Genomic DNA, 56545 nt, shown 5'->3' with positions numbered 1-56545 from the left:
CGGCGGCCAGGGCCGGGGAGCTTTGCGTCTGCGGAGACGCGGCCTGGCGGGAGCTGACTGACGCGAAGTTCAAGCTGCTGCCCCCCGTGGACTACTACGGGCCGCTAAAGGACATGTACGCCTCGGCGCGCAGCGTCGTGGGGGCAGTGAGCCCGCTTCTGCCGCAAGGGCTGACCCAGCGCCATTTCGACGTCTGGGCCGCCGGGGGGCTTTTGCTGACCGACCGGACGCCCGGGCTTGCGATCTTCCCGGAAGAGCTCGCCCAGGCCGTGAGCTACGCTGTTCCCGGCGAAATCGGCGCGACGCTCAAGCGCCTTGAAGCCGACCGCGAGGCCGTGATCCAGGCCTGGCGCGGGCTCATCGAGAGCGAGCACACCTACGCCCGCAGGATCGAGGCCATCCTTGAGCATGTATTCTCTTGACCTGAAGTCAAATTGCATCTAGTAACCTCGCTTCCCGAGGGGGCGTAGCTCAGCTGGGAGAGCGCAGCGTTCGCAACGCTGAGGTCGTGAGTTCGATCCTCATCGCCTCCACCAAAAGCAAAGGGGTTGCAGTCACACACTGCAACCCCTTTTTTGTTTTGTAGCGCGCCGGTGAACGACTGCCCGCTAGATGCCTAGGCCTCTTCCCCGTTCCCTTCCGGATACCGCAGGTCCACATCCCGCGCGCCGTCGGTCAGGCGAAGCTCCAGGCACCTCGCCGAGAGCCTGCGCGTGTCCGCCACGCCGGGGCCGTCAGGCGCATCCGCCCTCCTCGCCCCGTCCAGGACGAACTCCACGTAGCCGCCCCCTGAGGGCAGGTCGGGGTCCAGCATGACCGACCCGCCGCGCGACAGCGCCACCGGCTTGCCCCAGGCCTTGCCGCACACCAGCGTGCTCACAGTCACGCGCCCGGTCGGCGCTTCCGGCGGCAACGAGAACTTGGCCCGCAGCCACTGCCGGTGAGCGGCCGGGCCGAAGGCCACGAACAGCCGCCCACCGCACCAGCCGTCGCCGTACAGGCCGCGCACGGCCGTGCTCTGGGACAGCGGGCGGGCCAGCACCTCCTCGAACACGCCCAGGTACTTGCGCGCCATGTCCTCCGGGCCGCCGAACACCGCCAGGCGCCGCCGCCCCTTCTTAGCCAGGGCCTCGGCCAGGCCGGGCTCGCCGACGATGCGGGCCATGGCCCGGGCGATCTCCTCGGGCTTTGCGGGATCGAAATACAAAGCCGCGTCCCCGCCCACCTCGGGCAGGCTCGTGGTGTTCGAGCACAAGATCGGCGTGCCCACGGCCATGGCCTCCACCAGGGGCATGCCGAAGCCCTCGAAGAGCGACGGGAAGACCAGGGCCGTGGCCCCGGTCATCAGCGCGGAGAGCTCCTCGTCGGACACGTAGCCCGGGAAGGCCACCCGGCCGCCCAGCCCCTTGCGCGCGGCCTCCTCGGCCAGTTGCGCGCGAAGCCCAGTGTCCGCCCCGGTGAGCACCAGGCGCATCCCTGAGCCAGGGCCGGTGGCGGCGAAGGAGGCGAAGGCCTCCAGGAGCGCGCGGTGGTTCTTGTGCGCCCAGAAGTTGGCCGGATAGAGGAAGTACCCCTCCCCGCCCAGCCCGAAGCGCTCGCGCGCCCGGGCCACCGCCTGGGCGTCCGCCCGGGCGAGCCTGCGCGGCAGGGAGATGTGCACCGTGGCCGTGCGCCCCTCGGGCACGTTGCCCTGCTCGAGCACGGTCCGGCGCGTGAACTCCGAGATGCACACGAGCCTGCTTGCGGCCCGGGACGCGGCCAGGAAGGTCCGCTCGCGCGAGGCCTCGTCGTCCGGGGCGAAGAACCGGGGGTGGTAGGCGTACTGGAGGTCGTAGACCACGGACACCACGGGCACCGAAGGGTGCTCGAAATAGGGCATGGTGAAGGGGCAGAAGAGCAGGTCCACCGGCTTGCCCCGCCACGAGTCGATGCCTTTCGCGCGCCCGAGCGAGGACGCCCTGACCCGCTCCACGTTGGGCGCGTCCAGGTGCGCAAGCTCCTCGAAGGCCGCGTCCGAGACCAGGCAGACGAAACGCCAGTCCGGGCGCATGGCGCGAAGCTCGTGCAGGAGCAGGATTGTCATGAGCTTGGCCCCGCCGTTGTCGCCTCCGGGCAACACCGGGGTGAGGTCCACGAGCACCTGCGCGCCCTCCAGGCCCCGGCTCGCTGCCGGGAGCCTGCCGCCGCCACCCTTGAAGACGCGCTTCACGGCCTTGTTGTAGAGCCAGGCGAGGCGGCCCAGGCGCAGAAGTATCTTGTTCACCAGCCCGGGCAGCCGGGCCTCGCTCACCCAGCCCGAGGCCATCTCGCGCACCACGCCCTCGAGCCCGCCCTGCTGCGCGGCGGCGGCGCCGCTCGCGCGCGCTGCCTCGGCCTCGGCCCTGGCCGCGCGCTCGCCCATGTCCATAAGCGCCAGGGCCAGCCTGCCGTCCGGAGTGCGGCAGAGCGCCCGGGCGGCCTCCTCGGGGGAGTGGTCGGGCAGGGACGCGCTTCCGGCGGCGAAGAGCATGTCGTAGGGAAAGAGCGCCTGCTCGAAGCGCAGGTGCTCCATGCCGGCCAGGGCGAAAAGCCCGCGCACGGACTGCTCGCTGAAGAGGTAGAGGTGTTCGGCGGGCAGGAGCATGCGCGTGAACGGGTCCGCCCCGGCCTGCATCTCCTCGAAGGGGGTTCCCAAGGGAAGGCGCGGGGTCTGCACGAAGACCACCCCGCCGGGTGCCAGGAGCCGCCCCGCGTGGCGCAGGAGCCCCACCGGGTCGGGCAGGTGCTCCAGCACGTCCATGAGCACCACGGCCTTGAGGCTCCCCGTCGCGATATCCTGCTCTTCCAGCGGCCCGGAGAGCATCGTTACGCCGAAGGTGCGGGTGGCCAGCGCGGCCACGTCCGCGTCGAGCTCCAACCCCCTGGCCGAAAACCCGCAGCGCGACAAGAGCGCTGTGAACCCGCCGTGGGCGCAGCCCAGTTCCAGCACCTCCCCGGGCGGCAGACAGGCCCGCAGGAAGAGGCGCAGCCAGTGCACGCAACGCTCGGGCATGTCCGCGCGCGCCCTCGTTTCGATGGAGGGCTGGCCCAGGTCGGCCTCCTGGTGGCCGAACCAGTAGTCGCTGCCGTAGTTCTCGGTCCTGACCCCGCGCGAAACGAGCGTGCCGCAGGCCGGACAGAGCATGTACCCGGGGGAAAAAGGCTCCAGGACGTCGGCGCCGCACCAACATTGCCGCATGGTTTCTCCAGAAATGCCGGAAAGAGAGTGTCGAATGCGCCCTTGCCGCGCCCGAAGGACGACGCGGCCGGTTCTCCTCCCGGGGCTGGCCGGAAGGCCTCCCCCAGGGCTACCCCTGTTTCCCGGCCGCGAACAGGCGTAGTTGCGCCTCCCCCGGCAGGTTGGCCACGCCGTGGTGGGTCAGCTGCACGGGGCTGGTGTCGCGGCTGCGGAAAGTGACCATGAAGTCGCCTGCGCGCGTCAGGATGGAGATCACCGTGATGCGGCTCTCCAGCTCCTGGTGCGACAGCGCGGCCCTGCGCTTGTAGTCCTCCAGGCTCAGGGCGGAAAAGCCGAGGTTCACGGTGTACTCGCCCGGGGCCAGGTCCAGCGCGACGTCGAAGCGCACGCGCACGCCCGCCCCGGCCGGGGTGGCCTCGGGGTGCTCGCAGTCGAATTGCAGCGTGTTCTTGCCGAAGACGATGATGCGCTTGTCGTTTATGATCTCCACCCCGGCCACGGCCACCTCGATGTCGTGGTGCACCTGGTAGCGGCAGAAGATGGAGACGGTCTCGCCCTGCTCGAAGCTGCGGCAGGGGTGGCCCGAGGCGTCGCAGACCGCCACGTGGGTGCAGCTGGCCCAGTCGTTCTCGGCGGCGGACACCCGGGAGAGGTCCGCGAAGGCCTCCGGGGCGGGCCAGAACCCGTCCGCCTCGTCCTCGGCCGGGAGCGCTAGCGCGGCCTCGCCCTCCGACGCCGCGACAGGGACGTACCCGCCCCCGCCCACGGAGTAGCGCTTGACCGCTGCCGAGGCGTCCCCGCAGAAGACCACGCGCCCGCGCTCGAGCATGAGCGCCCTGTGGCAGAACTGGGCCACGTCGTTCATGGCGTGGGACACGAGCACCACCACGGTGCCGCGCGCCAGGAGCCCTTCCAGGCGCTGGTAGCATTTCTGGCGGAAGAACACGTCGCCCACGGCCAGGGCCTCGTCGATGATCAGCACCTCGGGTTCGAGGCTCGTTGTCACGGCGAAGGCCAGGCGCAAAAACATACCGCTGGAATAGGTCCGCACGGGTTGGTCGAAGTGGGCCCCGATGTCCGCGAAGGCCGCGATGTCGTCCATGTGCCCGTCCACGGTGGCCTTGGGGATTCCGAGCACCGCGGCGTTGACGTAGACGTTCTGGCGGCCCGTGAACTCGGGCTTGAAGCCGGAGCCGAGCTCCAGAAGCGCGGTGGTGCGCTCGGGAAGCTCCACCTCGCCCTCGGTGGGCTCGATCACCCCGGCCAGTATCTGCAAGAGCGTGGACTTGCCCGCCCCGTTCTTGCCGATGATGCCGAAGGCCTCGCCCCGGCGCACCTCGAAGCTCACGCCGCGAAGCGCCCAGTGCTCCCGGTAGAGCGGCCGGGCAGGGGGCAGGAGCATCTGGCGCAGCCGGTCCTGCGGGCGGCTGTAGAGCTCGTACATCTTGGAGACGCCGCGAGCGGCGATCACGGTATCGGAATCAGACCGCATCGGCGAAGAGCCTCTTCACGTTCACGAAGAAGGAGTACCCGGCCAGCATCACCAGGGCGGAGAAGGCCGTGGCCGCGCCCAGGGCCGCGAAATCCGGGGCCTGGCCCCAGATGATGGTCCGGCGCAGGTGGTCCACCACCGGGTGCAGCGGGTTGAACGCCAGCACCCCCCGCCAGGGTTCGGGCACGGCCGACAGGGGGTAGAGGATCGGGGTGGCGAAGAAGTAGAGCTGCACGGCCACGCCCACCACGTTGCCCAGGTCCTTGAGGAAGACGCCCACCGGGGCCAGGAACCAGCACACGCCGAGCGTGAACATGCCGAGCGGCACGTAGGCCAGCGGGGCCAGAAGCGCGGTCCAGGACAGGCTCCCCGTGGTGGCGAGCACGCCCGCCGCCACGAGCAGCATGCTGGCCAGCGACTCCAGGGACACGGCGAACAGGCTGCCCACGGGCAGGATCTCCAGCGGGAAGAGCACCTTCTTGATGAAGTTGACGTTCTCCGACAGGAGCCTCGGCGTGCGGTTCACGCACCCGGCGAAGACCTCGAAGACCATGAGCCCGGCAAAGAGCGTCAGGGCGTAGCCCGCCACGCCCCCGGCCTGACCGCCGCCCGCCCAGGAGGGCTTGAAGACCACCGAGAAGACGAAGGTGTAGACCGCGAGCGTCACCAGGGGCGTCACCAGCCCCCAGAGCACGCCCAGTTGCGACCCGTGGTAGCGGGAATACAGTTCGATCCGCGAAAACGTGGCCAGAAGCTCGCGGCGCTGCCAGAACGACCGGGCGAAGGCCCGGGGCGACAGCCCTGCGAGCAGGCCGGACCAGAGCGATCCGGCGCGGGGTCGTCTTACGACCATGACCTTGGAAGTGGCGTGCATGGAGCCGGTTGCATATTCGATGCGGTCGAGAAGTGTCAACGCGGGCCCCTCCCCGCAGGGAAGCGCCCGCCGCGCCTGCGTCAATGGCTCATCGTCCTTGATCTTTCACCCCTGAACCGTTACTCGGCCATCTTCGCACCCGCCCGGGCCTGAACCCGGAGGCGCAGCGCGAAAAAACAGCAAGCATCATGGGAGGATAAAGACCATGGCCAGGCGTGACGTTACGGCTTCCAAGGCCCTCAGGGCGGACATCCTCCTTCTCGTCACCGCGATCATCTGGGGCATGGCCTTCGTGGCGCAGCGCGTGGGCATGGAGCATGTGGGGCCGTTTCTCTTCAACGGCGTGCGCTTCGCGCTGGGCGCGGTGGCGCTCCTGCCCCTGGCCATGCGCTCGTCCAAGTCCATGCGGCCCGCCCCCGGGATGCACGCCCCGGCCTGGCTGGGCTACCTCTGCGCCGGGCTGGCCATCACCCTGGGCGCGAGCCTGCAACAGATCGGCATGGTCTACACCACCGCCGGCAAGGCCGGGTTCATCACCTGCCTGTACGTGATCCTCGTGCCCATCTTCGGGGCGTTCCTCGGCAGCCGCACGCCGCTGGGCACCTGGATCGGAGCCCTCGCCGCCGTGGCGGGCATGTACCTCCTGAGCATCAACGAGGACATGAGCATCAACAAGGGCGACCTGCTGGAGCTCATCGGCGCGGTGTTCTGGGCCGGGCACGTGCTCATCGTGGCCTGGTTCGCCCCGCGCATGAACCCCATCCACCTGGCCGTGGGCCAGTACGCGGTATGCTCGGTCTTGAGCCTGGCCATCGCGGTATTCAAGGGCGAATCCTTCGCCCTGGCCGGGCTCATGGGGGCCGCCATGCCCATCCTCTACGGAGGGCTTCTCTCGGTGGGGGTGGCCTACACGCTGCAGCTGGTGGCCCAGCGCGACGCCCCTGCGTCGCACGCGGCCATCATCCTGAGCCTGGAGTCGGTGTTCGCGGCCCTGGCGGGCTGGGCGCTGATCGGCGAGGTGTTGAGCACGCGCGGCGTCATCGGCTGCGCCCTGATGCTGGCGGGAATGCTCCTGTCCGAGCTGTGGCCCAAGAAGCGGGTTGCGCCCGCCACCTGAGCTTTCGGGCGGGTTCCCCCGCCCTACTTCACTATCCAGCGGTCGAACGTGGCCTGGATCTCCTCAGGCGTGAGCGAGGGGGAGCCGTACATGCCCTTGGCCATGCGCTGCCTGAAGGCCTCGTAGAGGATCACGGCCGTGGCCACGGACACGTTCAGGCTCTGCACCATGCCCTGCATGGGGATGTAGATGTGGTCCCGCACCAAGTCCTGGAGCTCGTCGTCCACGCCCGCGTGCTCGTTGCCCATGATCACGGCCGTGGGCAGGGTCATGTCCCATTCGGTGAGGGGCTTGGCCCCGGGGCCGAAGCCCGTGGAGAGCACCTGGGCGCCGCTTGCGCGCAGTTCCCCGATCATCGTCCTGGCGGACGTGTGGCGCCTGAGTTCAACCCATTTCTTGGCCGAGGCGGAGCTCTTGTGGCCAAGCTGCGGGAAGGGGGTGTCGGTGTAGAGCAGATGCGCCTGCCCCACGCCGAAGGCGTCGCAGCTGCGCAGCACGGCCGAGACGTTGTGCGGGTCGTGGATGTTGTTCAGCACCACGGTGAGGTCCTTCTGCCTGCGGGCGAGGACGTCCAGGATGCGGTTCTTGCGGTTGTCGGTTCTTTCTCTCATTCCCGTTGAGCCTTGGATGGATGGAAGGGGCCTGGACGGCCCGTTTTTCGCGGGCGCGACACTAGCCCAGCGCACGTGAGGGGTCAACGGCCGGGGCGTTCCAGGTCAACGAGTTGCCTCGGGCCGGACTGCGCAGTAGACTATGTATCTGGGTCCGGCACCCAAATTTCCACCCCAAAGAAGTCCCGCATGCATCCCGACAAAAGACTCAACGGCTATCTTTGCGCCCTGGCAGCAACGGTCATCTGGGCAGGCAATTTCGTCCTGGCCCGGGGCGTCGCGCACGAGATACCGCCGATCCAGCTCAACTTCTGGCGCTGGGTGCTGGCCCTGGCGTGCATCCTGCCCATGGCCCTGCCCAAGCTCCGCGCCGACTGGCCCGCGGTGAAGAGGCACTGGCGGTATCTGGTTTTCATGGCCCTCGTGGGCGTCTCGTGCCTGAACACGCTCATCTACAAGGCCGGGCAGACCACCCAGAGCCTGAACATGGCGCTGCTCGTGCCCACCGCGCCGATCCTGATCATCATCCTGTCGCGCCTGGTCTACGGGGAGCCCATCACATACCGGCGGCTCGCTGGCGTCGGCGTGGTGCTGCTGGGCGTGCTGGAGCTGATCTCACGCGGCGACTGGCGACACCTGGCCGCCGTGACGTTCACCCCGGGCGACCTGTGGGCCCTGGCCGGGGCGGCCTGCTTCGCGGTGTACTCGCTTTTCGTGCGCAAGCGTTCCGCCGACATCTCCATCGAAGGCTTCAACGCGGCGATGTTCGCGGCGGGAACGGTGCTGATGCTCCCGGCCCTGGCCTGGGAGGCCGCCGTGATGCCCGCCCCGGTCTGGAACGGCCGCGTGCTCATCGCCGTGGCCTACGCGGGCGTGGGCTGCTCGTTCGCCGCGTACCTACTCTGGACCAGGGCCATCGCCTCCATCGGGCCGGTGCTCTCGGGCATCGTCTACTATTCCCTGCCCCTGTTCGCGGCCGTGGAGTCGGTGCTGATCCTGGACGAACGCGTGGCGCTGTTCCACGTGCTCGGCGGCGGGCTCATCATCGCGGGGATACTGATCGCGACGGTGGAGCGGCGGACATTCAGGTGAGCGAGGCGAAACGCCTGGATTTGCGATGAAGCCCCGGCCGCGACGCACCGCGAAGCGGCGAAAGCCGGGAGCATGGCGCCCAAAAGGAAAAGGGCCTTGCGGATTGTCTCCGTAAGGCCCTGATTTCCTGGTTGCGGGGGTGGGATTTGAACCCACGGTCTTCGGGTTATGAGCCCGATGAGCTACCGGTCTGCTCCACCCCGCGTCGTTGAGAAAGAGGTAATTATGCGCTTATGGCGACCTCGTCAACAAGTATTTCAAAAAATCTGAAAAAAGTTACGCGCAGCACTTCTTGTACTTCTTGCCGCTGCCGCACGGGCAGGGATCGTTGCGCCCGACCTTGGGGCCGGAGGCCACCACGGGCTCCTGGGACGACTTCACCTTGCCGTCCACGTAGCGCCACTCGCCCCCGCGCTTGCGGAAGCGCGCGCGCTCGCGCATCAGCTGCTCCTCGCCGTCCATGGCGAACTTCGCCACGAACTCCACCTCGCCCTCGAGGTCGCCCTCGCCCCCAGCCTTGGCGGAGAGCACCTCGAGCCCCCTCCACTCGGCCTTCTCGGACCACTCCTTGGCGCCGTCCTCGTCGAAGGAGGCCTGCCACTTCTGGTCCAGCGAGCGGCGCAGGTGGGCCATGTCGCCCACGGCGTAGGCGGTGTAGCGCGAGCGCATCAGCGCCTCGGCCGTGGGGGCCGGGCGCTCGCCCTTGACGATGGGGCCGCAGCACTCGGCCAGGGTGCGGCCGGAGCCGCAGGGACAGGGATCAGTCTCGTTCACTTTCTCGTTCATATCTCACCAGGAGGTCATAAAGCGTTCAACAGGGGCGAAATCGTCGGTCAGCACCACAGCCCCGTCCAGGTCCGGCGGCTGGACGCGCAGGCCGAGCCTGGCGTTCACGGCCGGGTCCTGGCTGGTCCAGGGCCTGGGCTCGTCCGACTTGAAGCAGACGAGCAGCACGTTTCCGGGCGCGTCCGGCGGGCTGCCCAGCCAGCACTTGATGGCGTGGACCTGCGGGAAGACCCGGGAGTATGTGGCGAAGAAGGATTTGTAAAGCCTGGATTGCGGCCCGGCGAGCGCCCCGATGGTGTTCACCAGGAGCACGCCGTCCGGCTCCAGGGCGTCATGAAGCCGCCTGACGGTCTCCAGGGTGGCCAGGTGGAAGGGAATGGACGCCGAGGAGTTGAACACGTCCGCCACGATCACGTCGTAGCGCTTGGCGTTGGCGTTCAAGAACGTCCTCGCGTCCTGATGAATGATCGTGAGGCGTTCGTCCTCGGGCAGGAAGAAGTGCGCCCGGGCGAGCTTGGTTATGCCGGGGTCCAGTTCCACCACGTCCACGCGGGCCTGGGGATGGTTCTTGAGCACGTACTTGGGGAAGGCGTAAGCCCCGCCGCCAAGCACCAGCACGCGGCGCAGGTCCGGCTTGAAGTGCGCGGCCAAGGGCAGGAAGCGCGTGTAGTTGAGCGCCAGGGCGTCGGGCTCGTCGGGGTAGACGCCGCCCTGCACGCCCTCGGGGCCGGTGCTCAGGGCGAGTATCTGGCGGCCGGTGGTCCAGTCGCGCGAGGGGTAGACGAGCACGCGCTGGTAGGCGGTGTCCACGTCCAGGACGCCCTGGGGGGACATGACCCCGGCGCTGGCGGCCCCGGTCAGCCAGAGCGCCGCGCCCGCGCCGCCCACCACGGCCTTGGCCGCCCACTTTCCGGCGTGGCACAGAAGCGAGGCCACGGCCAGCACGGCGGCCATGAGGAAGAGGATGGTGGTGCTGCCGAAATAGGAGATGAGGAAGAAACCGCCCGCGAACGTGCCCACGATGCTGCCCATGGTGGAGAGCGCGTAGAGCGCGCCCACGGTGCGCCCGGCCGTGGCGCTGTCCGTGAGGCGGATGCGCGCGGCGAACGGGGCCACCATGCCCAGCAGCACCGCCGAGGGAGCGAAGAGGAGCATCACCGCGATCATGGACCCGGCGTGCAGCCCGCTGCCCGAGGCGCTGACCATCTCCACCACGTAGGACCGCGAGAACCCCACGAGCCCGGTGAACACGGCCGCGCCCAGGATGATCCAGGAGAGCGCCTTGCGCGTGGGATACCGGTCGGCCAGGCGTCCGCCCCACCAGTAGCCCATGGAAAGCGCGCCCAGGATCACGCCGATGATGCTGGTCCAGACGATGGTGGACGTGCCCAGGAACGGGGCGAGCACGCGCGAGGCGGCCAGTTCGACCACCATGACCACCGCGCCGCAAAGAAAGACGATCACTTCGAGCATGGGCACACCTCGCAAGCGGAGAGGCTGTTGATGACGGGCGTCAGGCGGGCTTGCGCGCCGCCACCACGCGGTCGAGCCCGGCCAGGTCGCGCAGCACGGCCGCGCCCTCAAAGCCGAACTCCGGCGATTCGAGCAGCTCCTTCACGGCCTGGCCCTGGCGCCAGCCGATCTCCAGCATGAGCGTCCCGCCGGGCGAAAGGTTCTCAAGGGCCGCCCGGGCCACCACGGGGTAGGCCTCCAGGCCCTCGCGCCCGGGCACCAGAGCGCCCCTGGGCTCGAACCCGGCGACCTCGGGGGAGAGCTCCGCGTACTCCGCCTCGCTCACATAGGGCGGGTTGGAGACGATCAGGCCGTAGCCGCCAGGCGTCGGGGGCAGGTTCTCGAAAGAGGCGTTCACGAACGTGAGCCTGTCCTCCACCTTGTGCCGGGCCGCGTTGCGCCTGGCCACGGCCAGGGCGGCCGGGCTTATGTCCAGGGCCACTCCCCTGGAGTTGGGGAACTTGGCGGCCAGGCAGACGGCCAGGCAGCCCGAGCCCGTACCCAGGTCCGCGAAGGCGAGTTCGGCGTCGCCGGGAAAGAGCTTCAGGGCCTCCTCCACGATGAGCTCGGTCTCCGGCCTGGGGATGAGCACGTCCGGCGTGACCTCGAAGGCCATGCTGAAGAACTCGCGTTCGCCCGTGATGTAGGCCACGGGCTCGCCCCGGCCGCGCCTGGCCACCAGCGGACGCAGGGCGCCCAGCTCCTCGGCCTTGAGGGGCCTGTCCAGGTCGAGAAAGAGCTGCATGCGGCCGGCGCCCAATCCCTTGGAGAGGATCAGCTGCGCCGAGAGCCTGGGCGAATCGACGTTCTTTTCGCGCAAGTAGGCTTCGGTCTTCTGGAGGATGTCGCGTACGGTGGGCTGTCTGTTCATGGGAAAGGCGGTCTTACGCCGCCTTGCGCGCGATTCCAAGCCCCATGATCACGCCCCGGGGCCGGACGGGGCGGCCAGGAAGCGCTTGAGCGTGCCGAAGAGCACCTCGGGCAGCACGGGCTTGGTCAGGTAGCCGTCCATGCCCGCGGCCAGGCAGCGCTCCTTGTCGCCGGACATGGCGTGGGCCGTGAGCGCGATGAGCGCCACCGCCCTGCTGGACTGCCGGTTGCGGATGGCGCGGGCCAGCTGGTAGCCGTCCATGACGGGCATCTGCACGTCCAGGAGCGCGGCGTCGAAATCGTCGGTGTCCATCATGGCCAGGGCCTCGTGCCCGCTGGCGGCCGTCTTGGCCTCTACCCCGGCCATGCGCAGAAGCTCGGCCGTGAGCTCCCGGTTGAGGATGTTGTCGTCCACCACCAGGACGCGCCTGCCCTTGAGCCCGGCCGTGTCGGAACTCTCCGGCCCAACGGGCCCGGCGACGTGCATGTCGCGGTCGAAGCGCGCGGTGAAGCTGAAGACGCTGCCCTTGCCCGGCTCGCTGCTGACCTCGACCTCGCCCTGCATCATCCTGACCAGGCGGCTGACGATGGAGAGCCCCAGGCCCGTGCCGCCGAAGCGGCGCGACGTGGAACTGTCGGCCTGCTCGAAGGGGTTGAAGATGCGCTCGATCTGCTCGGGCGTCATGCCGATGCCCGTGTCGGACACGGTGAAGCGCAGGGCCACGCCGTCCGGGGTGTCGCTCACCAGCTCCACGTCCACGGCCACCTTGCCCTTGGACGTGAACTTCACCGCGTTGCCCACGAGGTTGATGAGCACCTGCTCCAGGCGCAGGCTGTCGCCCACCACCACGGGCGGGACCATCTCGCGCACGGTGACGCCGAACTCCAGGCCCTTCTCGCCCGCCTTGGCCTCGTAGATGTCCCGCATCCTGTCCAGGATGGCGGAGAGGGCGAACGGCGCGGGGCAAAGCTCCATCCGGCCCGCCTCTATCTTGGAGAGGTCCAGCAGGTCGTTGATCACGCCCAGGAGCACGTGGCTGGCCGAGGCGATCTTCTCCAGGTAGCCGCGCAGCTTGCCGGGAGGGTCGTTGCGCAGGGCGAGCTCGGTGAGCCCGAGCACGGCGTTCATGGGCGAGCGGATCTCGTGGCTGACGTTGGCCAGGAAGTCGCTCTTGGCCTGGTTGGCGGCCTCGGCCTTTTCGCGCGCCGCGATGAGCTCGGTCTCGAGCTTCTTTCTCTCGCTGATGTCCGACACGAGCCAGAGCACGCTGGGCTCGTTGAACACGTCGATGCGCGCGGCCGAGCACAGCACGTGGATCATCCGGCCGGAGCGGTCGTACATGCCGAGCTCCCGGTTGAGCACCACCCGCCTGCCGCTCACCTCGTCCAGGAATTCCTTGCGCGCCGCCAGATCCTGCCAGACGCCGAGCTCCGTGCCGGTGCGCCCGAGTATCTCCTCGGCCGGGTAGCCGGAGAGGGTGCAGAAGGCGTTGTTCACCTGGAGGATGCGGCTGTCGCGCGCGGAGGAGATGGCCACGGCCAGGGGGCTGTACTGGAAGATGGCCTGGAAGCTCTGCTGGCTTTCGCGCAACTCCTCCTCGGCCTTGACGCGCTCCTCGATCTCCACGCGAAGCGAGGCCGTCTGGCTGGCCACGGTCTCCTCCAGCTCCTTGCGGCGCGCCTTGAGCGAGGCCAGGCGCATGGAGTACGTGGCGTACACGGCGCCGAGCGCGCCGAAGACGATCAGGGACTTGAACCAGATGGTCTTCCAGAAAGGCGGGATGACCTGAACCGTGAGCGTGAACGGACTGCGGCCCCAGACGCCCTCGTCGTTGGAGCCCCTGGCCTTGAACACGTAGGTGCCCGGGTCCAGGTTGGTGTAGGCCGCGTGCCTTGCCGTGCCGCTCTCGATCCAGTCGCGGTCGAAGCCTTCGAGCTTGTAGGCGTAGCGGTTCTTCTGGGGGTTGGCGAAGTCCATGGCCGCGAACTCGATGCCCACGCCCTGGTCCTCGGGGTTGAGCACCAGCCTGGCCTCGCCGTTCTCGGCCGTGAACGGGCGGGGCTGGTTGTCCACCCGCAGGTCGGTCACGGCCACGGAGGGCGCGTGCTGGTTGGGCATGACCCTGTCCGGGTAGAAGGCGTTGGCCCCGGAGAAGCCGCCGAAGAAGAGCTCGCCGTCGGGGGCCTGGTGGAAGGCGTTCATGTAGAACTCCACGCCGGCCAGGCCGTCGCGGCGCGAATAGTTCCTCACCTCGCCGGTTTTCGGGTCCAGGCGCGAGATGCCCTTGAAGGTGCTCACCCAGAGCTTGCCGGAGGCGTCCATGGCCATGCCCTGGATGCCGTCGTCGGCAAGGCCTTCGCGCTCGGTGTAGCGCTTGCTCTTGCCCGTGGCCGGGTCGAAGCGGTTCAGCCCGTCGTCGGTGCCCACCCAGAAGAAGCCGGCCGGGTCCTCGACTATGGGGGTCACGCGGTCGTTGGAGAGGCTCTCGGGGTCCTTGGGGTTGTGCTTCCAGTGCTCGAAGGTCCCCTTGGCCGGGTCCATGCGGTTTATGCCCGCGTTGGTGCCGATCCACAGCGAGCCGTCGCGCGACTGCATGATGTGGCGCACCCGGTCGTGGCTTATGGTCGTGGGGTTCTTGGGGTCGTGGAGGTACCTGGTGACCTTGCCCGTGGCGGGGTCCAGGCGGTTGAGCCCCATCTTGCTGGTGCCGATCCAGATGACGCCGGAGCGGTCCTCGAAGATCCACCAGATCTTGTCCTGGGAGAGGGTCGCGGGGTTCTTGGGGTCGTGGCGGTAGTGCCTGAACTTCCCGGTGGAGCGGTCCAGCACGCTCAGGCCCGACTCCACCATACCCACCCAGATGCGGCCCTTGGAGTCCTCCATGACGCAGTTAATCTGGTCCTCGGCCAGGCTGCCGGGGTCGGCGGGGTCGTGCTTGAAGCGCTCGGCCACCCTGCGCGAGCGGTCCATGCGCGCGAGCCCCGCGTAGCGCAGCCCCACCCAGAGGCTGCCGTCGCGCCCCAGGTGCACGGCGCTCACTTCCTTGCCGGGCAGCGTGTCCGGGTTGCCGGGGACGTGGCGGTAGGTCTCGAACCAGCGCGAGCCCGGCACGAGCTTGTTGAGCCCCCCGGAGTACGTCCCGGCCCAGATGATGCCGGAGGCGTCCTCCAGCAGGGAGATGGCGTCGTTCTGGCTGACGGTGTCGGGGTCGTAGGGGTTGTGCGCGAAGACCTCGAAGCGCCTGCCCCCGGAGGATTCGTCCAGGCGGGCCACGCCGCCGGACACGGCGGCCCACATGGTCCCCCACTTGTCGCGCAGCACCTTGAACACGCCCGTGGAGGGCAGGTGGCGCTCCACCGCGCCGCTCGCGAGGTCCAGCCTGAAAAGCCCGATCACGTCGCTCACGACCCAGAGGACGTTCTTCTTCTCGGAATAGATCTGGTTGATCTGAGCGCTCGGCAGGGACTTGGCCAACTCCTCGTTGACCAGGGGCTCGAGCACGCCCGTGCTCGTGTTCAAGTGGTAGACCATCTTGCGCGAGGCGGCCCAGACCTGGCCCATCTCGTCCTCGTCGATGGCCACGATCTCGACGCTGCGGCCGCGCGCCTCCTGGGAGAAGGGCACGTACCTGAAGGAGCCCGAAGCCCTGTCGAACTCGGCCATGCCCCCGGCCGTGCCCACGCGCAGCACGCCCCGGCTGTCCTGGTGGACGGCCAGGACCTCGTTGCTGGGGATGCTCCGGGGCACGGAGGGGTCGTGCTGGTAGCTTACGAAGGTGTCGGTGGCGCGGTCGTAGCGCGAGAGCCCGCCGCTTCGCGTGCCCACCCAGAGCACGCCGCTCGAGTCCACGGCCAGGGCCCGGATGTTGTTGTCGGGCAGCGCCCCGGCCTTGCTCTGCTCGGGGTTGTAGACCTTGAAGCCGTAGCCGTCGTAGCGGTTGAGCCCGGCGTAGGTGCCGACCCAGATGAAGCCCTCCTGGTCCTGGGCCATGCACACGGCCGAGGACTGGGACAGGCCGTCCTCCACGCCGAAATTCTGGAACCTGGGCACGAAACGCGGCTCTGCCTGGGCCTGAGCCGCGAAGAAAAGGGCCGCGACAAGCAAATGCGCGGCCCAAATACCCGGAAGAAAGAGTTTCCTGGCGTTGAAACGGGCTTGTATGGTGCGAGAGGCGCTCGGCAACGGCACGTATGCTCCTGGCGTGGGCGCTTGACGCAAAACAACTAGACAAGCGCGCCGGACTTGTAAAGCACCCAGGAGGTTGCTTTTGCCCGCGCGGCTCGCCCGCGCCCCGGTCACGGCCGGGCCGGGGCCTCCATGCCCCTCACCGCCTCCAGGGCCTTGGGCGTGGACTTGAAGATAGGGGATGAACTTGATCAGCCTTCCCAGGCGCGCCACGCCCATGCCGATGAGCATGGCCCCGGCCAGGAGCGTGGTCAGCACCAGGCCGTCGTAGCCGTGCCTGTCCACCACCCGGCAGGGCCGGGCCTGGAAAACGCGGGGGGCGCCGCGAGGCAACGCCGCCGAGGGGCAGCAGCAACGAGGGGTTTTGCGGCCCGTTCAAAAAAGCCTGCCGGCAAGACGCGAGAAAAAGCCGAGCCCGACGCGCATTTCCCATACGCGGGGGCTCGGCTTTTTCGCGGCAGCGCGGCCTGCGGGAATTTTGGGTGCGGCCGCTAGGCCATGTCGGCCTGGGCCTTCAGGGCCTCGGCCTGGTAGTGGCTGGTGAGCGCGCCCATCATCTCCTCGATCTCGCCGTCCATGATCTTGTCCAGGTTGTAGACGGTGTAGTTGATGCGGTGGTCGGTCATGCGGCCCTGGGGGAAGTTGTAGGTGCGGATGCGCTCGGAGCGGTCGCCGGACCCCACCTGCTGGCGGCGGTTGGCCTCCACTTCCTGGCGCTGCTTCTCCTGCTCGGACTGCAAAAGGCGCGAGCGCAGCACCTTGAGGGCCTTGGCCTTGTTCTTGTGCTGGCTCTTCTCGTCCTGGCAGATGACCACGAGGCCCGAGGGAATGTGCGTGACGCGCACGGCCGAGTCGGTGGTGTTCACGCTCTGGCCGCCGGGACCGCCGGAGCGGTACACGTCGATGCGCAGGTCGTTGGGGTCGATGTTCACGTCCACCTCGTCGGCCTCGGGCAGGATGGCCACGGTGGCGGCCGAGGTGTGGATGCGGCCCTGGGACTCGGTGGCGGGCACGCGCTGCACGCGGTGGGTGCCCGACTCGTACTTGAGCTTGCTGTAGACCTTCTCGCCCGCGATGCTGGCGATGATTTCCTTGTAGCCGCCGGTGTCCGAGGGCGATTCGCTCATGATCTCGACCTTCCAGCGGTTGCGCTCGGCGTAGCGCATGTACATGCGGCAGAGGTCGGCCGCGAACAGGGCCGCTTCCTCGCCGCCGGTGCCCGCGCGGATTTCCAGGAGGATGTTCTTCTCGTCCAGGGGGTCCTTGGGCAGAAGCAGGACCTTGAGCTCCTCCTCGATGCCCGGCAGCTCTTCCTGGGCGGAGGCGATCTCGGCCTTGGCCAGCTCGCGCATCTCGGGGTCGGAGTCCTCCATGAGGAGCTTGTTCTCCTCCAGGTCCTCCTTGAGCTTCTTGTAGCGGCGGTACACGCCGACCACGTCGCCCAGGTCCGCGTGGGCCTTGGTCAGCTTGCGGTAGCGCTCCTGGTCCGAGAGGGCGTCGGGGGAGGAGAGCTCCTTCTCCAGGTCCACGAACTTGGCTTCGATGCTTTCGAGCTTGGCGAACATGAATGGTTCCGGTTATTTGCCGGCGAGCGCGCCCTTCAGGGCGGCGATGGCCACCTCGATCTGCGCGTCGTCGGGTTCGTGCGTGGTGAGCATCTGCATGGCCATGCCCGGGCAGGAGAGGGCCTTGCAGAGGATGTTCTTGTGGAACTTCCCGGAAAACTTGATGATCTCGTAGGAGATGGCGCTGATGGGCACCATGAGCAGGAACTTCGCCGCGATGATGTAGACCTGCTTGAGCACGGCGTTCTCCGGCGACCAGACCTGCAGGAGCAGGGGCACCAGGAACGTGTAGAGCACGATGGACACGCCCAGCACGAAGAGCAGGAAAGTGGTGCCGCAGCGCGGGTGCAGGCGCGAGAAGTCGCGCACGGCCTCGGGGGAGAGCTCGATGTTGTTCTCGTGCGCCCAGATCACCTTGTGCTCGGCCCCGTGGTACTGGAACACGCGCCGGATGTCCGGGATGCGCGATATCGCCAGGATGTAGCCCACGAACAGGAGCAGCTTGAAGAGCCCGTCCCAGGCGTGGAAGCTCAAGGCCTCGGCGTCGCCGGAGAGCCCGATCCAGTTCATGCCCAGCGAGAACACGTGCGGGGCCACCACGAAGAGAAGCAGGGCGAAGCCGATGGCCGCGGCCATGGTCAGGAACATGGCCCAGGGCGATATCTCGCCTTCCTCCTCGTCCAGGGACTGCTGGGCCGAGAAGTTGAGCGCCTTGATGCCGTTGACCAGGGTCTCCATGAGCACAGGGAAGCCCCTGATGAAAGGCTTCTTGAGCCAGGCCGCGGTGCTCAAGGTGAACCAGGGGCGCGTCTCCACGTAGATCTCCCCGCCCGGCTTGCGCACGGCAATGGCCAGGCAGTCCTTGGAGCGCATCATCACCCCTTCCATGACGGCCTGTCCGCCAACGGTTTCGTTCGCGCCAAGCGCGGCGTGGTTCGGCATGTTCGGTAATAAAAAAGCGGCGCGCGAAGCGCCGCTTGGTGCTAAAGGTGCTGGCTGGCTGCCCGGCTGCCGCCCAAGCGGCTGGGGACGGCTGGGCCCAAATCCGCGACGGTCCCGACTGGGGCCGGGGCGCTCTGCGCGCCTCGCCCGAGCGGCGTCCGCGAAAAGAAGGGGCCTGCCGGAAAGGGGACGCAGCCCGCCCGGAAGCCTATGCCCGCGAGAAAGGGCGTTAGGCCTTCTTGTCCTCGAACTTGGCGTACTTCTTGCGGAAGCGGTCGATGCGGCCGGCGGTGTCCACGAAGCGCTGCTTGCCGGTGAAGAAGGGGTGGCAGTTGGAACAGATTTCCACGCTCACCGTCTCTCCCTTGGTGGAGAAGGCTTCGGACTGGTAGCCGCAGTTGCAGACGATCTTGGCCTTGAAAGTCTTGGGATGGATATCGCTCTTCATGAAAAGCTCCTTGATCAAATCGAAGACGGGACCTATACACTCCTGCCCGCCGGGTGGCAAGCAAAAACCGGCCCTTTTCCGCGAGGGCCTCGTGTGCTAGGTCTTGCGTCCGCAAAGCGCGCCCGCGAATACGCAAGCACGCGACTCGTTGAAACAGCTCGCGGCGATTGCCGCCCTCCGGCTCCACACCCACCCCTTTTCGAGGTTCAGATATGACCCTGACCAGCAAAAACACAATAGTTTCCGCCTATCTCAAATCGCACGGCCAGCAGTTGGCCGAGTTCGAACGCATGGACGTGGAGGCCATCCGCAAGGGCCTGGACGCCGGGCGCATGGCCCTGCTCGCCAACCCCTCGCACAAGAATGTATCGCCCACGCTGATTGGTCAACCCGCCAGGGTGAAGGTCAACGCCAACATCGGCACGTCCCCCATGATCAACAACGTGGAGATGGAACTCCAGAAGCTCAAGCTGGCCGAGAAGGCCGGGGCGCACGCGGTGATGGACCTCTCCACCGCCGGCAACCTCGACGAGGTGCGCGTGCGCATCCTGGAAACGAGCCCCCTGCCGCTGGGCACCGTGCCGCTCTACTCCGTGGCCCAGCCCTACGTGGCGCGCGGCCAGGACCCCAGCGACTTCTCCGTGCAGGAGCTTTTCGAGGAAATCGAGAAGCAGGCCGAGCAGGGCGTGGACTTCATGACCCTGCACTGCGGCGTCACGGCGCGCGGCGCGTCCCTGGCCTCGGACGGCAGGCGCGTTTTGGGCATCGTCTCGCGCGGCGGATCGCTGCTGGCGCGCTGGATGAAGCGCCGGGGCGTGGAGAACCCGCTCCTGGAGGGCTACGACAAGCTTCTTGAAATCTGCCTCAAGCACAACGTGACCATAAGCCTGGGCGACGGCCTGCGCCCGGGGGCCGGGGCCGACGCGGGCGACGCCGCCCAGTGGGAGGAGGTCGCGGTGCTGGGCGACCTGGCCCGGCGCGCCGTGGAGCGCGGCGTGCAGATCATGATCGAGGGTCCGGGCCACGTTCCCCTGCACCTGGTTCAGGGCCAGATCCAGGGCATCAAGCGCCTGACCAACGACGCGCCCCTCTACGTGCTCGGCCCCCTGACCACGGACGCGGCCGCGGGCTACGACCACATCGCCGGGGCCATCGGCGGGGCCCAGGCCGCCTATTTCGGCGCGGACTTCCTGTGCTACCTGACCCCGGCCGAGCACGTCACCCTGCCCGGCCCCGAGGACGTCTGGGACGGCGTGAAGGCGAGCCTCATCGCGGCCCAGAGCGCCGAAACCGCCTTGGGCCGCCCCTGGGCCGTGGAGCGCGACCTGAACATCTCCAAGGCCAGGGCAGCCCTCGACTGGGAGGCCATGGCCGACAACGCCCTGGACCCGCACACCTTGCGCAAGCGCCGCAAGGACTTCCACCAGGAGAAGGAATGCGCCATGTGCGGCTCTTTCTGCGCCATCCGCATGCTGGAGGGCATCGAGGACTCCCCCGCCCCCTGCGGCAAGAAGTAGCCCCCTCCCCGCTCTTTCCCACCACCCGCCCGGAAAGGACCCGAATCCTTTCCGGGCGGTTTTCTTTGCCCTCCCGGCGTGCTATCCTCGAAACAACGTCCCGCCCTGCATCAACAAATCCCGGCCCGGCCGGATCACGGAGAACGCCCATGTTCAAGCTCGTGCTCGTCCGCCACGGACAAAGCCAGTGGAACCTAGAGAACCGCTTCACCGGCTGGACCGACGTGCCCCTCTCCCCCCTGGGCGAGCAGGAGGCCATGGCCGGAGCCAGGGCGCTCACGCAGGCCGGGTACGGCTTCGACGTCTGCTTCACCTCCTACCTCAAGCGGGCGGTGAAGACCCTGGACATCATCCTGGAGGAGATGGACCTGATGTGGCTGCCGGTGCACAAGTCCTGGCGGCTCAACGAACGCCACTACGGAGCGCTCCAGGGCCTGGACAAGGCCGAGACGGCGGCGAAGTACGGGGAGGACCAGGTGTTCGTCTGGCGCAGGAGCTACGACGTGCGCCCGCCCGCGCTGGGCGAGGACGACCCGCGCCACCCCCGCCTGGACCCGCGCTACGCCGGTCTCACCCTGGACGAGCTTCCAGCCGTGGAATGCCTGAAGGACACAGTGGCGCGCGTGCTGCCCTACTGGCACGCCACCCTGGCCCCGGCCATCGCGGCGGGCAGGCGCGTGCTGGTGGCGGCGCACGGCAACTCCCTGCGCGCCCTGGTGAAGTACCTGGACGGGGTCGGCGACGAGGACATCGCCCAGCTGAACATCCCCACGGGCGTGCCCCTGGTCTACGAGCTGGACGCGGAGCTCAAGCCCGTGACGCATTACTACCTCGGCGACCCCGAGGAGATCGCCAGGCAGATCGAGGCCGTGGCCAGCCAGGGCAAGGCCAGGAAGGGCTGATCCCGCCCGGGCGGCGCGGCCCATGGCGCGGGCGGGCCGGGACCTGCGTCCGGCGCGTGACCGGCAGCGCGCACGGGCCAAGCCCGGCCATGCACGCGCGATCCCACGGATGCGCGCCCGGAGGCAGCCCCGGGCGCGCGGCAACGCTAACCTTCCTTCTTCTTTTCCGGTTCCGGGGCCTGGTCGAACCCTTCGTGCAACACGGGGGCCTGGGGCTGCGCTTTTGGGGCGTCACCGGGCACGCGACGCGGAAGCTTCAGTTCCGCCTTGCGCCACGCCCCGCCCTCGCTGAAGCTCTCCCAGCCCCAGCGCAGCCACTTGAGAAGCGACAACGCCAGCCACAGCGACCACGCCAGCATTACGCCCCGGTACCACCACAAGGACACCGAGAACACGGACGCCCCGGGCGTGGCCCCAGTCACGCGGTCGAAGTACCAGGCGAGGTGGTGCTCCGAGGAGCCGTTGCCCGTGATGCCCATGACCGGGCTGCCCAGAAGCCCGGTGCGGATGGCCTCGAACAGGCTGCCCAGGCCGATGAGCGTAAGGAGCACCAGCCCAACCTGCACCGCGTTGAAGGCGAACCAGCCCCCGCCGAGCCTGTATTTTCGCCGAAGCCCGAGGGCCAGGAGCCAGAGCACCGCGAACACCGCCGCGCCCAGGTCCACCTGGGTCAGGCCAAGGCCGAGAAGCAGCCACTGCCAGCGCCCGAGCGGCGTCCAGGGCACGAAGCCCAGGACGAACGCGGCCACGGCCACGGCTGCGACCGAGCTCCAGAAGAGCACGGCCGGGCCCATGGGCGTGTCCGCCCCGGCCCAGAGGATCCAGCGGTCGCGCGGCATGTCCATGGCGAGGCTCACGTTGGCCGCCGCGTGCCCGAGGCCCACGGACGGGGCATGAGCCAGGGCCCCGCCGCCGCCTGGCTGCCGCCAGGAGACCAGGACGTTCTGCGCCCCGGGCGAAAGCTGCAAGCCCACCTCGCCGGGCTTGTCCGAGGACCACGGCGCGGGCCTGCCGCCCACGCTCACGGCCGTGATCTCGCTTCCGGCGGGCAGCGTGAGCGCGTGCCGCCCGCCGAGCGCCGAGCGCAGGTTCACCGTCAGGCTTGCGGCGTCCAGCCGCTTGCCCGGGGAGACGGCCAGCCTGGCCGAGTCGATGGTCAGGCTCTCGCCCGGGGCGGGGTCTGGCCGCGTGACCGCGATGACGGCCTTCTCTCCCGGCCAGGGCCGCCATGTGGGCGTCCAGCGGCCCGAAGCGTCCAGGCTCGTGACGACCGGCGCGCCCGAGAGCGAAACATCCCAGACCGGCGAGGCCGCGAGCCTCCAGACCTCCACCCACGTGGAACCCTCGGCCGCCGCGAGCTCCAGCTTGGGCGCAATCTCCAGGCGCGAGCGGTAGCGCGCCTCGCGCTGCCCGGCCGACAGGGCCACCACGGCGAAGCCGCCCTCCACGCGGGCGTCGCCGGAGAGCACGGATTCCCCGGCCAGAAGCGGCACCTTGGCGACCACGGGCTCACCGGCCCCGGCCAGCCTGCGCACCGTGACGCCCGCCTCCCAGGAGAGGCCGAGCTCGAGCGAGCGCTCCACCTCCAGGAAGGGGGGGATCACGGCGGTCATGGCCGGTTCCCCACCCGGGCCGGGTTCCTGCTTGCGCGTGAGCGTCAGCCCGCCCTCCACGTCCCCGTCCGGGCCAAGGCCCAGCACGCCGAACCCGGGCGCGTCCACCCGGGCGCTGCGCACGGGCAAGGGGGTGGAGACCGTGAACGACGCCCCCGGCGGCAGCGGACCGCTCAGGACGATCCTGTGCGGCCCCTCGGGCACGAGGGCCCACAGCCCCTCGCCCCTGGAGAGGAGCGTGGCCGGGGCGCCGTCCAGGGTGGCGCTCGACGGCCGCCAGCCGTCGCCGACCACGGGCAGGGGCAGGGCCAGCCGCGTGGCCGCGCCCGCTTCCAGGGTCAGGGTGAGGGCCTGGGCGTCGGCCTTGAGGCTCAGGCGCGAGAGTCCGGCGCAGTCCGGGAAGCAGTCGGCGGGCCTGGTCAGGCGATCCCTGAACTCGTCCAGGAGCTCCTTGGGCGGCGCGCCCTGGGCGAGCGACAGCGAGGGAAGCGCCAACGCGAGAACGAGCGCGGCGGCCACGGCGGCTCCCGCGCCCTTGGGCCCGCGCGCGCCGCGCCCGGCCACCAGCCAGAGCGCGGCCAGGAGCAGGGCCACGCGCGCGAAGCACAGCGCCGAGGAGAGACCGGGGCCTACGAGCACGAGCGTGAACGTCTGGCCCGCGTCCACGGGGCCGTTCCACTTCAAGCGCGCCTGGCGCCAGTGCCAGTCCGGCACGCCGGGGCCCGTCTGCACGAGACTCGACGGGTCCTGCTCCAGGGAACTCCTGGACTTGAGCATGGCGGGCTCGGGCGCGACGGGAGCGGACTCCATGCGCGCGGCCCCGGCCGGGGCGGACCTGCGCGCCACGGGCGCCGCGTCCTGGCTGGCGAAGGGCACCGCCGAGGAAGGAAGCTCCAGCTGAGGATAGACGCCGGTTCGAAGCTGCGAGGCCACGAACGGCAACGACGCGACGGCCACGACTCCGAGCGTCGCCCAGAAGAGCAGCCGCGCGCCGCGCGCGGCCCTGGTCCAGGCCTCGGCCACGCCCTTGCGTTCGAAGAGCGTCCGGATGCCGAGCGCGGCCAAGAGCGCAAGCCAGATGTTCACCGGCGCGAGCGGCTCGTGCTGGGCCACCGCCAGGTAGGCCAGGAGCGCCGCGCCCGCGGCGACCCCGCGCAGCTTGAAGGCCGCCAGGGCCGTGAACAGCGTGAGGAAGATGTTCAAGAGGTTCCAGCGGCCCACCCACGACCCGCTGACCGAATCAGGCCCCACCGCGTCCAGGAGCCGCCAGCCCGGCGGCAGGTTGACCTCGGCCGTGAGCGAGGCCGCGTCGGCCTTCCAGCCCGTGGCCGGGACCGGCGCGGTGGGGTCCGGGTAGCGCGACTCGGCGGTGAGGTTCAGGTTGGCGTCCCGAAGCTCCACCCCGCTCGCGCCGTCGCCGCCCAGCTTGACGATGGGCAGGTCGCCCCCGGGGGCCGACACCCGGCCGAGCTGCCCCGGAGCGAGCATGGAAAGCGACCAGCCGCGCCTGAGCGTGCCCGTCAGGGCGTCGCGCGCCGTCATGCCCTTGCCGTCGAAATCCAGCCAGAAGGCGCGCGTGAAGTTCAGGCTGTCCGTGCGGGGCGAGGCCTCGCCGCGCCGCGTCTCCTCGAAGGAGAGCGTGCCCCCGGCCTGGGCCGTGAAGGCCGGGAAGCGCTTCCAGGCCTCGGGCAGGTCGGTGGTCTTGGGGTCGATGGAGGCAAGGCCCTTCACGCGCAGCTCGCGCAGGGCCGCGTCCTGGGCGAAGGCCCATGTTTCCGTCCCGAAGGGGGCCGTGGCAGGGCCGAAGAAGGTCGCGGGCCCGGGCAGGCGGCTCGTGACCTCCACGTCGTGGCGGCCCGCCCCGGCCTGCACCAGGAGCTTGCCGTCGGGGCCGAAGCCCACGGGCACGGGGGAGGAGACGGACATGGGCGTGGCGTCCCGCGGCAAAAGCCCGTCCAGGACGATGGTGCGCGTGCGCCCTGAGACCTCGATGCGCGCGGCCGTGGTCACGGTCATGGGCACGCCGTCCTTGATGAGCCTGAAGACCTTCACGGCCACGGACTCCTCGGGCGCGGCCGCCTCGTCCGCGCGCGCGATTTCGAGCAGGCCCCGGTCGTCCAGCTTCGGGCGCGCCACGGCCTTTCCGTCCAGGACGAGTTCCACCATGGCCACGCCAGGGGGCATGGAGAGCGCCTTGGGCGCACGCTTCCAGGGCAAGGTCCCCCGGATGCGGTGCTCGCCGGGCTCGATGCGAACCTGGGGAGTTCCCGAAGCGTCCAGCACGGCGGCCTCCCGGCCGTCCAGGGTCACGCCCTGCGGCCACAGCCCGGGCGCGGACGGCAAGGGCGCGGCCACGGGGGAGAAGGCGCGCACGGTCATCTCGAATTCGGCCCCGTCCGGCCCGGCCTTGACGGCCACTCGCATGGGGAACAGGCACTCGCGCCTGGCCGGGTCGCCCGCCTGGGGCGGGCAGGAGGCCCACTGCGCGCCGTGAAGCACCCAGCCGCGCCACTGCTCGAGAACGGGCGGAACCCAGTCCTGCCTGCCCGTGGCGGGTTCGGCCTGGGGCGCCGGAGGCTGGGCTGCGAAGGCGCTCGCGGGGAGGACGGACAGGGCCAGGGCGAGAAATACCACGGCTGCACGCATGGGATCTCCTTGATCGACTGCGGTTCGTGCTTATGCTATAGTCCAGCCCGCGCGGCTTGGAAACCTCATGACTGAATCCCCACAGTTTTCTTCCCTGCTCCTGGACTGGTTCGAACGCTCGAAGCGGCCCCTGCCCTGGCGCGAAGGCTACGACCCCTACCACGTCTGGCTCTCGGAGGTGATGCTCCAGCAAACCCAGATGGACAGGGCCGTGGAGTACTTCAGGCGCTTCCTCGCGCGCTACCCGGACATCGAGGCCTTGGCCCGCGCCGACGAGGAAGAGGTCCTGCGCCTGTGGGAGGGCCTCGGCTACTACAGCCGGGCGCGCAACCTGCTCAAGGCCGCGCGCGTGATGGCCTCCGAGCACGGCGGGCGCGTGCCGAGCGACTCCAAGGCGCTCTCCGCGCTGCCCGGGGTGGGCCGCTACACGGCCGGGGCCGTGCTCTCCATCGCCTACGGGCGGTCCGTGGCCGCGGTGGACGCCAACGTGGAGCGCGTGCTCGCGCGCGCCTTCGACCTCGCCGGGAGCCCGCGCGGCCCGGAGGGGAGGAAGCTCTTCGAGGGGCTGGCCGCGTCGCTCATCCCGGAAGGCCGGGCCAGGGACTTCAACCAGGCCCTGATGGAGTTCGGGGCGCTGGTGTGCACCCCGCGTGACCCGGCCTGCGGCCGCTGCGCCTTACGTGGCGTGTGCGGGGCCTTGCGGGCCGACACCGTGGAGTTGCGCCCGGCCCTGCCCGAGGCCAGGCCCGCCGTGCTCATCGGCATGGGCACGGCCGTGATCGAGCACGGGGGGCTCTTCTTCGTGCAGAAGCGCCGCCCGGGCGGGGTCTGGGCCGGGCTGTGGGAGTTTCCCGGCGGGCAGATCGAGCCGGGCGAGACCCCGGAGGAGGCGACCGTGCGCGAGGTGCGCGAGGAGACGGGGTTCGATGTCGCACACAGGGGCAAGCTCGCGGTGATCAAGCACTCCTACACGCGCTACCGCGTGACCATGCACGCCTACCTGATGGGCTTTCCAGAGGGCGCGGCCCCCGGCGAGCCGGTGCTCACGGCGGCCACGTCGTGCCGCTGGCTGCGCTTCGAGGAACTCGCCACGCTGGCGTTCCCCACGGCCATGCGCAAGCTCGTCCAGGCCATGGAGCGCGACCCCAGGCTCGCGCCCTGACGGGCTTTCAGCCCACCCTGTTGAAGGGCAGCGACACCCTGAACAACGCCCCGCGCCCGGGGGCGGACTCCACGACGATGCTGCCCTTGTGGTTCTCCGAGATGATGAAGTAGGCCACGGAAAGCCCGAGCCCGGTGCCAACGCCCACGGCCTTGGTGGTGTAGAAGGGCTCGAAGATGCGCTTGCGCGTCCCCTCGTCCATGCCCGGGCCGTTGTCCTCGATCTCTGCCACGGCCATGCCGCCCTGGCCGAGGGTGCGCAGGGTGATGCGCGGGGGCGGCCCGTCCTTGGGCAGCTCGCTCAGGGCCTGGGCCGCGTTCTTGACGATGTTGAAGAACACCTGCTCGATCTCAGTGGTCTGGCACTCCACTCCGCCCAGGTCCGGGGCGTACTCGCGCACGATCTCGATGCGCCTGAAGTCGTACTGCTTCTTGAGGTCGTAGTCGCCGCCCGCCAGCTCGATGGTCTTGTCCAGGAGTTGGGCCAGGTCGCACGTGGCGTACTCCCCGGCGGACTTGCGCGAAAAGCCCAGCATGTTCCTGACGATCCTGGAAGCCCTGCCCCCGGCGTCCGCTATGCCGTGCAGGAAGCCGTCGATGCCCCTGGCCCGCAGGTAGGCGAGCATGGCGTCCATGTCCACGCCTGTTTCCGCAGCGGCGCTGCTGTTCGCCGGGAGCGAGGGGTCCAGCCTGCGCTCGATGACCTGGGCCGCCTGGAGGATCGAGGCCAGGGGGTTGTTGATCTCGTGGGCCATGCCCGCCGCGAGCCCGCCCACGGAGAGCATCTTCTCGGTCTGGACCATCACGTCCTGGATGCGCACGCGCTCCGTTACGTCCTCGATGACGCAGACCACCCCCCCAGGCTGCCCTCCCTGCGCGGGGAGCGGGGCCGCGCCCAGCGACAGGATCAGGCGTGGTGCCCCGTCCCGCGCACGGTACCAGAGCGTGCGCCCGAGCACGGGCCTCCCGGTGGCGCGCGCCAGGAACACCGGCAGGTCCTCGAGCGCCACCGAATCGCCCGAGCGCGTCTCGAAGCGCCCGGTCCAGCCTTCGCTCCCCCCGCCCACGGCTTCAGGGCCCAGGATGGCCAGGGCGCGCTGGTTTGTGTAGTCCGCCCGGCCGCTCGCGTCGAAGGTGGCGATGCCCACGGGGGTCGTCTCCGTGAGCACCCGGTAGCGGGCCTCGGAGGCGCGCAGCCTGGACACGGCCTTGCGCAAGAGCCACAGCGCCGCCGCCACCAGCGCCAGCACCACCAGGGACACGGCCCCGTTGAGCGCGGCGATGCGCTCCGCCGGGCGCAGGAGCTCGTCGGTGTCCGCTTCCACCACCAGGAGCCAGCCCGTGGTCTTGTCCGTGACGGCCATGGCCAGGCGCTCGTTGTCCCCGGACTGGTAGCGCACCGGGGCCTGGCCGGGCTGGGCGCGAAGCTCGGCCGCCGTCCGCGCCGGGGGCTCGAACTGCCCCGGCCCCTTCCAGGGCGGCACGGCGAGGGGCTGGTCGGCGGCGTCCATGATGAAGGCCCCGCCGGTCCGGCCCAGGTGCACCCCCGCGAGCACTCCCTCCGAGAAGTAGGTGACGTCCACCACCACCACGAACACGCCCTCCACGTCCCCGGAAGGGTCGCGCACGGGAGCGGAGACCACCAGGATGGGCCTGCCGGTCAGCTTGCCCTGGGAGAGCGTCTCCAGCACGGTTTCGCCCTTGAGGGAGCGCCCGAAGTAGGCGCGGTCGAACACGTTGATCGTTCTGACCATGGCCGGGTCCGAGGCCACGGTCACGTCGCCGTCGGTCCGGGCCACGAAGGCGCGGTCGTAGCCGTTGAACCTGCACCGCTCCGCCAGGCGGGCATTGGCCGCCCCCCTGGCCGAGCGGGCCAGGTACCCGCTGCCGAGCGCCAGCCTGAAGACCTCCTCCCGGCTCCACAGGGTGGCGTCGCCCACGATCCCGCTTGTCTTCTCCGACACGGACTTCTCGAGGAAGAAGAGGGTCTGGGCCATCTGCCCGAGCGCGACATCCTCCACCGTGCGCCTGGTGTGGAAATAGGACAGCCCCGTGGTCAAGACCACGCCGGCCAGCACCACGAACAGCACGGGCACGAAATAGCGTTCTTCGAGAGGATTGCGCATCATGCCTCGCTTTGACGGCCTATTGGACGACCACTCCCGCGGCCTCGATGAGCTCGAAGGGAATCGTGAGCCCGAGCCGCTCCGCTTCGCGCAGGTTGAGCATGATCACGCCCTTCTGGTTGATGCGCATGGTGAGCTCCCCCGCCCGCACGCCGGCCGTGAACACCTCGGAGACCATCTGGCCCGCCAAAAAGCCCTGCTCGTGCGCGGATTCGAGCACCCCGCAGAGTATCTCGTGCTCCATGGCCACGTCCGTGAAGCCCAGGGTCGGCTTGCCGCTCGCCTCCCTGGTCCAGCGCGCCAGCTCCCTGGAATCCATCACCTTGCCCGTGGCGTCGTCCACGATGGACTGGTAGAGGCCGATGGCGAAGGCGTCCACCTGGCCCTTGTAACGCTCCACCACCCGCCTCCATTCGGAGAAGCGCGTGACCGACTCCTGCGCGGCGAGACTCACCGCGAAGGGCCCGTTGCGGTCCAGGTCCTCCCTGAGGTCGCTCATGATGTAATGGCCGGATTCCGAGGAGTCGATGAGGAACACCGCGCTCTTCGCCCAGGGCACGATGCGCGAAAGAAGCTTGAAGCCGTCGCGGAAGTGCCATATCTCGCGCACCCCGGAGACGTTGGAGGCGGGGAAGCCGTACTTGGCGGGATCGGCGTTGACGCCGCAGAAGATCACCTGGGGGCGGTGCGAGCCCTTGAGGTAGGGGACGACGAGGTATTCCTGGGCCGCGTCGTCCACGGTGACCACCACGTCCGGCCCGAAGCTCCGTATGCGCTCGAAGGCGTCGCGCGCGGTCTGGCGCAGCCACTCCGGCGACGGCCGCCTCTTGGCGTCCATGTAGTGGTAGTCGAGGATCACGTCGTGGCTTTTCAGCGCCTCGACCAGGCCCTGGTTGACGTTGTGGGTCCAGATGTATTCCGGGTTGTAGCTGTGGACCACGAAAACCCGGCGCGGCTCCCCCGCCGGAGCCGCGAAAGGCCAGGCCGCGAGCGCGAGGGCCAGTGCCGCGAAGGCGAAGCCCATCCGGGCAAGTGATCCGGCCATGAGGCCTCCTTCGCGGGCTTGGCCCGCGACGCGTCACCCCTCGCCGCCACGCGACGGCCAGGCGACTACCCCACCTTGAGGCTGCCCCGCAGCTCCTCCAGGCTCGTCACGCCCATGGCCCGGGCCGCGTCTGCAAGCTCGCCCGCGAGCCGGAAGCTGAAGTCCGGGCGCAGGAAGTTGGCCGTGCCCACCTGGACGGCCGAGGCCCCGACCAGGATGAACTCCAGCACGTCCAGGGCCGAGGCGATGCCGCCCATGCCAACCACGGGCACCTTCACCGCCCGGCTCACCTGCCACACGCAGCGAAGCGCAACGGGCTTGATGGCAGGCCCGGAGAGCCCGCCCACCACGTTGGCCAGGCGGGGCCTGCGGTTTTTTACGTCCACGGCCATGCCCGTGAGCGTGTTGATGAGCGAGATGACGTCCGCCCCCGCGTCCTCCACGGCTTTGGCGATGGCCACGATGTCGGCCACGTTGGGCGAGAGCTTGACCATCACGGGCTTGCCCCCGGCGCGGCGCTTCACGGCCTCGGTGACGCGGGCGGCCTGGGCCGGGTCCTGCCCGAAGAGCACGCCGCCCTCCTTCACGTTGGGGCAGGAGATGTTCACCTCCAGCGCGGCCACGCCCTCGGCCTGGGAGAGCACGCCCGCCAGATCGGCGAACTCGCCTGCGTCGCAGGCGTAGAGGTTGGCCACGATGGGCGTCTCGCGCCAGGGCAGCGAGGGCAGGTAGGACTTGAGGAAGCGCTCCACCCCGCAGTTCTGCAGGCCGATGGCGTTGAGCATCCCGGACGGGGTCTCGGCCACGCGCGGCATGGGGTTGCCCTCGCGGGGCTTGAGCGAGAGGCCCTTGACCACCACCGCGCCCAGTTCGCGCAGGTCGCCGTAGGGCGCGAACTCCAGGCCGTAGCCGAAGGTGCCCGAGGCGGTCATGACCGGGTTTTTCAGTTCCAGTCCGGCGAGTTCGACTCGAAGGTCCATCCGGGGCTCCTGGTATCTCGCGCGGTGCGTGCACCGTCAGCGGTTGTGCGAATGCGCCGGGGCGGAAAGCCCGGGCTAGAGCGTGACCTTGTCCGCCCAGAACACCGGGCCCTTGACGCAGGTCTGCACGTTGTGGCCCGAGGAGTCCGTGGCCACGCAGCCCAGGCACGCGCCCACGCCGCAGGCCATGCGGTTCTCCAGCGACACCTGGCAGCGCGCGCCGTGTTTGAACGCGGCGGCCTGCACGGTCTTGAGCATGGGCGTGGGGCCGCAGGCCAGCACGAGGCCCTTGGCGAAGGCCTGCACGCGCTCGTCGATGAGCGCGACGAAGCGCGGGATGTCCTCGGGGCTTTTCTCCTGGAAGGATTCGCAGGCCGCGGTGCGTGCGATGTCCTCATAGGGGTAGCAGGAGAGCGGCGGGCGGTGGCCGAAGAGCATGGAGAGCTGCCCGGGCGTTGGGTGCGTGGCCGAATACTCCACGAAGGGCGCGATGCCGATGCCCCCGGACACGATGAGCGTGGGCGTGCCCGGCTCAACGGCGAAGCCCTGGCCCAGCGGCCCCCAGACGGTCACCGGGTCGCCCGGCTGGAGCCTGGCGAAGCGCTCGGTGCCCCGCCCGGCCACCTGGAAATGGAAGACCAGCCTGTCCGGCAAGGCGCGGCAGATGGAGAGCGGCCTGGCCCAGAGGGGGTCGAAGCCCCAGGAGGGCGGGCGCAGCATGGCGAACTGCCCGGGCAGGACTTTTTCGAACCCGGGGTTCTCGACCTCCAGGAGCCACAGGCCGTGGCCCGAGCCCTCGGGGCCGTGGGGCGTCACGCGCAGCACGCGCGCGTCGCGGCAACTTTTTCTGGACATGGATGAGCCTCCGCGCCGAATGTATACTCAAGCACGGTATTAGTAAATGTTTTCAAACCCGCACGGACCCCGCCTTGTCTTCGGGATGCTTTGAGGATAGACTGTCTAGGTTGGCGAAGCATCGCCCAACGCACGGCTGCCCGGACCCGTGCCTGTTGACACATCCTGCCTCCCGCCGCATCTGAAAGTGAGCCGGCCGGACCGTCACGAGACGACAGGGAGAGCCAATTGGAGCGTAAAGCGGCGATGAAGACACCTGAAGTGGGGGACAAGACCAAGAGCTTCCACAAGGGGCAGGTCATCTACAAAGAGGGCCAGTCCAGCAACGAGGCGTACATCATCAAGCAGGGAGCTGTGGCGCTCTACCGCATCTCCGGCAACAAGCGCATCACCCTGGGCATCCTGCGCCCGGGACAAATATTCGGCGAGATGGGCGTCATCACCGAGGAAAAGCGCACCGCATCGGCCGAAGCCCTCGAGTACACCGAAACAATAGTCCTGGACCAGAACCTCCTGCACACGCTGCTTTTGAAAAGCCCGCGCCCGGTGCAGATCATCACCACCTACCTGGTGGAGCGGGTGCGCGCGCTCAACTCCCGCGTGGCGGAGCGGCCCTGCGCCAACACCTTCGCCTCGGTGTGCAACGTGATCCTGCTGGCCTGGCGCGCGGCGGCCAGAAACACGCCCAAGAGCGAGGCCGCGCAACTCTCCACGGCGGACCTCTCCAAGACGATCAAGGACATCCTGCTCGTCACCCAGGCCGAGATCGACGAGATACTGGAGAAGCTCTCCAAGGTGCACGTGGTGGAGATCACCGACATCAAGGGCTCCTACTACCGCAAGGACCCGCTGCTCGGCACCATGAAGAAGTCCAGCGACTACGTGAAGGAGCGCCTGCTCCTGATCCCCGACGCGGAGCGCTTCGCCTCGGTGGTCAAGAATCTTGCCCGCGACAGCCAGGAGTCCTGCGTCACCGAACTCGAGTTCGTGGACCTGGACGACTTCGCGGCCCACGTGCAGGCCAAGCCCGAGAACGTCCTCAAGAAGATCGCCTACGGCGAAATTCCGGAGAACATCTTCTATTTCCACAAGAATTCCGCCTGGGCCTTCGCCGAGAAGAAGGGCGCGGAGTTCTTCCAGCGCGTAAAGAAGCCCCGGCTCAAGATCGAGGACCTCCAGGGCGTGGACGACATCGCAGGCGTGGACAACGCCACCCTCGAGGAGGCGCTTTCGCGCCTGGGCTTCTACAAGGTGTCCGTGCTCGTGTCCGTGGCCGGCGAGGAGGCCCGGGCCAAGATCTTCCAGAACCTCTCCAAGAAGATCGCGGCCGTGGTCAAGGAGGAGGTCGCCGGGCGCGGCGAACCCGACCCGGCCGAGGCCGCCGACGTCGAGGAGGAGCTCCTGGAGCTCATCAAAACCATGAAGGGGCTCAAGGCGTGAACATCGCCACGGTCATAGGCTTCGTCTCGGGCGTGATCATCCTGGGGACGGCCACGTATTTCGCCACGGACTCGGCGCGGGTGTTCGTGAACCTCCCGGGCCTGGCCATCGTCCTGGGCGGCACCCTGGCCTCCACGTTCATCTGCTTCCCGCTCAAGGAAGTGGCCCGGGTGTTCAACATCTTCCTCACGGCCTTGAAGCGCGAGGAACTGCCCATCGGCAACTACATCGAGTCCATCGTGCATATCGCGCGCGAAGCCTCCACCCGGGGCCGGGTGCACCTGGAGAAGGCCCTGCCCGGCATCGAGAACGAATTCCTGCAGAACGCCCTGCAGATGCTCGTGGACGGCTACTCCCGCGAGGAGATCAAGGAAATCCTGGAGACGCGCATCGAGCAGACCTACCAGCAGGAGATCTCGGCCGCGGGCATCTACCGCACCATGGCCAAGCTCTCCCCGGCCTACGGGCTCATCGGCACGCTCATCGGCTTCATCGGCCTCATGCAGGTCATGGGCGGGGGCGGGCTCGGCGCGCTGGGCCAGCACATGGCCGTGGCCCTGACCACCACTCTCTACGGCATCCTGCTCTCCAACCTGCTGTTTCTGCCCATCGCCGTGAAGGTGGAGAAACGCATCGAGGAGCGCGTGCTGCTCATGTGCGTGATCCGCGACGGTGTGCTCTTCATCAAGGACAAGACCCCGGCGGCCATCGTCTTCGAAAAGCTCAAGGCCTACCTGCCCCCCAGGCGCTGGGCCTCCATCAACATCAAGCCCTGACGCGCCCGGACGCGGCCCGGCGGGGTTTGAGGTCCACATGCTCAAGCTGTCCAAACTGCGGGGAAGACTCAAGGACGAGGACGAGGGAACCTGGTTCGTCTCGCTGGCGGACCTGCTCACCCTGCTCCTGTGCTTCTTCGTGCTGATGCTCTCGGTCTCCCACCTGGACCAGGAGCGCTACCACAAGGTGGCCGACTCCCTGGAGGAGGCGCTCAAGACCGAGAAGGCCCGCAACAGGGACTCCGCGGACAAGCGCCCGCTGGGCTCGTCGCTCGCGCCCGAGCCCCAGGCCGGGGGCCAGCTCTACCCCGTGGTCCAGCCCTCCCTGCCCCCGCAGGTCTACCAGCCCGTGCCGGGCGCGCCTCCTGGCGAGGGCCTGGGCTTCCCGGCAGGGCCGGGCGGCGGCCAGACCGCGCCGCAGCAGGCCTCCCGCGCGCCCAAAACCATCGACGAACTGGGCGCGGAGCTGGGCCTCAGGTTCGCCAAGGACCCCTCCGGGGTGCAGGTGGAGAAGCGCGAGGGCGGCTACGCCGTGACCCTCAAGGGCGCGGTGCTCTTCGACCGCGCCAGCGCGGACCTGCGCCCGGCGTCCATCCCCTACCTCGACTCCATCGCGGCGTCCCTCACCCAGACCCCCTACAGCGTCACCGTGGAGGGCCACACGGACAACCTGCCCATCCAGTCCTTCGTCTACCCCTCCAACTGGGAGCTCTCCGCCGCCCGGGCCGCCCGCGTGGCCCGCTACCTCATCGACAGGGGCGTCGCGCCCTCGCGCCTGCGGATCGCGGGTTTCGCCGACACCAGGCCCGTGGCCCCCAACGACACCGCCCAAGGGCAGCCCCTGCCCGAAAACCAGGCCCGCAACCGCCGCGTGGTCGTGCTCATCAACCCTTGAGCGACGCCCGCGAAACACTCGACTGCGGGCCAGCGCCCGGCACCTCCAAGCTCAGGGGGGTCTTCTCCTCGCCCTCCATGCCGGGAAGCGAGCCCGACCCCGCCGTCCCCAAGCTCTACTGGTTCGCGCGCGAAATGGCCGACGGGCTCATAAGCATCCAGCTGCTGGACGAGCATTGCCTGCCCACGGCCAGGAAGCACGCCATGCCCAAGGCCGCCTTCCTGGAGGCCTTCACCCTGGAGCCGGACCTGGGCTACCGCCTGCTCACGCAGCGCGTGCTCACGGGCGACAGCTTCCGCGAGCAGGGCAAGAACGTGGAGGCAAAGATCGAGTACCTGAAGGTGCTGCGCATCGACGAGGAGAACATCAGGGGCAATTTCGGCCTTGGGCTCGCCTACCTGGCGCTCAACCAGTTGGAGAAAGGCCGCTACGCCTTCGAGAAGCTGGTGAACATGGAGGAGAGCTTCCTGCCCGAGCACAAGCACCTCTTCAACGAGTTCGGCATCGCCATGCGCAAGAAGGGGCTCTTCGAGGAGGCCCTGGCCTTCTACCAGCGTGCCCGCGACCTCTGCGCCGACGACGAGAACCTGCTTCTGAACATCGCCCGGGCCTGGTTCGAGAAGGGCGACACGGAGATGGCCTACGCCTCGCTCAAGGACTGCCTGTCCCTGGAGGCGGGTTTCCGCGAGGCCCTGGCCTTCCTGGCATACCTGCGCAAGAAGCGCATCTTCCCCATGGACAAGGAGCTGCGCTCCCATTTCGACCGCGAGGCGCTGAAGAGGAGCGAGCTGGGGTCGCTCCTGGACGAGGGCTGAAAAACGGGGCGCCCCTGTTGTCTTCGGGCCCGAAAACGGGGATAGCTCGAGGACAACCCCCGAACCGGGAGCCCACCATGCGCTACATCCTCTACCTCAAGGCCTCGCCGCGCGGCCCCAGGTCGCACTCCGTGGCCGTGGCCGACGCCTTCCTGGAAACCCTGCTGGAAAAGCGCGCCGAAGCGGTGGTGCGCACCAGGAACCTCTTCGAGGAAGACCTGCCGCCCTTCGACGGCCCGACCCTCCAGGCCAAGTACAACGTGCTGCACGGCCTCACCCACGACCCGGCGCAGTTCAAGGCCTGGGAGGCGGTGAAGGGGTACGTGGACGAGCTCAAGGCCTGCTCCATGCTCGTCATGGCCGTGCCCATGTGGAACTTCAGCCTGCCCTACCGGCTCAAGCACTACATCGACCTGATCGTGCAGCCGGGGCTCTCCTTCGGCGTGAACGACGACGGCGCGTTCGGCCTGATCGAGGACAGGCCCGTGTTCATCGCCTACGCCAGCGGCGGGCAGTACCCGCCGGGCAGCGCGTCGCAGGTCATGGACCACCAGAGGCCGTACCTTGAGATGATCCTCAATTATGTCGGGCTGTTCGACATCCGCTCGGTGCGGATGGAGGCCACGCTGGCCGGGGAGGCCACCGTGGCGGGCAGGAGGACCGAGGCCTTGGCCAAGGCCAGGGAGCTGGCGGCCGCGCTGTAAGGCGGCGCGCTTCAGGGGCCGGGCGCTTCGCCGAGCCCGGGGACGCGCAGGTCCGGAGCGGGCCCGCTCAGATGTCCTGGACGCTGTCCAGCGTGCCCGTGGACGGCGGCCCGCCGGGCATGGCCGCGCCCTTGGGCGGCCTGAACTCGCGCCCGAAGAGCTTCAGGTGCAGCTTGAGGCCTTCTGTGAAGTTGTTGTTGATCCACAGGGCTTTCAGCACCGCGTCCTGGGCCCCCACCGAATCGCCCATGAAGAACATGGCCTTGGCCATGTTGAAGTGGATGTTCTCGTCGTCCGGGGTGAGCTCCAGGGCCTGGCGGTAGGCGTGCAGGGCCCCGGGCAGGTCCCCGGCCTTCCTCAGCTTCACGCCGAGGGTGTTGAAGGGGTTGGGGCTGGCGGCGTCGTACTTGAGCACCTCGATGAAGAGCTCCTTGGTCTCCTCCAGCCTGTTGAAATGGGCGAAGGTCTCGGCGGCCTTCTGGAGGTAGGCCTTGTAGCTCTCCAGGTCGCCCCTGCCCCGGTAGGCCTCGGCCAGGCCCTTGTAGGCCTCGGCGAAGAGCTCGTTTATCTTCACGGCCTTCTTGAAGGCCAGGATGGCCTGGCCGTACTTCTGCTTGAAGAGGTACTTGCAGCCCATGTCGTAGTATTTCTGGGCCTGGTTCTCCTCGCTGACCAGTTCCTCGAAGGTCTCGATGGCGTCGTCGTACTTGCCGGCGGCCAGCAGGCGCTTGCCCTCCTGGAGCTGGGCGGTCTCGATCTCCACGAGCTTGTCCACCTTGAGCGCGCGCAGCATGTGGCGCTGGAAGGTCTCCAGGGAATAGGGCCGCAGCACGTAGCCGTCCACGCCCGCGGCGATGGCCTCCAGGACCCTGTCCTTCTTGCCCTCGCTGGTGACCATGACCACCGGGGTGTCCTTGAGGTTCATGTTCAGGCGCAAAAGCTTCAGGAACTTCACCCCGTCCATGTCCGCCAGCATGGAGTCGAGCACCACCAGGTCCACGTCCTGGACGCCCAGGAAGTCGATGGCCTCGGAGCCAGAGGAGAACTGCTGGATGATGGTGGCCTTGAGCTGCTTGAGGCACTGGCGGTCCCTGCGGAGGTGCTCCTCCAGGCCGGACACCACCGCTGCCACGTCGAGCCTGACCATGGGAGTCTCTGATTGCGCCATGAACGGCTCCAATGAGATTGCGTTGAACGAAGAACCCTAGCTATTCAAGTGGTCATAAATCCGGTCTTCCAGCGCAGTCAACTCCGGGGTGCGCGGCAAAAGCCCGAAGAGGCTCCCGGCGAAGCCCCGCTCCAGGAAGGCCCGGCGCGCCGGCCGGAAGTTCAGGTCGAAGACCCAGCTGAGCATCAGGAGCTTGAAATCGTTCTCGTAGCGCATGAGCGCGTAGTCGCCGATGCGCCCGGCCCGGACCTGCTCCACGATGGCCTCGGTGTAGCGCTCCGGGTCGTCGGAGACGCTCAGGAGCACCACGTCCGAGTGCTTGCCCTCCGGGCCCATGTGCCCGAGCATGATGCGCACGATGTCCAGCTTGTCGGCGTCGCGCACCACGCGGGTCACGGTGTCCAGGCCGGTGGACAGGCGCGCGGGCACCACGCGCCGGTTGTGCATGGCTACGGCCCCGAGCACCAACGCGCGCGTCCCGGCGTCCTCCCCTGCCAGCGCCCCGTGGCGCCTGAGCGTGCGCACGCCCAGGAGCGCGTGGTCCGTGGAGTCGCGGTCCTTGAAGGTGCCGTAGGTTGCGTACTGGGGGAAGCGGCCCGCGTCGTGGTAGAGCGCGGCCAGGCGGCAGGTGCGCAGGAGTTCCGGCGGCAGGCCGATCCCCCCGGCCACGGCCTCGGCCTCGGCCAGGACCTTGAGGGAGTGCTCGCGCTTGAGCCCGATATGTTCGTCGTGCACGGGCTCGCCGGTGTTGAAGCCCGCCACGAAGGTTTCGAACCAGTCCAGGTGCTTTGTCGGCACGGTCCACCTCGCAAGTGTCGGCCCGGGTGCAGTGCCTGAACGCGGCGGCATTTTCAAGAACTAACCCTTGTCAGACCCTGGCTATCCTTGTAAATCGAACAGAAAGGATCACCGCGTCCGGAGGTAGTTTTGATGAAAGCGCTCGTGGTGGAAGACGATTTCGCCAGCAGGAAGCTGCTGCAGAAAATTCTCTCGCCGTATGGAGAGGTCGACATCGCCGTCAACGGCGTCGAGGCCATCGAGGCCTTCACGCGCGCCCTGGAGGACGGCGAACCCTACGACCTGATCTGCATGGACATCATGATGCCAGAGATGGACGGCCAGACCGCGCTCAAGCGCATCAGGGCCTTCGAGCGCGAGAAGAGCATCTCCCCCGTGGACGAGGCCAAGGTGATCATGACCACCGCCCTGGACGATCCCAAGAACGTGGTCGAGGCCTACTACAAGGGCGGAGCGACCTCCTACGTGCCCAAGCCCATCGACAAGCAGATGCTCCTGCACCTGCTGAAGAACCTCGGGCTCATCTCCTGACGACGATGCCCAGCGCACGGCTCACCCTTCTTCTGCTTACGCTCGCCCAGCCCGCGAGCCGGGCCCTCGCGGCCGGGGACGGCCCCGCCCGGGCGGCCATGGGCGCGCTGGACTTCCTGTTCATCGGCATCGCCTGCTACGTGGTCTGGCGCATCTTCAACAACCTCGCCCGCAAGAAGCGCGACGAGGACGACGACCCCTACGACGCCCCGCCCGGGCGCGAGGACGGCGACGACGGCGGCGAGGAGGACACGCGCGACAACCGCAGCCGCCGGGCCCAGGCAGCCTGGGAGTACCTGACCGGCGAACCCGGGAAGGCCCTGCACGCCAAGGAGAGCCACGTGCCCGACGAGCCGGGCACCTTCAACGAACGCGAGTTCTTGAGCGGGGCCAAGGTGATCTACGGGCGCATCAAGCAGTCCTGGGCCGCCAGGGACCTGGCCGACCTGCGCCAGTTCGCGGCCCCGGAGATGATGAGCCGCTTCGAGGCCATGGCCGCCTCGCGCATCGAACGCGAGGAGGTCACGGTGCTCCTGGTGGAAGCCAGCGTGCTGGACCTCAAGCGCGACGGCAAGCGCACCGAGGTGCAGGTGGCCTACGAGGCGACCCTGAGCGACGACCCCAAGGCCCAGGCCCCGCGCAAGCTCTCGGAGGTCTGGACCTTCAGCCGCGACGAAACCGTGGCCGACTCAAGATGGCTCCTGGAGTCCATGGAAACCAAGCAATGAAAAAGGGGGCCGCAAGGCCCCCTCTTCGTTTCGTCAACACGTCGCGCCCTCAGAGCGGCACGCCGTTCTCGAACTCGTCCTTTCTCAGCATTTCGAGAAGCCTGCGCCCGACAGGGCCGGGCCTGCCGTCCCCCACGGGCCGCTCGTTGTACTCCACCACCGGGATGACCTGGGCCGTGGTGCCGAGCACCAGCATCTCCTTGGCCGCGCGGATGTCTTCCTCGCTGATGGACTTGTAGCAGTGCGGTATCTCGCCCCGGGCCAGCTCCAGCACCCGGAGCATGGTGGTGCCCGAGAGGGCGTTGTCCAGCTTGGGCACGGTGACGCACCCGCTCTCGTCCACCAGGGCGATGTTCTCGGTGGCCCCTTCGGCCATGAAGCCGCGCGAGTCGAAGCACACCGGGAAGTCCTTGCCCTTGGCCACGGCTTCCTTCTTCATCAGCACGTTGGGCAGGTAGTCGATGCTCTTGATGGTGGCCAGGTAGCTCTGCTTGGCCGGGATGGAGGTGCGGAAAGCGGTCACGCCGCGCTCGTACACGCTCTCGGGCTTGGGCGAGTAGCTGTAGGCGGCCACGTAGAGGCTCGACTCCGGGCATTCGGAGGGGAAGATGCCGAACCCGCCCGGGCCGCGCCCGAGCAGGATGCGGTAGAGCCCCATTTCGGTCTCGCAGGCCCGGCCGAGCTCCAGCACGATCTCGCGCACCTCGGCCCAGGGGCACGGCGGGGCGAGGTCGATGGCCTTGCCCGAGCGCTCCATGCGCGCCAGGTGCTCGTTAAGCAGGTAGACGCGGCCGTTGACCCATTTGACGGTCTCGAACACGCCGTCGCCCCGGTGCACCAGGTGGTCGTCCCAGGGCATGAGCATGAGCGCCGGGTCCTTGCAGATCGCGCCGACCCGGTGCTCGTAGAAGGCCAGCACCTGCCCCGCCCCGGGCCTGGGGGCGGCGAGCATGCGGGCCAGGTAGTCCTTTGAGTCCAGTACCTGCACGCTACACCTTGAGCCTGTCCATCTCGATCAGGCGCTCGGCGATCTGGACGGCGTTCAAGGCCGCGCCCTTGCGGATGTTGTCGGCCACGATCCACATGTTCAGGCCCGAGTCCACGGTGTCGTCCTCACGGATGCGCCCGACGAAGACCTCGTCCTCCCCGGCGGCCATGATGGGCATGGGGTACATCTTCTCATTGGGGTTGTCGTACACCTGCACGCCCGGGGCCTGGCTCAGGATGGCGCGGGCCTCCCTGGCCGAGCAGGGCTTCTCGAACTCCAGGTTCACCGACTCGGAGTGGCCGTAGAACACGGGCACGCGCACGGTGGTGGCGGTCACCTTGATGGAGTCGTCGCCCATGATCTTGGCGGTCTCCTTGATCATCTTGATTTCTTCGAAGGTGTAGTCGCCAAGCGAGAACACGTCGATCTGCGGCAGGCAGTTGAACGCGATCTGGTGCGGGTAGACCTTCACCTCGGGGTCGATGCCGTTGAACATCTGGCGCACCTGGGTCTCGAGCTCGGTGATGGCCTTCTGGCCCGTGCCGGAGACGGCCTGGTAGGTGGAGACGACCACGCGCTTGATGGTCCAGGCGTCGTGCAGGGGCTTCAAGGCAACGACCATCTGGATGGTGGAGCAGTTGGGGTTGGCGATGATGCCGGTGTGCCACTCCAGGTCGTGGGAGTTCACCTCGGGCACCACCAGGGGCACCTTGGGGTCCATGCGCCAGGCGCTGGAGTTGTCCACCACCACGCAGCCGCTCTTCACGGCGTGGGGCGCGAACTGCTTGGAGGTGGAGCCGCCTGCGGAAAAAAGGGCCAGGTTGACGCCCTTGAAGCTCTCGGGGGTCATCTCGCGCACGGTCAGTTCGCCGTCCTTGAAGGGCACGGTGGTCCCGGCCGAGCGGGAGGAAGCGAGGGCGATCACTTCGCTGGCGGGGAAATCGCGCTGCTCGAGGGTCTTGAGCATTTCCCGGCCGACTGCGCCGGTGGCTCCGGCGACGGCGACGACGAGCTTGGACATGGCAGGCTCCTTGGTATTGACGGGCCGCGCCGCCTTCCTGCCGGCGGCTCGCGCCTCCTGGCTGACGGAGGCTTCGGCCCGTTTATTGGTCGAGATTCAGTCCCTTCACGATATCCAGGCAGGCCTGGGCCTTGTTGAGCGTGTAGAGGTGCACGCCGGGCGCGCCGCGCTCAAGAAGGTCCCTGCACTGCTCGCGGGCGTATTCCACGCCCAGCTCCCGAACGGCGTCGGCCCCGCCCTGGTCGTTGGCGGCTTCCAGGCGGGCGAGGTACTCCGCCGGGAGGGTGGCCCCGCAAAGCGAGAGGATGCGCTTGACCGAGGCCAGGTTCAGTATCGGCAGCACCCCGGGTACGATGGGCACGCCGACGCCCCGGGCGCGGCACCTCTCCACGAAACGGAAATAGTGGTCGTTGTCGAAAAAGAGCTGCGTGATCGCGAAGCAGCCGCCGTTTTTCACCTTGAGGCCCAGGTAGTCGATGTCCTCGTCCAGGCTCGCGGCCTGGGGGTGCTTCTCGGGGTAGCCAGCCACGCCGATGCACATGTCAGGGTAGGCGTCGCGGATGAACGCGGCCAGGTCCGAGGCGTGCTGGAAGGCGGCGTTCTCGGGCTTGAAGTCGGCCTGGCCGTGGGGCGGGTCCCCGCGCAGGGCGAGCACGTTGTCCACCCCGGCCTCGGCCAGCGAATCGAGGAACGAGCGCAGCGAATCCTCGGAGGCGCCCACGCAGGTCAGGTGGGCCATGGGGTTCTGGCCCAAATCGCGCGAGAAGCGCGTGACCAGTTCCAGGGTGTTGGCCTGGGTGGAGCCGCCCGCGCCGTAGGTCACGGACACGAACAGCGGGTCCAGGATGGAGAGCTTGCCCGCCTCGTAGAAGAAGGCGGGCCAGGCGTCCTTCTCCTTGGGGGGGAAGAACTCGAGGGATATGAACTTCTTGCCCTTGTTGAGCAAAGTGTCGATGCGCAAGGAAGGCTCCGTCGCGGAAGTTGGTGTGCGGCCGGGCGCTACAGCGCCCGAAGGTCCTCGACGATGTCCCTGTCGGCCTCGAGAAACGGCAGGTCCACGGCTTCGTCCGGGATCAGCCAGCGAAGCCCCTGGCCTTCGAGCGGACGGGGGACACCTTTGAAATCACGGATATGGAAAAAAAACAAGCGGACAGTGCAGGAGGGGTACTCGTGAATTTTTTCCCGCCAGAAATCCACCTCAAGCACCCGGATATCCAGCTCTTCCTCAAGCTCGCGCACAAGCGCGGCGGCCGGGTCCTCTCCGGGCTCCACCTTGCCGCCCGGAAACTCCCACAAGCCCGCGTGGGCCTTGCCCTCGGGCCGCCTGACGCCCAGGTAGCGGCCATCCTTCCAGAGTATGCCCGCCACCACGTCGATCACAGGGCCTCCCTGCGCGTCTCCAGGGCGGCCATGCGCTCCTCCAGGTCGGCAAGCTCGAGCACCAGGGTGTCGCCCTGCTCCTTGAGGACGTGGTACTCCTTGGAGAGCTCCGAGAATCTGGCCGCGTCGGCGTAGGTGGCCGGGTCGGCCATGACCTGCTCCACGTCGTGCTGGCGGTTGAGGGCCTGCTCGAGCTCCGTTTCGAGCTTCGCGTAGCGGTCCTTCAGGGGCTTGAGCTCGCGGGAGATGGCGTTTCGCTCCTCGGCCTGGCGGCGCTTCTCGGCCTGGCGGCTCTCGCGCGTCTCGGCCTTGACCTTGGGCTGCGCGGAAAGCTCGCAGGCCGCCTTGGCCTGCTCCTTCAAGTGGCGCTCGTAGGCCTCGTAGCCGCCCAGGAACTCCGAGAGCCCGTCCGGCCCGACGGTCCAGACAACCTCGGCCGCCTCGGAGAGGAGATACCGGTCGTGGGCCACGAAGAGGATGGTGCCCTCGTAGTCGGTGAGCGCGTTCACCAGGGCCTCGCGCGTCTCCAGGTCCAGGTGGTTGGTGGGTTCGTCCAGCACCAGGAAGTTGGCCCGGGCCAGAAAGAGGCTCGCCAGCACCAGGCGGGACTTCTCGCCCCCGGAGAGCTCGCGCACGAAGCGCTCGAAGTAGCTCTCGCCGAGCAGGAAGAGCCCAAGCACCGAGCAGAGCTCCTCGGTGGAGGCCCGGGGGTCGGAGAGCCTGCGGATCTCGCCCATGACCGTCTCGTTGGGCCGCAATATCTCGGTCTGGTGCTGGCTGAAGTAGCCCATGCGCACGGACGAGCCCATCTTGATGGAGCCGCCCGTGGGCCTTAACTCCCCGGTGACGCACTTGAGGAGCGTGGTCTTGCCCGCGCCGTTGGGCCCGGCCAGAGCCACCTTCTGCCCCCGGTAGAGGTTGAAGGAGAGCTTGGGCCACAGGGACTTTCCGCCCGGGAAGGCGAACTCCAGGTCCGCGGCGGAGAGCACGTTGCGGTCGGAGCGCACGGGCTCGGGCAGGCGGAAATCGAGCGTGCGCCGGGCGCGTTCGATGCCCGAAGCCACGCCCGCGAGCTCCTTCTGGAGCCGGTCCACGGCCTTCAATTTGCTCTGGGCCTGCCTGGCCTTGGTGGCCTTGGCCCCGAAACGGCTCACGAAGGCCATCTGGCGGCCTATGGCGCCGGAGAGCTGGGAGACCTTGTCCTGGATCTGCTGCTGGGCCTGGGCGCGCCAGGCCAGGAAGTCGCTGAACGAGCCCTGGCGGTGGGCGGGCTTGTCACCGCCCAGAAAGAGCACGTGCGTGCCCACGCGGTCCAAAAATATCCGGTCGTGGGCCACGAACACCAGCACGCCCGGGAAGCAGAGCAGGTATTCCTCCAGCCACTCCACGGCCTCGATGTCCAGGTGGTTGGTGGGCTCGTCCAAAAGCAGCACGTCGGCCCCGGCCACCAGCACGCGCGCGAGCTTGGCCCGCTCCCGCCAGCCGCCGGAGAGGAGCTTCACCGGGTTGGGCCAGGCGTCGCCGTTAAAGCCCAGGCCCGACAAGATGCCCTTGGCCCGGTGCTCCGGGTTGTAGCCCAGGGAATGCTCGAGCTCGGCCTGCCTGGCCGAGAGAGCGGCCATGGCGGCCTGGTCGCCGGAGAGGCTCGCGTGCTCCCACTCGCGCCAGAACTCGCGCCAGGATGGCAGCGCGCTCATGACCCAGGCCAGGAGCGGCTCCTCAAGGTCGGAGGCGGCCAGCTCCTGGGCCACGTAGCCCAGGCGCGCGCCGGACGGAAGGATCACCCTGCCCGCGTCGGGCTCGGCCTCGCCCGCCAGGAGCTTGAGGAACGTGGACTTGCCGCAGCCGTTGGGGCCGACCACGGCAAGGCGCGTGCCCGCCACGGCCTCCAGGCTGAAGTTCGCCAGCAGGTCGCGCCCGCCGAGCGACTTGGAAAGATTCTGTATGGTTATCTTGGACATGGCTGAAACGCGCGGACTATGCGCCCGCTGCGGGGAGTTGTCAATTTTGGCTTTCCTTATTGACATTGAAAATCATTTTCAATAGACGGTGCTCAACGCCACCCGAGGAGGCACACATGACGGTCCCCGCGCGCCGCAAACTGTGGGAACACGAGGACTACCAATGCCCGATCCTGGGCACCTGCCTGAGCATGATGGAGCTAAGGAAGCTCTCGCGCAAGCTGGGCGTGACCGTGAAGCCCAACGCCACCGACTACGAACTGCACGCGTTCTTCGTGCGCGAATGCCGCCAGGAGACCCCGGTCTCCTCCTACATAAACAAGTACCTGGACAAGAAATTCCGCAAGGACGTGCGCCTTTTCGCCAAAGCGGGCGAGCCCACGGCCCTCGAGGCTCTGTGGAAGCACTGCGTGAAGTCCGGCGACATCCCGGGGCCGTTCTGGGCCGTGATGACCCACCCGGGGGCCGGCAACGAGCTTCTCAACAAGGCCTTCGGGGAGATCCACATGCTCTCGCACCTGATGGGCGCGGCCAACCGGGCGGACTTGAAACGCATCGTCAAGCTGGAACAGCGTCTGGACGACATGAGCCAGGCCCTACACCGCGTGCAGCAGGCCAGGAGAACGCAGAAGATGGAGTGGGCGGTCCGCGTCAAGGAGCTCGAGGACAAGCTGGAGGACGAACGCCTGGAGCGGCTCAAGCTCGCCAGGCGGGTGCGTGAATCCGCCCTGCCCCGCACCGGCGACGCCCAGGCCGACGTGGCCGCGCTGCGCGCCCAGGTGGAAGCCGCGCGCGACGAGTCGCGCCGCCAGGCCGCGCTCATCGAGGGACTCTACCGCGAGAACGCCCTGTTGCGCGAGCGCCTGGAGGACACCTCCGCCGACCTGGAGCGCGCCGAGGTAGAGCTCGTGCGCTCCATGCCCTGCGCCGAGGGCGGCGGCTGCCGCCCGGGCGGCCAGACCTGCGCGGGCGAGGACTGCCGCGACGGCCACTGCCACAGCCTCTCCGCCCTGCCCTGCCAGGAGATTTCCGGCAAGAACGTGCTCTACGTGGGCGGCCGCTGCAACCTGGTGCGCCACTACCGCGAGATGGTGGAGCGCGCGGGCTGCACCTTCCACCACCACGACGGCGGGGTGGAAAACTCGCCCTCCGAGCTCTACGGCAAGCTCTCCACGGCCGACGTGGTGATCTGCCCCATGGACTGCGTGAGCCACGAGGCCTGCCAGGTGGTGAAGAAAGCCTGCAAGAACTGCATGAAACCTTTCCTGATGCTCAAAAGCTCAGGTCTCTCCGCGCTGGCCCGTTCCCTGGACCAGCTGGCCTCGCGCGCCAATTGACGCGAGGACCGTCCAGTCCAGTCCCACCCCCTTGACGACACCGCCCGGGCCGGCGAATAGCCCGGGCGGCGTCCCCCTCTTCCGGGCCTCCCGGGAATGATGCGCGCGGGAAACAAATACTGTATGCTCGCCCCATGAAAAGCCGCATCGTCGTCCTGTCGCTGTCGTGCCTGCTGCTGGCGGGCCTGGCCCTGGCGGGCCGGGGCCACTACATCGAACCCGGCCAGGCCGACCTGACGCGCGTGCTCGCCCCCGCTCCGGCGGACGATTCCGCCACCACCAAGGCCGACCTGGCGGAGCTTCTGAAGCTCCAGGCCGCGCGCACCCCGGCCCAGGAGGAGGCGGCAAAGGCCGACGTGAAGAGGACGGTGACACGCTTCGCCGACGTGCTCGGCCCGGGCTTCAAGAAGGACGCCCTGCCCGTGACCGAGGCCTTCTTCAAGCGCCTGTCCAGGGACGCGAGCTTGGCCGTGGCCCAGGTGAAGAACCGCTGGAGCCGCCCCAGGCCCTTCACCGTCTCAGACGAGATAAAGCCCTGCCTGCCGAGGCCCGCGAGCCCTTCCTACCCCAGCGGGCACAGCACCTGGGGCCACCTGGCGGCCATCGTGCTGGCCGGCATGGTGCCGGAAAAGGCGGCAGAGCTGTACGCGCGCGGGGACGAATTCGCCAGGCAGCGCCTGATCGGCGGGGTTCACTACCCCAGCGACGTGGAGGCCGGGAAGATCGCGGCTGCGGTGATCGCCTCGGCGCTTTTTTCCAGCGAGGAGTTCAGGAAGGATTATGAGCTGTCGCGCGCGGAAGTGCGGAAGGTTTTGGGGTTGCCTCCAGAATGATCGATGCCATGCAGACAATCAATCATCCGAGCAATCAAGGCCTACATCGGGGCTCCCATAAGAAACCCAGTCGTCAGGCCTTTGCTCCGGAACCATTCTTTGAGCGAGCTTTTGCTTCCGGCTAAAACCGTATCAATCTCGTTTCCTTTTGGGGACTTCCACCCCTGCCACCCAATGAGACGTTCAAGTATTTCCTTTATCTTTGACATTTCCGCTTCAGACATATCCCTATAAAACGGTTTACGCTTATCGTCGCTATCATGTATATCAAGCTTTGCGCACACAGCGTCTTTAAAAATCTCACTCCAGGCCATTATTGATTTCGAGGAAAACAACCGCTCCAATTTAAGCTGTTCATCAGAATTTGGCCCAGCCTTTGCGTCCCATGAGTGCAAAGACATATCATATATTTGGTTCATAAGAGTCGTAACATTCTTGAACTCCGCCTCTCTTTTATAGCTTCCAGAGAGCATATCGTCAGAAACTGGATCAGTAAACAAGAAGCAAGCAAAAATCGACTTTGACAAAGAATCTACTGTTATCGGCTGTTCTTTTGAACTTCTATTGCTGATTGATATCAGATTTTTCATCTTGTTTTCGTCGTCTTCTAAAATTGAATTATACAAGTAACTTCTAAACCTCCTATTTCTCTCTCCTCTTGTGAGTGAAGGGTCTTTTTGCTCAAGAAATGAAAGAAATCCAAATTCACTTTTTACATGAATATCTTCACGATTTTTGTACTCCTCGAAATCTTGACCAAATTGATTTCCGAGTTTCAAAATCATAATCGACGAAAAGAATCTTGTTTGAGCAAACTTGTCGTGTGCAGAAATATTAGCCTGGTTCAATATCCTGACGTCAGGATCGACATATATCTTACACTCAAAAGACTTTGCCCCTCCCCACAGAAGGGACGCAGCCTTATGCTGTCCATCAAAAAGAAGTATCTTGTCGTTGAATATACGGCCGACCGAGGGTTGAAGCACAGGGTAAACCTGGAAATGCCGGTACATCTCAAAAACCTTATCAAAAATTAAATATCGCGGCTGAAGGCCAATATGATCCCCCTCATCATCATCGCTGTTCAATATACTGACAGGAAGACTGGCAAAGAAATACTTCCACCCTGTCCTCGGGCACTCTTGAAGAGGAAAAGCTCCACGAAACGAATGATTTTCAAGTGATATTGAATCATCCTGACACGTGACATGGACAGAACCTCCGTACGAAACAATATCATCTTCACTTTTGAGGTGCTCAAGCAAGTCCTTCAGCGTCAATCGATCACCTTTGTTAAAAAACTTATCAAGGCGAAGCCTTATTCTGTAATCCTCAAGCTGCAGAACACCTTTTGACTTATTGTGGAACTCACACATCGGAGCAATGTTGTCGAGTTCTGACTGCCCCCCCAAAGCATACGCCCTGACATGATCAAAGTGCACTTTCTCAGTATCAGGTATTTTGTGCCCATCCGCAAAGCAGCATCTCCCATGCCTGGCAAGTATGATTCGCTTCTCTTCATCATTCAATTGACGCTTAAGGGTAATAGCCACCATTCCTCCAACAACGACCATGTTTGACGTGCAAACAATCGACTATCAAGGTTTTATAAAGCGTCGACTCACAATTAACAAATAAAAAACGCACAACTCTGCATCGACATAGCACAGAAACCGCGACATTCAACATGGCACCAAGCCTCGAAACATGATTTGCCACAATAATACATGGAGAGCAATATGAAAAAGGCGGCATGCTTGCGCATGCCGCCCCTTTCTTTCAATCCTCGTTTACCGTCGCGCGCCCAACAGCGCCTCTCTTACAATCCCTTCCCAGCGATGAAGCTGATCAAATCGCCCACGCGGCAGGAGTAGCCCCACTCGTTGTCGTACCAGGCCACGATCTTGGCCAACACGCCGTCCTGCACCGAGGTGAACTCCGCCTCCACCACGCCCGAGCGCGGGTCGCCCTTGAAGTCGGACGAGACCAGCGGCTCCTCGCTGTAGCCCATCACGCCCTTGAGCGGCCCTTCGGCCGCGGCCTTCAGGGTCTCGCGCATGGTCTTGGTGTCCGTGGGCTTCTCCAGGATGGCCGCGAAGTCCACCACCGACACCGCCGGGGTGGGCACGCGCAGCGAATACCCCGTGAAGCGGCCCTTGAGCTCCGGGATCACCAGGGCCACGGCCTTGGCCGCGCCCGTGGAGGTGGGGATGATGTTGCAGGCCGCAGCGCGCGCCCGGCGCAGGTCCTTGTGCGGCAGGTCCAGGATGCGCTGGTCGTTGGTGTAGGAGTGCACGGTGCACATCACGCCCGAGACGATGCCGAAGGCCTCGTGGACCACCTTGGCCACGGGGGCCAGGCAGTTGGTGGTGCAGGAGGCGTTGGAGATGATCCTGTGCGCGGCCGGGTCGTAGTTGCCCTCGTTGACGCCCATGACGATGGTGATGTCTTCGTCCTTGGCGGGCGCGGAGATGATCACCTTCTTGGCCCCGGACTCGACGTGCATGGCCGCCTGCTCGCCCGTGCGGAAGATGCCCGTGGACTCCACGACGATGTCCACCCCGGCGTCGGCCCAGAGGATGTTGCGCGGGTCGCGCTCCTTGGAGCAGCGCACGTGCCAGTCGCCCACGGCCATGTCGTCGCCGTCGGTGCGGATGTCCACCTGGAAGCGCCCGTAGTTGGTGTCGTAGCCCAGCAGGTGGGCGTTGGTGTGCGTGTCGAAGAGGTCGTTGACGGCCACCACCTCGGCCACGTCGTGGTGCTGCTCGTAGAGGGCCTTGAGAACCTGGCGGCCGATGCGGCCGAAACCGTTGATGCCAACCTTGACCTTGCTCATGGCGACCTCGCTAGTCCTCGAAGGTTTGGTACTGGAAGGCCGTCAGAAGCTCGTAGTCGGACTTGAGCGCCTGGTGCAGCCGCGCGTTCTCGATGGCGATGGCCGAGAGGTTGGCCATGATGGAGAGGAACTCCACCTCGGAGTCGCAGAACTCGCGCTCCTCGCCGGAATAGACGCGCATCACGCCGATGACCTTCTTGTCCACGAGCGTGAGCGGCACCACCAGCACGGACTTGATGCCCTCGGCCTTGGCCGCTTCCTGGTACTGGAAGCGCGGGTCCGTGGCGGCGTCCTTCACCTGCACCGTTGCCCCGGTCAGGGCCTGGGCGTCGAGCCTGCTTTTGAGCACCTCGACCTTGCCCTTGCGCAAATAGCCCTTGGACAGGCCGTAGGAGGCCCCGGGCAGCAGGTTCGCGCCCGTGCGGTCCAGGAGCCTGAGCGAGCAGGCCTTGACCTCCATGGCCTTGGCGGTCTGCTCGGCGATCCTGCCCAAGAGGTCCACGGGTTCGAGGCTCGAGTTGATCACCTTGATGGCCTCGTAGAGCGTCCTGTAATAATTCCTCTCGCAATCGTGCATGCCAGCTTCTCCTTGGTGTGTTCGCGCCCGGAGCCCCGCCCCACCCCGCCATCGGGTTTCCGGATCGCCCGGTTCATTCACGATTCATCGATGCAATACCCAACCATGCCGGTGGCGATCGCCATGCGCGGAGAGCACTTCCGGGTGATCGAGCATGTCATGCCACATACCCGAGATGTTCGCCGGGAGTCCAGGAAATGATGGCTAATGCGGGGGCTGGCCGGGAAAAGTCACGAAAGGAGAGCCGGGAGGCAAAAAAAGAGGGCCTCGCGGCCCTCTTCAAGCAGCAGGCGGGAGGCGGGTATTAGAGGCGCTCGGCCACCAGGTCGCCCATCTTCACGCAGCCCACCAGGGTCTTGCCGGGCTCCATGATGTCGCCGGTGCGGAAGCCCTCCTTGAGGATCGAGGAGACGGCGTTCTCGATGGCGTCGGCCTCGGCGGCCATGGCGAACTGGTAGCGCAGCATCATGGCCACGGAGAGGACGGTGGCCAGGGGGTTGGCCTTGTCCTGCCCGGCGATGTCCGGGGCGGAGCCGTGGATGGGCTCGTACAGGCCCGGGCCGGAAGCGCCGAGCGAGGCCGAGGGCAGCATGCCGATGGAGCCGGTGATCACGGCTGCCTCGTCGGAGAGGATGTCGCCGAAGAGGTTCTCGGTGACGATGGTGTCGAACTGCCCGGGGTTGCGCACCAGCTGCATGGCCGCGTTGTCCACGTACATGTGGGAGAGCTCCACGTCGGGGTAGTCCTTGGAGACCTCGATCACCACCTCGCGCCAGAGCTGGGACACGTCCAGCACGTTGGCCTTGTCCACGGAGCAGAGCTTGCCGCCGCGCTTGCGCGCGGTCTCGAAGCCCACCTTGGCGATGCGGCGGACCTCGGACTCGGAGTAGATCATGTTGTTGTAGGCAACGCGCTCGCCGTCGCGCACTTCCTGGCCCTTGGGGGTGCCGAAGTAGGCCCCGCCCGTGAGCTCGCGGATGACCATCACGTCCAAACCCTGGCCGATGATGTCCGGGCGCAGGCAGCAGGCGGCCTTGAGCTCGTCGAAGAGCTTGGCCGGGCGCAGGTTGGCGAAGAGGCCCAGCTCCTTGCGGATGCCAAGCAGGCCGCGCTCGGGGCGGATGGATTTTTCGATGGTGTCCCACTTGGGGCCGCCCACCGCGCCCAGGAGCACCGCGTCGGCGGCCTTGCAGGCGTCGATGGTCTTCTGCGGCAAGGGGGTGTTCTGGGCGTCGATGGCCGCGCCGCCGATGAGCTCGTAGCTGACGTTGAAGGTGTGGCCGAACTTCTCGCCGATCTTGGCGAGGGTCTTCTCGGCCTGGGCCATGATCTCGGGCCCGATGCCGTCTCCGGGCAGGATGACGATATTTTTGATCATCGCCGGTTGGTCTCCTTGTGATAATGAACGGGCCGCCCCGAAGGGCGGCCCGGATGCGGATCTAGGCGTTCAGGCGGTCTTTCACGTAGTTGACCAGCCCGCCCTTGTCCAGGATGCCCTGCATGAAGGGCGGCACGGGCGCGGTCTTGATGGTCTGGCCGGTGGTGAGGTTGTTGATCACACCCGCCTCGGCGTCCACCTCGATCTCGTCGCCGTCGTTGATCTTGGCCACTTCGTCGCCGACTTCCAGGAGGATGAGCCCCATGTTGAAGCCGTTGCGGTAGAAGATGCGGGCGAAGCTGTGGGCCACCACGACCGGGATGCCAGCGCCGATGATGGCCAGGGGGGCGTGCTCGCGCGAGGAGCCGCAGCCGAAGTTCTCGCCGCCGACCATGATGTCGCCCTTGGTCACCCGCTTGACCCAGCCGGACTCCAGGCCTTCCATGCAGTTCTGTCCCAGCAGGGCGGTGTCCGTGGTCACCAGGAAGCGGGCCGGGATGATGGCGTCCGTGTCGATGTGGGCGCCGACCTTGTGCGCTTTACCTTTGTACATGGCTGAAATCCCCTTACAGCTTGCCGGGATGGCTGATCTCGCCAGCCACCGCCGAAGCGGCGGCCACCGCCGGGTTGGAGAGGTACACTTCCGACTCCAGCGAGCCCATGCGGCCCTTGAAGTTGCGGTTGGTGGTGGCGATGGAGCGCTCGCCAGCGGCCAGGATGCCCATGTGCCCGCCCAGGCACGGCCCGCAGGTCGGGGGACCGACCACGCAGCCGGAGTCCATGAAGGTCTCCAGGAGCCCTTCCTTCAGGGCCTGCTTCCAGATGGAGGGCGTGGCGGGCAGCACGATGCAGCGCACGTGCTTGGCCACCTTGCGGCCCTTGAGCACGGCGGCGGCTTCGCGCATGTCCTCTATGCGGCCGTTGGTGCAGGAGCCGATCACGGACTGGTCGATGCGGATGCCCGCGCAGTCCTCAACGGGCTTGACGTTGTCGGGCAGGTGCGGGCAGGCCACGCGCGGGGTGAGCGCGGCGCAGTCGATGACCACCTCGCGCTCGTAGTGCGCGCCCTCGTCGGCGTGCATCTCCTTGTCGCCCGTGCGCCCGGCGGCCTTGGCGTAGGCCAGGGCCTTCGCGTCGGCCGGGAACAGGCCCACCTTGCCGCCCGCCTCGATGGCCATGTTGGACATGGACAGGCGCTGCTCGATGGAGAGCATCTCCACCACGGGGCCGCCGAACTCCAGGGCCTTGTAGAGCGCCCCGGAGACGCCGATGCGCCCGATGAGCTCAAGGATCAGGTCCTTGCCCACCACCCACTGGGGCAGCTTGCCTTCCAGGAGCACGCGGATGGTCGGGGGCACCTTGAACCACGTCTCGCCAAGGACCATGGCCCCGGCGATGTCCGTGGAGCCCATGCCCGTGGCGAACGCGCCCAGGCCGCCGTAGGTGCAGGTGTGCGAGTCCGCGCCAACCACCACGTCGCCCGGGCCCACGAGGCCGAGCTCCGGCAACAGGGCGTGCTCCACGCCGCAGTCGCCGCCCTCGTAGTAGTGGGTGACGTTCATGGCCTTGGCGAACTCGCGCACCACCTTGACCTGCTCGGCGGAGTCGATGTCCTTGTTGGGGGTGAAGTGGTCGCAGACAAGGGCGATCTTGTCCTTGTCGAAGACCTTCTCCGCGCCCATCTTCTTGAAGCTCTTGATGGCGAGCGGCGCGGTGATGTCGTTGGCCAGCACGAGGTCCACCCGGCAGCGGACGATCTGGCCGTCCTGGGTGATGGACTCCTCGGTGCGGCCCTGCAGGATCTTCTGGGCTAAAGTCTGGCGCATTCCCTCTCTTCCTCCTTTTTGGCCAACCTGTTGAGAGCGTTCACGTAGGCCTTGGCGCTGGCGACGATGACGTCCGCGTCCGAACCACGGCCCACCGACTTGTGTCCGCCCTCCTCCAGGCGCACGGTCACTTCGGCCTGGGCGTCCGTACCGCCCGTGACGGCGTTGACCGCGTACTGCTTGAGCAGCGGGCTTCTGCCCGTGAGTTGGCTGATTGTGTTGAACACGGCGTCGATGGGGCCGACGCCGAACCCCGAGAGCTTCTTCTCCTCGCCCGCGATGCCCATGACGATGGCGGCCACGGGCTCCACGCCCATGTTGCCCGAAAGAACCGAAAGCTTCTTCAGGCGGAACCTGTCGGGCAGGCGGTATATCTCTTCGAGGACCAGGGCTTCCACGTCCTCGGAATAGATGTGCTTCTTCTTGTCGGCCAGGTTCTTCACGGCCTCGGTCATCTGGGTGACCTGCTCCTCGGTGAGCGAGAAGCCCAGGTCCTCCAGGCGGGCCTTGACCGCGTTTCGCCCCGAATGCTTGCCGAGCACCATCTCGTTGCCGGCGCGGCCCACGGACTGGGGCGTCATGATCTCGTAGGTTTCGGCGCACTTGAGCACCCCGGCCTGGTGGATTCCGGACTCGTGGGCGAAGGCGTTGCCGCCGATGATGGGCTTGTAGGGCGGGATGGGCTGGCCGATGATCATGGAGAGCAGGCGCGAGGACGGATAGATCTGCTCGCTTTTGATGCCCGTCTCCAGGTTGTAGTAGCAAGCGCGGGTCTTGAGGGCCATGACCACCTCCTCCAGGGAGGCGTTCCCGGCGCGCTCGCCGATGCCGCAGAGCGTCACCTCGGCCTGCCTGGCCCCGGCGTGCAGCGCGGCCAGGGTGTTGGCCGCGGCCAGGCCCAGGTCGTTGTGGCAGTGCACGCTGAACACGGCCTTGGAGGCGCTGGGCACCGTTGTCAGCAGGAAGCGGATGAGTTCGAAAAACTCCTGCGGCTGGGCGTAGCCCACGGTGTCGGGAATGTTGATGGTGGTGGCCCCGCAGGAGATGGCCCTCTCCACGGCCGTGGCCAAGAAGTCCCGCTCGGAGCGCGAGGCGTCCTCGCAGGAGAACTCCACGTTGCCCGGGGTGAGCGAGGCGGCCAGAGTCACGGCCTTCTCGATCATCTCCAGCACCTGGTGCGGCTCCTTGCCGAGCTTGTGCTTCATGTGCAGGGGCGAGGTGGCCAGGAAGGTGTGGATGCGCGGGTTGCGCGCGCCCTTGATGGCGTCATGGCAGCGGCGGATGTCGGACTCCAGCGCCCGGCAGAGCCCCGCCACCTGGACCTCGCGCACGGTTTCGGCGATGGCCTTCACTGCCTGGAAGTCGCCCTCGCTGGCGGCCGGAAAACCCGCCTCGATCACGTCCACGCCGAGCCGCTCCAGCTGCTGGGCGAGGCGAATCTTCTCCTCCTGGTTCATGGTCGCGCCGGGAGACTGCTCGCCGTCGCGCAGGGTGGTGTCGAAAAACACGACACGCTCTGGCATGGTGTTCCTCCGCTTGGGATGAAACTTCAGATGAGGTCCGTGGCCGGAAGCGATTAGTTAGCGCATCTCGCTTCCGGTTGACAATTGCCTAAATCGCAAAAAAGAGGGGGTAAGGTTATGATGAGAGCTCTTCGGAAGGCTCTCGTAGCGAGGCGCGGCGGGGCAGGATAACGTAGGTGTAGACCACGCCGGAGATGATGTATCCGGCGAAGATGATGAATCCCAGCAGCTTGGGCTGGGAAGCCACCAGCACGAAAAGCAGGATGGCCGTGACCATCATGGAGAAGGGATGGGCCTTGATGAGCCCGTATTCCTTGAAGGAGGCGTAGCGCACCCGGCTGACCATCAGGAAGGACAGGACGTAGACCAGCCCCAGGCAGACCTTGGGCATGTAGGACTGCGCGCCCGAGGGCAGGTACTGGGCGAAGAGGTAGAACGTGGCCACCGTGCAGGCCTGGGCCGGGATGGGCAAGCCCAGGAAGAACTTCTTGTTGGTGGTCTTGGTCAGCACGTTGAAGCGCGCCAGGCGCAAGGCCCCGCAGGCCACCAGCAGGAACGAGGCCATGAGCCCCAGGTGCCCGAACTGGGCCAGCTCCCACTGGTAGACCATGATGGCCGGCGTGACGCCGAAGGCCACGAGGTCGCACAGGGAGTCGAACTGCACGCCGAAGTCGGAGCTGGTGTTGGTCAGCCGCGCGACCTTGCCGTCCAGGCCGTCAAACACGCAACTGACCAGGATGGCAATGGAAGTGAGCTCGAACTGGCCGGAGATGGCCCAAAGGATGCCCATGAAACCGGAGAAGAGGCTCGCGGTCGTGAGCAGGTTGGGCAGGATGTATACGCCCCTGGCGGGCGGCTTGCGTTCTGGTTGGTCCATGACTGTATTGGGCCGCTCAAGCGACCCGGTGCAAGACAAATTAGACTATTTCCGGTGAAGGTCAAGCGGCATTCGCCGCAGGGCCGCCGCGCGGCGGCCGCGGCCGTTAGGCCTTCTTCGCGATGACCGTCTGCCCGGCGGCGGTGCGCTGGCCCACGGCCACCACGGGGGCGTACCCGGCGGGCAGGTACACGTCCACGCGCGAGCCGAACTTGATCATGCCGTAACGCTGCCCGCGCTCCAGGTGGTCGCCCATCTGGGCCCAGGGGATGATGCGCCTGGCCACGAGCCCGGCGATCTGCACCATGGTCCAGCCCGCGCCGTCCTCGTCGGTGACCTGCACGGCCAGGCGCTCGTTGTGCTCCGAGGCCTTGTCGAAGCTGGCGTTGATGAACTTGCCTTCCCAGTAGCGCATGGCGCTCACCCGGCCGGCCACGCAGGCGCGGTTCACGTGCACGTTGAACACGTTCATGAAGATGCACACCACCGCGCGCTCCTCGCCGGAGACGGGGTCCACGGCGCTGTCCACCTTGATGACCCGGCCGTCGGCCGGAGCCACGGCGAGCCCGGGGTCGGCGGGCACGAAGCGCTCCGGG

General features: G+C 67.3%; 47 protein-coding genes and 2 tRNA genes (2 of these 49 only partly in view). 16 read left to right on the top strand and 33 right to left on the bottom strand.

What is annotated here, in order from left to right; genetic code table 11:
- Nucleotides 1–422 carry the 3' end of a glycosyltransferase family protein gene (locus ACZ5V4_RS17310; protein WP_464316119.1) on the top strand. It extends 1054 nt beyond the left edge of the window, so the window shows 422 of its 1476 coding nt (coding positions 1055–1476); its start codon lies beyond the left edge, outside the window; its stop codon occupies nt 420–422.
- 38 nt (nt 423–460) lie between these two features.
- Nucleotides 461–536 (top strand) — tRNA-Ala (locus ACZ5V4_RS17305).
- Between the two features lie 80 nt (nt 537–616).
- Here the strand turns inward: ACZ5V4_RS17305 and ACZ5V4_RS17300 are convergent.
- The 3 genes from ACZ5V4_RS17300 to ACZ5V4_RS17290 all read right to left on the bottom strand — a co-directional run bounded on the left by ACZ5V4_RS17300 (nt 617) and on the right by ACZ5V4_RS17290 (nt 5622).
- On the bottom strand, nt 617–3217 hold the full coding sequence (locus ACZ5V4_RS17300) for a glycosyltransferase (protein WP_464316118.1): 2601 nt from the start codon (nt 3215–3217) through the stop codon (nt 617–619).
- A 109-nt stretch (nt 3218–3326) separates the two neighbouring features.
- A complete protein-coding gene (locus ACZ5V4_RS17295; RefSeq protein WP_464316117.1) occupies nt 3327–4709 on the bottom strand; it encodes an ABC transporter ATP-binding protein in 1383 nt (460 codons plus the stop codon).
- Nucleotides 4699–5622, bottom strand: coding sequence for an ABC transporter permease (locus ACZ5V4_RS17290; protein WP_464316116.1), 924 nt, complete (start codon nt 5620–5622; stop codon nt 4699–4701). Before ACZ5V4_RS17290 ends, ACZ5V4_RS17295 begins: the two co-directional genes overlap by 11 nt.
- Before the next feature lie 166 nt (nt 5623–5788).
- Here ACZ5V4_RS17290 and ACZ5V4_RS17285 point away from each other — a divergent pair, with 166 nt between their 5' ends.
- Complete coding sequence (locus tag ACZ5V4_RS17285; protein ID WP_464316115.1) at nt 5789–6700, top strand: DMT family transporter; 912 nt, start codon at nt 5789–5791, stop codon at nt 6698–6700.
- A 23-nt stretch (nt 6701–6723) separates the two neighbouring features.
- On the opposite strand, the gene ACZ5V4_RS17280 is transcribed toward ACZ5V4_RS17285, so the two are convergent.
- Nucleotides 6724–7311, bottom strand: coding sequence for a TrmH family RNA methyltransferase (locus ACZ5V4_RS17280; protein WP_464316114.1), 588 nt, complete (start codon nt 7309–7311; stop codon nt 6724–6726).
- Between the two features lie 189 nt (nt 7312–7500).
- Between ACZ5V4_RS17280 and ACZ5V4_RS17275 the strand changes: the two genes are divergently transcribed.
- A complete protein-coding gene (locus ACZ5V4_RS17275; RefSeq protein ID WP_464316113.1) occupies nt 7501–8403 on the top strand; it encodes a DMT family transporter in 903 nt (300 codons plus the stop codon).
- A gap of 128 nt (nt 8404–8531) precedes the next feature.
- Here ACZ5V4_RS17275 and ACZ5V4_RS17270 read toward each other — a convergent pair.
- The 8 genes from ACZ5V4_RS17270 to rpmE all read right to left on the bottom strand — a co-directional run bounded on the left by ACZ5V4_RS17270 (nt 8532) and on the right by rpmE (nt 18712).
- A tRNA-Met gene (locus tag ACZ5V4_RS17270) sits at nt 8532–8608 on the bottom strand.
- Between the two features lie 71 nt (nt 8609–8679).
- On the bottom strand, nt 8680–9189 hold the full coding sequence (locus ACZ5V4_RS17265) for a YchJ family protein (RefSeq protein ID WP_464316112.1): 510 nt from the start codon (nt 9187–9189) through the stop codon (nt 8680–8682).
- 3 nt (nt 9190–9192) lie between these two features.
- Nucleotides 9193–10662, bottom strand: coding sequence for a fused MFS/spermidine synthase (locus tag ACZ5V4_RS17260; protein WP_464316111.1), 1470 nt, complete (start codon nt 10660–10662; stop codon nt 9193–9195).
- 40 nt (nt 10663–10702) lie between these two features.
- Nucleotides 10703–11572 (bottom strand): peptide chain release factor N(5)-glutamine methyltransferase, encoded by an 870-nt coding sequence (gene prmC / locus ACZ5V4_RS17255; protein ID WP_464316110.1) that lies wholly within the window; start codon nt 11570–11572, stop codon nt 10703–10705.
- A gap of 48 nt (nt 11573–11620) precedes the next feature.
- Nucleotides 11621–15622, bottom strand: coding sequence for a hybrid sensor histidine kinase/response regulator (locus tag ACZ5V4_RS17250; protein WP_464316109.1), 4002 nt, complete (start codon nt 15620–15622; stop codon nt 11621–11623).
- 626 nt (nt 15623–16248) lie between these two features.
- Entirely contained in the window at nt 16249–17322 is a 1074-nt protein-coding gene (gene prfA, locus ACZ5V4_RS17245) for a peptide chain release factor 1 (RefSeq protein WP_464316108.1), read from the bottom strand.
- 12 nt (nt 17323–17334) lie between these two features.
- A complete protein-coding gene (locus ACZ5V4_RS17240; RefSeq protein WP_464316107.1) occupies nt 17335–18198 on the bottom strand; it encodes a DUF1385 domain-containing protein in 864 nt (287 codons plus the stop codon).
- A 295-nt stretch (nt 18199–18493) separates the two neighbouring features.
- Nucleotides 18494–18712, bottom strand: coding sequence for a 50S ribosomal protein L31 (rpmE, locus tag ACZ5V4_RS17235; protein ID WP_464316106.1), 219 nt, complete (start codon nt 18710–18712; stop codon nt 18494–18496).
- A gap of 212 nt (nt 18713–18924) precedes the next feature.
- On the opposite strand from rpmE, the gene thiC reads away from it, so the two are divergent.
- On the top strand, nt 18925–20229 hold the full coding sequence (thiC, locus tag ACZ5V4_RS17230; RefSeq protein ID WP_464316105.1) for a phosphomethylpyrimidine synthase ThiC: 1305 nt from the start codon (nt 18925–18927) through the stop codon (nt 20227–20229).
- A 149-nt stretch (nt 20230–20378) separates the two neighbouring features.
- A complete protein-coding gene (gene gpmA, locus ACZ5V4_RS17225; protein WP_464316104.1) occupies nt 20379–21131 on the top strand; it encodes a 2,3-diphosphoglycerate-dependent phosphoglycerate mutase in 753 nt (250 codons plus the stop codon).
- 146 nt (nt 21132–21277) lie between these two features.
- Here the strand turns inward: gpmA and ACZ5V4_RS17220 are convergent, their stop codons facing one another.
- Entirely contained in the window at nt 21278–25390 is a 4113-nt protein-coding gene (locus ACZ5V4_RS17220; protein ID WP_464316103.1) for a hypothetical protein, read from the bottom strand.
- Between the two features lie 67 nt (nt 25391–25457).
- Between ACZ5V4_RS17220 and mutY the strand changes: the two genes are divergently transcribed.
- Complete coding sequence (mutY, locus tag ACZ5V4_RS17215) at nt 25458–26552, top strand: A/G-specific adenine glycosylase (RefSeq protein ID WP_464316102.1); 1095 nt, start codon at nt 25458–25460, stop codon at nt 26550–26552.
- Between the two features lie 7 nt (nt 26553–26559).
- Here the strand turns inward: mutY and ACZ5V4_RS17210 are convergent, their stop codons facing one another.
- The 4 genes from ACZ5V4_RS17210 to ACZ5V4_RS17195 all read right to left on the bottom strand — a co-directional run bounded on the left by ACZ5V4_RS17210 (nt 26560) and on the right by ACZ5V4_RS17195 (nt 31557).
- Nucleotides 26560–28677 (bottom strand): sensor histidine kinase, encoded by a 2118-nt coding sequence (locus ACZ5V4_RS17210; protein WP_464316101.1) that lies wholly within the window; start codon nt 28675–28677, stop codon nt 26560–26562.
- A 19-nt stretch (nt 28678–28696) separates the two neighbouring features.
- Nucleotides 28697–29722 carry an ABC transporter substrate-binding protein gene (locus ACZ5V4_RS17205; RefSeq protein WP_464316100.1) on the bottom strand — a complete coding sequence of 342 codons (1026 nt, stop codon included), beginning with the start codon at nt 29720–29722 and terminating at the stop codon, nt 28697–28699.
- A gap of 65 nt (nt 29723–29787) precedes the next feature.
- Nucleotides 29788–30702, bottom strand: coding sequence for a dihydroorotate dehydrogenase (locus ACZ5V4_RS17200; protein ID WP_464316099.1), 915 nt, complete (start codon nt 30700–30702; stop codon nt 29788–29790).
- 75 nt (nt 30703–30777) lie between these two features.
- A complete protein-coding gene (locus tag ACZ5V4_RS17195) occupies nt 30778–31557 on the bottom strand; it encodes an iron-sulfur cluster-binding protein (protein WP_464316098.1) in 780 nt (259 codons plus the stop codon).
- 246 nt (nt 31558–31803) lie between these two features.
- On the opposite strand from ACZ5V4_RS17195, the gene ACZ5V4_RS17190 reads away from it, so the two are divergent.
- The 5 genes from ACZ5V4_RS17190 to ACZ5V4_RS17170 all read left to right on the top strand — a co-directional run bounded on the left by ACZ5V4_RS17190 (nt 31804) and on the right by ACZ5V4_RS17170 (nt 36187).
- A complete protein-coding gene (locus ACZ5V4_RS17190) occupies nt 31804–32997 on the top strand; it encodes a cyclic nucleotide-binding domain-containing protein (RefSeq protein ID WP_464316097.1) in 1194 nt (397 codons plus the stop codon).
- Nucleotides 32994–33773 carry a motility protein A gene (locus ACZ5V4_RS17185; RefSeq protein ID WP_464316096.1) on the top strand — a complete coding sequence of 260 codons (780 nt, stop codon included), beginning with the start codon at nt 32994–32996 and terminating at the stop codon, nt 33771–33773. The genes ACZ5V4_RS17190 and ACZ5V4_RS17185 overlap by 4 nt, the downstream gene beginning before the upstream one ends.
- A gap of 37 nt (nt 33774–33810) precedes the next feature.
- Nucleotides 33811–34668 (top strand): OmpA family protein, encoded by an 858-nt coding sequence (locus ACZ5V4_RS17180; protein ID WP_464316095.1) that lies wholly within the window; start codon nt 33811–33813, stop codon nt 34666–34668.
- Nucleotides 34665–35483, top strand: a complete 819-nt coding sequence (locus ACZ5V4_RS17175; protein ID WP_464316094.1) for a tetratricopeptide repeat protein — start codon at nt 34665–34667, stop codon at nt 35481–35483. Before ACZ5V4_RS17180 ends, ACZ5V4_RS17175 begins: the two co-directional genes overlap by 4 nt.
- 77 nt (nt 35484–35560) lie before the next feature.
- Nucleotides 35561–36187 (top strand): FMN-dependent NADH-azoreductase, encoded by a 627-nt coding sequence (locus tag ACZ5V4_RS17170; RefSeq protein WP_464316093.1) that lies wholly within the window; start codon nt 35561–35563, stop codon nt 36185–36187.
- A 67-nt stretch (nt 36188–36254) separates the two neighbouring features.
- Here the strand turns inward: ACZ5V4_RS17170 and ACZ5V4_RS17165 are convergent, their stop codons facing one another.
- Nucleotides 36255–37355, bottom strand: coding sequence for a tetratricopeptide repeat protein (locus ACZ5V4_RS17165; RefSeq protein WP_464316092.1), 1101 nt, complete (start codon nt 37353–37355; stop codon nt 36255–36257).
- Between the two features lie 36 nt (nt 37356–37391).
- Nucleotides 37392–38153, bottom strand: a complete 762-nt coding sequence (locus ACZ5V4_RS17160; RefSeq protein ID WP_464316091.1) for an HD domain-containing protein — start codon at nt 38151–38153, stop codon at nt 37392–37394.
- A gap of 132 nt (nt 38154–38285) precedes the next feature.
- Here ACZ5V4_RS17160 and ACZ5V4_RS17155 point away from each other — a divergent pair, with 132 nt between their 5' ends.
- Together ACZ5V4_RS17155 and ACZ5V4_RS17150 are read left to right on the top strand one after the other, a co-directional pair.
- A complete protein-coding gene (locus ACZ5V4_RS17155; protein ID WP_464316090.1) occupies nt 38286–38684 on the top strand; it encodes a response regulator in 399 nt (132 codons plus the stop codon).
- Between the two features lie 5 nt (nt 38685–38689).
- On the top strand, nt 38690–39412 hold the full coding sequence (locus tag ACZ5V4_RS17150) for a Tim44 domain-containing protein (protein WP_464316089.1): 723 nt from the start codon (nt 38690–38692) through the stop codon (nt 39410–39412).
- Nucleotides 39413–39461: 49 nt separating this feature from the next.
- Here the strand turns inward: ACZ5V4_RS17150 and ACZ5V4_RS17145 are convergent, their stop codons facing one another.
- The 5 genes from ACZ5V4_RS17145 to ACZ5V4_RS17125 form a co-directional block, all read right to left on the bottom strand.
- Nucleotides 39462–40400: an aminotransferase class IV gene (locus ACZ5V4_RS17145; protein WP_464316088.1), complete on the bottom strand. Its 939-nt coding sequence runs from the start codon at nt 40398–40400 to the stop codon at nt 39462–39464.
- A gap of 1 nt (nt 40401) precedes the next feature.
- A complete protein-coding gene (locus ACZ5V4_RS17140) occupies nt 40402–41421 on the bottom strand; it encodes an aspartate-semialdehyde dehydrogenase (RefSeq protein ID WP_464316087.1) in 1020 nt (339 codons plus the stop codon).
- Nucleotides 41422–41503: 82 nt separating this feature from the next.
- Complete coding sequence (gene metF, locus ACZ5V4_RS17135; RefSeq protein WP_464316086.1) at nt 41504–42382, bottom strand: methylenetetrahydrofolate reductase [NAD(P)H]; 879 nt, start codon at nt 42380–42382, stop codon at nt 41504–41506.
- 38 nt (nt 42383–42420) lie between these two features.
- The gene (locus tag ACZ5V4_RS17130) at nt 42421–42801 is read right to left on the bottom strand and encodes a (deoxy)nucleoside triphosphate pyrophosphohydrolase (protein ID WP_464316085.1); all 381 of its coding nucleotides are present in this window, start codon (nt 42799–42801) and stop codon (nt 42421–42423) included.
- A complete protein-coding gene (locus tag ACZ5V4_RS17125; RefSeq protein ID WP_464316084.1) occupies nt 42798–44762 on the bottom strand; it encodes an ABC-F family ATP-binding cassette domain-containing protein in 1965 nt (654 codons plus the stop codon). Before ACZ5V4_RS17125 ends, ACZ5V4_RS17130 begins: the two co-directional genes overlap by 4 nt.
- Before the next feature lie 116 nt (nt 44763–44878).
- Between ACZ5V4_RS17125 and ACZ5V4_RS17120 the strand changes: the two genes are divergently transcribed.
- Nucleotides 44879–46099, top strand: coding sequence for a DUF2325 domain-containing protein (locus ACZ5V4_RS17120; RefSeq protein WP_464316083.1), 1221 nt, complete (start codon nt 44879–44881; stop codon nt 46097–46099).
- 134 nt (nt 46100–46233) lie between these two features.
- Nucleotides 46234–46932: an acid phosphatase gene (locus ACZ5V4_RS17115; RefSeq protein ID WP_464316082.1), complete on the top strand. Its 699-nt coding sequence runs from the start codon at nt 46234–46236 to the stop codon at nt 46930–46932.
- Nucleotides 46933–46973: 41 nt separating this feature from the next.
- Here the strand turns inward: ACZ5V4_RS17115 and ACZ5V4_RS17110 are convergent, their stop codons facing one another.
- From ACZ5V4_RS17110 to ACZ5V4_RS17070, 9 genes are all read right to left on the bottom strand, one after another.
- Nucleotides 46974–48485, bottom strand: coding sequence for an HNH endonuclease signature motif containing protein (locus ACZ5V4_RS17110; RefSeq protein ID WP_464316081.1), 1512 nt, complete (start codon nt 48483–48485; stop codon nt 46974–46976).
- Nucleotides 48486–48751: 266 nt separating this feature from the next.
- A complete protein-coding gene (gene gap / locus ACZ5V4_RS17105; RefSeq protein WP_464316080.1) occupies nt 48752–49768 on the bottom strand; it encodes a type I glyceraldehyde-3-phosphate dehydrogenase in 1017 nt (338 codons plus the stop codon).
- 10 nt (nt 49769–49778) lie between these two features.
- The gene (locus ACZ5V4_RS17100; RefSeq protein WP_464316079.1) at nt 49779–50345 is read right to left on the bottom strand and encodes a GAF domain-containing protein; all 567 of its coding nucleotides are present in this window, start codon (nt 50343–50345) and stop codon (nt 49779–49781) included.
- Between the two features lie 304 nt (nt 50346–50649).
- Nucleotides 50650–51723: a 3-isopropylmalate dehydrogenase gene (gene leuB / locus ACZ5V4_RS17095; protein WP_464316078.1), complete on the bottom strand. Its 1074-nt coding sequence runs from the start codon at nt 51721–51723 to the stop codon at nt 50650–50652.
- Nucleotides 51724–51784: 61 nt separating this feature from the next.
- The gene (locus ACZ5V4_RS17090; protein WP_464316077.1) at nt 51785–52276 is read right to left on the bottom strand and encodes a 3-isopropylmalate dehydratase small subunit; all 492 of its coding nucleotides are present in this window, start codon (nt 52274–52276) and stop codon (nt 51785–51787) included.
- 13 nt (nt 52277–52289) lie between these two features.
- Nucleotides 52290–53549, bottom strand: coding sequence for a 3-isopropylmalate dehydratase large subunit (gene leuC, locus ACZ5V4_RS17085; protein WP_464316076.1), 1260 nt, complete (start codon nt 53547–53549; stop codon nt 52290–52292).
- A complete protein-coding gene (locus ACZ5V4_RS17080) occupies nt 53534–55072 on the bottom strand; it encodes a 2-isopropylmalate synthase (RefSeq protein ID WP_464316075.1) in 1539 nt (512 codons plus the stop codon). The genes leuC and ACZ5V4_RS17080 overlap by 16 nt, the downstream gene beginning before the upstream one ends.
- A gap of 115 nt (nt 55073–55187) precedes the next feature.
- Nucleotides 55188–55949: a CDP-diacylglycerol--serine O-phosphatidyltransferase gene (gene pssA, locus ACZ5V4_RS17075; protein ID WP_464316074.1), complete on the bottom strand. Its 762-nt coding sequence runs from the start codon at nt 55947–55949 to the stop codon at nt 55188–55190.
- A gap of 106 nt (nt 55950–56055) precedes the next feature.
- A protein-coding gene (locus ACZ5V4_RS17070; protein ID WP_464316073.1) for a phosphatidylserine decarboxylase family protein crosses the window boundary here: on the bottom strand, nt 56056–56545 show its 3' portion. 152 nt of this gene lie beyond the right edge of the window; the window shows 490 of its 642 coding nt (coding positions 153–642); its start codon lies beyond the right edge, outside the window — the gene reads right to left on this strand; the stop codon is at nt 56056–56058.

The organism is Fundidesulfovibrio sp. YSD1 (genome assembly GCF_055397115.1).
The sequence above is the reverse complement of the archived record's forward strand: the minus strand, read 5'-3'. Positions and strand labels throughout refer to the sequence as shown.

What these genes read in the sequence shown, in the direction of transcription:
- ACZ5V4_RS17300 (WP_464316118.1), bottom strand. Translation starts at nt 3,217, where the DNA reads ATGCGGCAATGTTGGTGCGGCGCCGACGTCCTGGAGCCTTTTTCCCCC.
- mutY (WP_464316102.1), top strand. Translation starts at nt 25,458, where the DNA reads ATGACTGAATCCCCACAGTTTTCTTCCCTGCTCCTGGACTGGTTCGAA.
- ACZ5V4_RS17150 (WP_464316089.1), top strand. Translation starts at nt 38,690, where the DNA reads ATGCCCAGCGCACGGCTCACCCTTCTTCTGCTTACGCTCGCCCAGCCC.
- leuC (WP_464316076.1), bottom strand. Translation starts at nt 53,549, where the DNA reads ATGCGCCAGACTTTAGCCCAGAAGATCCTGCAGGGCCGCACCGAGGAG.
- ACZ5V4_RS17140 (WP_464316087.1), bottom strand. Translation starts at nt 41,421, where the DNA reads ATGTCCAAGCTCGTCGTCGCCGTCGCCGGAGCCACCGGCGCAGTCGGC.
- ACZ5V4_RS17205 (WP_464316100.1), bottom strand. Translation starts at nt 29,722, where the DNA reads ATGGCCGGATCACTTGCCCGGATGGGCTTCGCCTTCGCGGCACTGGCC.
- ACZ5V4_RS17080 (WP_464316075.1), bottom strand. Translation starts at nt 55,072, where the DNA reads ATGCCAGAGCGTGTCGTGTTTTTCGACACCACCCTGCGCGACGGCGAG.
- rpmE (WP_464316106.1), bottom strand. Translation starts at nt 18,712, where the DNA reads ATGAAGAGCGATATCCATCCCAAGACTTTCAAGGCCAAGATCGTCTGC.
- ACZ5V4_RS17125 (WP_464316084.1), bottom strand. Translation starts at nt 44,762, where the DNA reads ATGTCCAAGATAACCATACAGAATCTTTCCAAGTCGCTCGGCGGGCGC.
- thiC (WP_464316105.1), top strand. Translation starts at nt 18,925, where the DNA reads ATGACCCTGACCAGCAAAAACACAATAGTTTCCGCCTATCTCAAATCG.
- ACZ5V4_RS17090 (WP_464316077.1), bottom strand. Translation starts at nt 52,276, where the DNA reads ATGTACAAAGGTAAAGCGCACAAGGTCGGCGCCCACATCGACACGGAC.
- gap (WP_464316080.1), bottom strand. Translation starts at nt 49,768, where the DNA reads ATGAGCAAGGTCAAGGTTGGCATCAACGGTTTCGGCCGCATCGGCCGC.
- ACZ5V4_RS17155 (WP_464316090.1), top strand. Translation starts at nt 38,286, where the DNA reads ATGAAAGCGCTCGTGGTGGAAGACGATTTCGCCAGCAGGAAGCTGCTG.
- ACZ5V4_RS17170 (WP_464316093.1), top strand. Translation starts at nt 35,561, where the DNA reads ATGCGCTACATCCTCTACCTCAAGGCCTCGCCGCGCGGCCCCAGGTCG.
- ACZ5V4_RS17180 (WP_464316095.1), top strand. Translation starts at nt 33,811, where the DNA reads ATGCTCAAGCTGTCCAAACTGCGGGGAAGACTCAAGGACGAGGACGAG.
- ACZ5V4_RS17240 (WP_464316107.1), bottom strand. Translation starts at nt 18,198, where the DNA reads ATGATGCGCTCCAAGGACTGCCTGGCCATTGCCGTGCGCAAGCCGGGC.
- ACZ5V4_RS17100 (WP_464316079.1), bottom strand. Translation starts at nt 50,345, where the DNA reads ATGCACGATTGCGAGAGGAATTATTACAGGACGCTCTACGAGGCCATC.
- ACZ5V4_RS17280 (WP_464316114.1), bottom strand. Translation starts at nt 7,311, where the DNA reads ATGAGAGAAAGAACCGACAACCGCAAGAACCGCATCCTGGACGTCCTC.
- leuB (WP_464316078.1), bottom strand. Translation starts at nt 51,723, where the DNA reads ATGATCAAAAATATCGTCATCCTGCCCGGAGACGGCATCGGGCCCGAG.
- ACZ5V4_RS17285 (WP_464316115.1), top strand. Translation starts at nt 5,789, where the DNA reads ATGGCCAGGCGTGACGTTACGGCTTCCAAGGCCCTCAGGGCGGACATC.
- gpmA (WP_464316104.1), top strand. Translation starts at nt 20,379, where the DNA reads ATGTTCAAGCTCGTGCTCGTCCGCCACGGACAAAGCCAGTGGAACCTA.
- ACZ5V4_RS17220 (WP_464316103.1), bottom strand. Translation starts at nt 25,390, where the DNA reads ATGCGTGCAGCCGTGGTATTTCTCGCCCTGGCCCTGTCCGTCCTCCCC.
- ACZ5V4_RS17195 (WP_464316098.1), bottom strand. Translation starts at nt 31,557, where the DNA reads ATGTCCAGAAAAAGTTGCCGCGACGCGCGCGTGCTGCGCGTGACGCCC.
- ACZ5V4_RS17260 (WP_464316111.1), bottom strand. Translation starts at nt 10,662, where the DNA reads ATGCTCGAAGTGATCGTCTTTCTTTGCGGCGCGGTGGTCATGGTGGTC.
- ACZ5V4_RS17200 (WP_464316099.1), bottom strand. Translation starts at nt 30,702, where the DNA reads ATGGACCTTCGAGTCGAACTCGCCGGACTGGAACTGAAAAACCCGGTC.
- ACZ5V4_RS17210 (WP_464316101.1), bottom strand. Translation starts at nt 28,677, where the DNA reads ATGCGCAATCCTCTCGAAGAACGCTATTTCGTGCCCGTGCTGTTCGTG.
- ACZ5V4_RS17115 (WP_464316082.1), top strand. Translation starts at nt 46,234, where the DNA reads ATGAAAAGCCGCATCGTCGTCCTGTCGCTGTCGTGCCTGCTGCTGGCG.
- ACZ5V4_RS17120 (WP_464316083.1), top strand. Translation starts at nt 44,879, where the DNA reads ATGACGGTCCCCGCGCGCCGCAAACTGTGGGAACACGAGGACTACCAA.
- ACZ5V4_RS17190 (WP_464316097.1), top strand. Translation starts at nt 31,804, where the DNA reads ATGAAGACACCTGAAGTGGGGGACAAGACCAAGAGCTTCCACAAGGGG.
- pssA (WP_464316074.1), bottom strand. Translation starts at nt 55,949, where the DNA reads ATGGACCAACCAGAACGCAAGCCGCCCGCCAGGGGCGTATACATCCTG.
- ACZ5V4_RS17275 (WP_464316113.1), top strand. Translation starts at nt 7,501, where the DNA reads ATGCATCCCGACAAAAGACTCAACGGCTATCTTTGCGCCCTGGCAGCA.
- prmC (WP_464316110.1), bottom strand. Translation starts at nt 11,572, where the DNA reads ATGAACAGACAGCCCACCGTACGCGACATCCTCCAGAAGACCGAAGCC.
- ACZ5V4_RS17165 (WP_464316092.1), bottom strand. Translation starts at nt 37,355, where the DNA reads ATGGCGCAATCAGAGACTCCCATGGTCAGGCTCGACGTGGCAGCGGTG.
- ACZ5V4_RS17295 (WP_464316117.1), bottom strand. Translation starts at nt 4,709, where the DNA reads ATGCGGTCTGATTCCGATACCGTGATCGCCGCTCGCGGCGTCTCCAAG.
- ACZ5V4_RS17265 (WP_464316112.1), bottom strand. Translation starts at nt 9,189, where the DNA reads ATGAACGAGAAAGTGAACGAGACTGATCCCTGTCCCTGCGGCTCCGGC.
- prfA (WP_464316108.1), bottom strand. Translation starts at nt 17,322, where the DNA reads ATGTTCGCCAAGCTCGAAAGCATCGAAGCCAAGTTCGTGGACCTGGAG.